The following is a 57,671-nucleotide window of genomic DNA, read 5'->3' on the forward strand; positions in this document are numbered from 1 at the left end:
ACGACCCTGGCGGGCAGCGATGGTCAGCACCAGCAGCATGCTCAGCAGCGCACCGATGAACGCCGCCAGCGGCAGGGTCAGCAGGCCGACGATCTCGCCGACATGCAGCACCACGATGACCGCTCCCAGAGTCGCGCCGGACGTGACGCCCAGCAAGTGCGGATCGGCCAGCGGGTTGCGCGTGACCGCTTGCAGCACCGCACCGATCAACGCCAGCCCCGCGCCGACCAAGGCACCGAGCAACAGCCGCGGTACGCGGATCAGCCAGACGATATGCTCCTGGCCCGGCGTCCAATGGACCTCGCCCACCCCGAAGGCCTTGTTCAGCAGAATGTCCCAGACCACGGCCACCGGCACCCGCGCCGGCCCGAAGCCCAGGGACACCACGCACGACACCAGCAGCAGTGCGCCGAGGAGCGTCAGCAGGGCGCCGTAGCGACGACCGTTCATTGGCGGTGAAAACCCCGCGCCAGGGTTTGCACCGCCAGCACGTTATCGATGCCCGGCGTGGCCTGTACGTAGGGAATCACAATGAAGCGCCGTTGCTGGATCGCCTCCACCGATTGCAGGGCCGGGTTGTTCAACAGAAATTGTTGCTTCTGCTCGGCGCTGACTTCGCCGTAATCGACAATCACGATGACTTGCGGGTTGCGCTCGACCACGTTCTCCCAGTTCACCCGGGTCCAACTGGTTTCCACGTCATCAAGGATGTTGCGCCCACCGGCCGCGTCGATCAGGGCCTGGGGCATGCCCAGGCGCCCGGAGGTCATGGCGCGGTCTTCGCCGCTGTCGTACAGAAACACACGGAGTTGATCGGGCGGCAGGTGTTTGCGCACTTCGGCCACCTGGGCTTGCATCGTGGCAATCAGCGCGTTGGCGCGATCCTGCACGTCGAAGATCTTCCCGAGGTTGCGCAGGTCGTTGTAGGTGTCCTCCAGCGAGGCCGCTGGACGCTTCATCACGAACGCGCAGGATTCGGTCAGTTCGTAGACATTGATGCCCAGCGGTTGCAGGGTCTGCGGGGTCAGGTCGCCGCCCACCCGCATGCCGTAGTCCCAGCCGGCGAAGAAGAAATCGACGTTGGCATTGAGCAGGGTTTCCACCGAGGGGTATTTGGCGGCCAGTTCCGGCAGGCCATCGAGGATCTTCGCCATCTCGGGCGTCACCGACTTCCAGCCGCTGATGCCGCTGTAGCCGACCATGTGCGGTTTGAGGCCCAAGGCGAGCATCATCTGGGTCATGTTGATGTCGTGGCTGACAGCGTGCCGAGGTGCCTCGTTGAACACCACTTGGCGATTGCAGCTTTGGATCGTCAACGGGTAGTGGGTGGCTTCGGCCAAGGCGTGGGCACTGCCCAGCAGCAGGGGCAGCAACAGCAGGGAACGCAAGGTCATGGTTGGGTTATCCAGGTGATTCGTGGGTAGCCGGACAGCGGGTGTTCATCCACCAGGGCTTCGATGCCGAACACCTCGCGCAACAGCTCGACGGTGAGGACGTCCTTGGGCGTGCCGCTGGCGACGATGCGCCCGTGTTCGATCACGTACAGGCGGTCGCAGAAGGCGGCGGCCAGGTTCAGGTCGTGGAGGCTGGCGAGAGTGCCGATGCCCAGGCCCTTGATCAGTTGCAGCAATTGCAATTGATAGTGGGGGTCGAGGTGGTTGGTCGGCTCGTCGAGGATCAGCAACTGCGGTTGCTGGGCCAGGGCGCGGGCGAGGATCACCCGTTGCTTCTCACCGCCTGAGAGGGTGGCGAAGGCATGGTCGCCAAAGCCTGCAAGCCCGGCCGATTCCAGTGCCTGGCGCACCAGCCGACGGTCCTCGTGATTGTCGCCGTCGAACAGGCCTTTGTGGGGCGTGCGGCCCATGGCGACCACTTCCTCGACCGTCAGGCCGAAGGCGTTGGGAAACTCTTGCAGGACCACGGCGATGCGTTGGGCGCACCAGCGCGAGGACTGTTTCCAAACGTTGTGATGCTCGAGTTTGACCTCGCCACTTTCTGGCCGGCTGAAGCGATAGGCGCAACGCAACAGGCTGGTCTTGCCACTGCCGTTGGGCCCGATCAACCCGACAAACTCTCCGGCTGCCACCCGCAACGTCACGTCACGCAGCTGAAACTGGTGATGACAGTGGCCATGGCCCAGGGGCGTCCAGGCGAGGTGGGAGAGGGTTAGGGAGGGCATGCATTTACTCAAATTAATGGATCGACACACAGCCCCTGTGGGAGCGAGCAGGCTCGCTCCCACAGTTTGAACTGTGTTCGTGGTTTGGAAAGCGGGCGCGATTGTAGGGGGTTCGCACCGCCTTCCGTTAGCGCACTGTCTTCAGTTTGAAGATGAGGCAATCTCAGGCTGGCGATTGAAACGGGTGACGAGGCGATCCAGCAAGCCCATCACCAGCAGCGAAGCCCCCACCAACGGAAACACCACTGCCAGGGCCAGCATGATGAACACCCCGGCCTTCCAGGTCGGCAGGTCGTGACGCAGCGGCGGTACGCCGAACTTGCCCTCTGGCCGGCGCTTCCACCAGATCACCAAGCCACTGACGGCGCTGAGTAGGATCATCAGGCAGATCAGCAGCACAATGATCTGGTTCAGCGGGCCGAACATCTTGCCTTCGTGCAGCATTACGCCGGTTTCGGTGGCGCGGGCGACGACGCTGTAGTGCGCCCAACGCACATCGGCCAGGACCTTGCCGGTGTACTGGTCCACGTGCAGGGTGGCGTCGTTTCGTGGGTCATCGGCGAACACGGCGACGGTGAACACGCCGCTGGCCGTGGTCGGCAGGGTGATGCTGTAGCCGGGCGTGACCTGGCGCTCGGTGGCGATGTCCTGCACCGCTTGCAGGCTGACAGTCGGGACGGCGGGCCCTTCGTGCATGCCGCCGTGGCCCATGTGCTCGGCATGGTCGCCGGACGTCGGCATCGGCGTGTTTTCCACAGCCCATGGCACGGTCTGGCGGTGGGCGTTGTTGAGGCTGCCGGCCTCGACATCGGACTTGGGCACGTCATTCCACATCGCCGCCGGGAAGCGGTTCCAGAGATTGGCGTATTGCTTGCCCCAGAAGCCGGTCCAGGTCATGCCGCTAAGCAGCATCACCAGCAGCAACGCCGCGCCCCAGAAGCCGACGACGACGTGCAGGTCGCGCCAGAACAGCCGACCGCGTGCACTCCAGCGCGGCCACAGCACGCCGGCCGATGATTGCCCGCGCGGCCACCACAGGTACAGCCCGGAGACCACCAGCACCACGCCCCAGCCGGCGGCCATTTCCACCAAGCGGTCACCGACGGTGCCGATCAGCAATTCGCCGTGGATGGCCCGGGCCATGGCTTGCAGGTTGTTCTTCGCATCCTGCTCGCCGAGGACATCGCCGTGGTACGGGTCGATGAACACGTTCAGTTCCCGGCCCTGGTCGATCACCACGAATTGCGCGCTGCGCTCGGCGTTGACCGGCGGCAGGTACTGTTTGACCTGGCCTTGGGGGTAGGCCTGGCGGACCTGCTTGAGCAGGTCGTCCGCCGCCAGGGTGTGATGCCCGGCCGGCACGTTCAACAGGCTGCCGTACATCAGCGGATCGAGTTGCGGTTTGAACAGGTAAATGATGCCGGTCAGGGCCAGCATCACCATGAACGGCGCCACGAACAGCCCGGCATAAAAATGCCAGCGCCAGGCCAGGTTGTAGAAATTGGGTTTCGGTTGGCTCATTGCAAAGCGCTCCGCAGGGCAAATAGATTGTTATGTTTTGCGGTTGCTGCGCAACCGATCGCGGGCAAGCCTTGCCCCCACAGTATTCGTCATTGCTGTGGAACATGTTGCGTCCCTCAGCAATGGAGTCCCTGTGGGAGCAGGGCTTGCCCGCGATGCTTTTAGAAACTCATATCCACCTTGGTCCAGAGCGTGCGCCCCGGTTCGTTGATGGCCTGCGGGTCACTCGCCGGGTAGCCGAACCCGGCGTTGCCGGCCAGGTTCAGATGTTCGGCGTAGGCTTTGCCAAACAGGTTGTCGACGCCGCTGCTGACCTTCCAGTGCTTATTGATGCGGTAGGCACCGTTGAGGGAGAACACCCCGAACCCGGAGCTTTTGCCGTAGTCCTTGCCCACCACGTTGCCCTTGTTCTCGTCGACCCGGTGCTGCGCCGCCACCACACGCCACAGGGCGCCGGCGCTCCAGCGGTCTTCGCTGTAGGTCAGGCCTAGGCGTGCGTCCAGCGGCGGCATTTGCGCCAGGGCGCTGCCGTCGCTGCTGTTCTTGCCCCAGGCGTAGGCCAGGGTGGCATCGGCCTTCCAGCGCTCGGTCAGCTTGTAGGCTGCGCCCAGCTCACCGCCCATGATCCGTGCATCGATGTTCTCGGCCCGCGAGGTGGTGCCCATCATGCCGGGCGTGTAATCGAACAGGATGTAGTCGCGCACCTGCCCGACATAACCCGACGCCCAGGCTTCGAGGGTTTCGGTCTTGTACTGCAGGCCGAAGTCGAGCTGGGTGGTTTTCTCTGGCTTGATCGCGTCGAAGGCATTCAGCGAGCCGCTGGGGCCGACGTTCGCCGAGAACAGCTCCCAGTAGTCCGGGAAACGTTGCGCGTGACCCACGCCTGCATAGAGGGTGGCGTGGCTGTCGTCCAGGTCGTGTTCGTAGCGGATGAAGCCGCTGGGCAGGGTGTCGGCGCGGGTGTCATCGGCGGTGGGATTGGCGCGCGCCGACATGCCGGAACCGATGCTCTGGCGGTAGTCCTTGGCCGAGGCACGGTCGAGTCGGGCACCGGTGATCACCCTGTCGCGGTCGGCGGCGTACCAGGTCAGTTCGCCGAACACCCCGTAATTGTGGAAGTCGGCGTCCTTGGTGTACGGCAGGTCCTTATAGGTGTCCACGCCCATGCTGCTGCGTTGGCGATGCTCGTTGGTCTGGGCGTCCAGGCCGCTGATCAACTGCACATCGGCCCAGCGCCAGGTGGCCTTGATGCGGGCGCCGAGGGTGCGGCGGTCGACGTTGGAGGCCATGGGCCCGGCCATCATCCCGGTGCCTGACGGCGTGCGCAGTGTGTAGTTGTCCATCACGTGGTCGGCGTAGTTGTAGTAGACCTGGGCCTCGACCTTGTCCAGCACCTCGCCGATGTTCGAGCGTTCGAAACGCAGCCCGAGGCTTTCGCGCTTGAACTGCGAGCCGTCCATGCCACGCCCGGCGTAGCGTGCTTCACCGTCGCCCTTGCCGGCCGTCAACTCCAGCAGGGTATCGGCGTCTGGCGTCCAGCCGAGGGTGACGTCGCCGTTCCACTTGTCATAACGCGACGGCACGGTGTCGTTATTGCCGTCGCGGTAATCGTCCGAATGGGCGGTGTTGCCGATCACCCGTACATAACCCAGCGGCCCACCGGCGGCGGCATCCACCACTTTGTCGAAACGGCCGTTGGAGCCGGCCAGCACACTGGCGTTGATCCGGGTGCCGAGTTCGCCGAACTGTTCCGGCTCGCGCTCGAACAGGACGGTCCCGGCCGATGCGCCGGGGCCCCACAGCACGGTTTGCGGGCCTTTGATAACAGTGAGCTTGTCGTAGGTTTCCGGCGATATGTAGGACGTCGGCGCGTCCATCCGGCCCGGGCAAGCACCCAACAGCATGCTGCCGTTGGTGAGAATGTTCAGCCGTGAGCCGAACATGCCGCGCAACACGGGGTCGCCATTGGTGCCGCCGTTGCGCACCAGGGCAAAGCCAGGAATGGTCTTGAGGTAGTCGCCACCGTCGCTGGCCGGCACCGGTTGGCGCGGGTCCTTGGGGTTGGTGACGACGGTCAGGGGTGAGCTGGGGGCGATGGCGGTGATCACCGTCGGGCTCAGTTCTTCGACCTGATGGTCATGATGCTCTTGCTCGTCGGCCAGCACGAGTGGGGTGAGCAGCAGGCCGCAGAGGGCGGCGATGGTTTGGCGCAAACGAACCCGTGGCTCGTTCAGGGGGCAGCGCACCTGGGCAGAGCCCAACGCGATGCCAGCAGAAAACCTGGACATGATGATTCCATCGAACAAACGTAGACGACACGGTCGGGCAGCCTGGGGCTGTCTTGTGCGACCGGGTGAGTTAAGTGTCGGGCTTACGCGTCGAGGGGCGGTGCGCGGGTGCGGGCACCCGGGAAGAACGCCGGCCAGGCATGGCCCAGGCGTGGGGAAAGGCTGGTGTAGGTGTTGGTGTGGGGGGTGTCAAAGACGGCGAAGGTGTGACCGCCAGGCAGCGCGGGGCAATTGAACAGCAGGCTGCAATAACCGCATTTTTCCCAAAGCGCATGATGTTCGCTCTGGGGCGGGCAGTATTCGGCTGCCGGCGCCTCGTGCACCGACATGTCCATGGACACAGGCATGGACATGCGCTGACCCATCGGCATCGACTGGGAAATCAGCGGACCGACAAAGATCATCAGCATGGCGAACAGACTGATCCAGCTGCCGCGTGTCAGGCTCAGGGGCTGGCGGCGGGGCATGGATGGCCTGGCGCGAAGGGTGGGCACGGGCGACTACGTCTACTGGGCGTGCATGTGTGTCTTGGTGCCGTCGGGTGCTTTTTTCTGCACCGCGATGTTGACCGTGACATCCCCCGCTTTTTCGAAATGCAGGGTCATGGCAAAGCGTTTGCCATCGCTGAGCAGGCTGCGGTCCTTCAGGTCCAGCAGCATCACGTGATACGCCATCGGCGCGAAGGTGACGGTCGCACCGGGGGCGATCTCCACCACGGGCACCGGTTGCATTTTCATCAGGTCGTTTTGCATCACATGCTCATGGAGCTCGGCCTTGCCGGCAATCGGCGAGTCGACGCTGAGCAGCTTGTCGGCGCTCGTGCCGCCGTTGTGAATCACGAAATACGCGGCCACGGTCGGTGCGTTGGGCGGCAACTCCTGGGACCACGGATGGGCGATCTCAAGTTCGCCCACCTTGTATTGGTGAGCTTGGGCGAAGCCGAGGGGAAGCAATAGGGCAGCCAGCAGGATAAGTCTGTTCAACATGGCGATTCTCCGGAACGATTCAGGGCGCAGGTGTGTGCGGAAGAATCAGGCCAGAGGCGAGGCGCGAGGATTGAGACTGGGCCATTGCTGGCGTGGCGTGGGGCTGTCGAGCTTGGAATGGACGGCGGCACGATGGTCCAACTGTGCATCCAGATACAACTGCGGGACGTGCCCGGCGAGCGCCACCAACGGCGCCGGCCCTGAGCAGCACCAGCAATGCTGCATAGTCGAGTGATTGTCTTTCTGTGGCGTGCCCTGTTCGAGCTTGCCCAAGGATATCGCCACCATTTTCGTGCCGCTGGACGAGCAGAAACTGCCCCACAGCAGTTGTTCGGCCGGCGAATTGGCCATCGCGCCAGCGCTGTTGGAAAGCGGCATGGCAAGCATATTGAACAGCACTGCGAAGCAGGCGATCCAGGCAAATGCAAGCCGTTGTCGGGACATGGGGCAATCCGCTCGGTTGGGCGATCAGGTGGCGGTATTTAGCCTGATCGGGGTTGAGAAGTAAAAAGGCCACGTGCGGTGTAGGGTCGCAGGGCTGGTGTTAACAGTAGCAACAGATCTTCGAGTGAGTGCTTTTGTGGCGAGGGAGCAAGTTCCCTCGTCGTGTGTTTTTGATCAATCGGTATTCAATCACTCCAATACAGGAGGGAAGGGAACCTCTGTCAAATGGCCGTCGCATGTAACCTCAAGCCCAAAGCTTTCATGACTTTCATGATAGTTGTGAACTCCGGATTGCCCGTACTTCCCAGTGCTTTGTAAAGACTCTCTCGCCCCAGGCCTGCATCACGAGCAATCTGCGTCATGCCCTTTGCCCTGGCAATATCGTTAAGAGCTGCTCGAACCAGTACGCCGTCACCCGCATCCTCTTCAAAACAGGCATCCAGATAAGCGGCCATTTCCTCAGGCGTCTTGAGGTAAGTGGCTGCATCGAAACGTGTGAATTCTTCAGTCATGATTCACTCCTCATTACCCATGGTTTGCGCCATTTGAACAGCGCGTGCGATATCCCGTTTCTGAGTCGATTTGTCACCTCCCACAAGCAGCAAATAAAGCACGGAGCCTTGACGGGAGAAGTACACTCTGTAGCCCGGACCCGAGTGAATACGCATCTCATACACTGCGTTACCCACCGGTTCGCAATCACCAAAATTTCCATGCTCTGCCGATCGGAGCCTGGCAATGATGCGAGCTTTCCCAGCAATGTCCTTCAACCCGTTAAGCCAGCTTGAGAATACTCGGGACTGTTCAAGTTCGATCATTCGGATCGTATTCCTTGGGATACACATTGGCAAGCAGCACTTTCCTCGGCACGAGACGGGTCGCTCATGCTTAATGACTGCCAGGTGCTGCGGTGGGTATTAAGGAGCGGAACTATAGAATTGAACGTCTTGGACGAAACAGCCGGCTTCGTCTTGAAAACTTGTCAGAAATGTCGCGCGAATGTGCTGAATTCAGAACCCGTTTTGTACGGATAAAGCGTCCAGCATTTCATTGATCTCTCCAAACTCCCTATCCACCCCCATCAACACCGGCCGCTTCAACACCAACACCGGCACCCCTCGCTCCCGCGCCACCTCCAGTTTCGGCTCGGTAGCCGTGCTGCCGCTGTTCTTGCTCACCAGCACATCGATCTGCCGCCGTTCGAACAGTTCGCGTTCACCGTCAATGTGAAACGGCCCACGGGCCCCAATCACTTCGCAGCGCTCATTGCCGGGGTAAACGTCCAGGGCACGCAGGGTCCAGAATTGCTCTGGTGGGATTTCATGCAGATGTTGCAGGGGTTCGCGACCGAGAGTAAACAGGGGGCGGTGGAAGGGTCGCAGGGCCTGGATCAGTTCGCTCCAGTCGGCCACTTCGCGCCAGTCATCGCCGGCCTGGGGCTGCCACGCCGGGCGGCGTAGGGCCCAGCAGGGGATGGCGCAGGCGCGGGCGGCGTGGGCGGCGTTTTGGCTGATCTGGGCGGCGTAGGGGTGGGTGGCGTCCAGCAGCAGGTCGATACCCTCGGCGCGGATGAAGTGCGCCAACCCTTCGGCGCCGCCATAGCCGCCGACGCGGACCTGGCAGGTCAAGTCGGTGGGGACGCGGCCGATGCCGGCCAGGCTGTAGATGTGTTGTGGACCGAGGGTGCGGGCGATGGCCAGGGCTTCGGTGACGCCACCGAGCAGCAGGATACGTTTCATAACAAGGCTCCGGCGTGGCCGACAATCCCGCCTTGGCGGTCGATGGCGAAGACCTCGACCTGGACCTGGGCCGGCACCACGCTGCGAGCGAAGGCCAGGGCGTGTGCGCACACCTCGTCGCCGAGGGCGATGCCGGCGGCGCTGGCCATGGCCAAGGCCTGTTGGCTGGTGTTGGCTTCTCGGATGCCCTGCTGCAAAACCTCATCGGCACCGATGGCGGCGGCCCACTCGGCCAACTGTGGCAGGTCAATGCTCGAGTGACGGCTGTGCAGGTCCATGTGGCCGGCGGCGAGTTTGCTGATTTTGCCAAAGCCGCCGCAGAGACTGAGCTTTTCCACCGGGACCTTGCGCACATGCTTGAGCACGGCGCCGACGAAGTCGCCCATTTCGATCAGGGCGATTTCCGGCAGGTTGTAGACCCGGCGCATGGTGTCTTCGCTGGCATTGCCGGTGCAGGCGGCGATGTGCAGGTAGCCGTTGGTTTTCGCCACGTCGATGCCCTGGTGGATCGAGGCAATGTAGGCCGCGCAGGAGAATGGCCGGACGATGCCGCTGGTGCCAAGGATCGACAGGCCGCCAAGAATCCCCAGGCGTGGATTCATGGTTTTCAGCGCCAGGGCTTCGCCGCCCTCGACATTGACCGTGACTTCGAAACCGCCGGCATAACCGCTGTCCTCGGCCAGCCGACCCAGGTGGTCGTTGATCATTTTGCGCGGCACCGGGTTGATCGCCGGCTCACCGACGTTCAGCACCAACCCCGGTCGCGTCACCGTGCCAACGCCGCGACCAGCGACGAAACGTACACCGGGCTCGGCGATCAAGCGCACGTGGGAAAACAACAGGGCGCCGTGGGTCACGTCCGGGTCATCGCCCGCGTCCTTGATCGTCCCGGCTTCGGCGCCTTGTTCGGTCAGCCGGCAGAACTCCAGGCGCATCTGCACCTGCTTGCCCTTGGGCAGGACGATATCCACGGCATCGGCTTCGATGCCGCGCAGCAGTAATCGAGCGGCTGCCAGGCTGGTGGCCGTGGCGCAACTGCCGGTGGTCAGGCCGCTGCGCAGGGGCGCGGGTTGTTCGGCGGTTTCGTCACGCATCGAGAGGTTTCGTCAGGTCCAGCAGGGTGATCGGCAAGGCCTGGCGCCAAGTGTCGAACTCGCCCAAGGGCTGGGCCTGGGCGATGTGGATGCGGGTCAGTTCACCGCCGTGGCGTTCGCGCCAGTGCATCAGGGTCGTTTCGCTTTGCAGGGTCACGGCGTTGGCGACCAGCCGACCGCCGGGCTTGAGTCGGGCCCAGCAGGCGTCGAGCACGCCTTCGCGGGTGACGCCGCCGCCGATGAACACCGCGTCCGGACGCTCCAGGTGCTCCAACGCCCGTGGGGCTTTGCCGCGAATCAGTTGCAAGCCGGGCACGCCGAGGGTGTCGCGGTTGCGTTCGATCAAGCCTTGGCGGCCTTCGTCGGCTTCGATGGCCAGGGCCCGGCAACTGGGGTGGGTGCGCATCCATTCGATGCCGATGGAGCCGCTGCCGGCACCGACATCCCAGAGCAACTCGCCGGGCATCGGGGCGAGGCGGGCGAGGGTGATGGCGCGCACGTCACGTTTGGTCAACTGGCCGTCATGTTCGAACGCGGTGTCTGGCAAACCGGCCAGGCGTGACAGGCGCGCTGTGGACGGTTCGGCGCGGCATTCGATGGCGATCAGGTTCAGGTCGGCGCCGCTCGGGTCGGACCATTGTGTCGCCGTACTTTCGATCCGTCGTTCTGCCGCACCGCCCAGGTGTTCCAGGACGGTCATGGGGCTGGGGCCGAAGCCGCGCTCGCGCAGTAGCGTCGCCACGGCGGCAGGGCTGTGGCGGTCATTGCTCAGCAGCAATAGCCTGACGCCTGTGGATAAATGCACATTGAGCGCTGCCAGGGGGCGCGCTACCAGCGACAGCGTGACCACGTCTTGCAACGGCCAGCCCATGCGTGCTGCGGCCAGCGAGCAGGAGGATGGCGCGGGGATGACCAGCATCTGATCGCTCGGCACCTGTTTAGCCAGGCTGGCGCCCACGCCATAGAACATCGGATCGCCGCTGGCCAGCACGCACACCGGTTCACTCCGTCGCGCCAGCAGCGGCTCAAGGGAGAACGGGCTGGGCCACAGTTCCCGTTGGCCGCGGATGCACAGTGGCAGCAGCGCCAGTTGCCGGTCGCTGCCGACAATGCGCGACGCCCGCAGCAAGGCATGGCGGGCCGTTCGGCCCAGGCCCTTGAAGCCGTCTTCACCGATGCCCACTACGGTCAGCCAGGGGGTCATCTCTGTTCCTCGAATAGATGGGGTTGATCGACAGGCGTGTTACAGCCGCGAACCGGGCCGCCATCATACCGTGCCCCTTGGGTTAAGGCGCGAACCTGAGGGCACGGGTTTGGTTGGGGTTATCGGTACACATACCTGAGGATATAGCTGTAAAGATCGTGATAGAGGGAGTCGGGCATCGGTGTAGTCAATGTCTGAGTCGCGAGCAGTGCCCGGTGACATTCCTTTACCATTTCCTCGCGGTCCTTCAATTCATAGATAGGACGACGGGTGGTTGTTTGGAAAAGGCTTGCATAGTTTTGCTGGTCCCCTGCAATGGTCAAGGTTCCTTCCGTATCTTTGGTATAGGTGCTCTGCGCGCGCAAAGGTCGTTCTTTGAACGCACCAAACCCACGCTCATAAAAATAGAATGTCGAACCGCTAACTGCTTGAGCGGCCGCCTCCAGAGCCGGAAGTGCCGCTATTGCATGGTCTAGGCTGGCGTCGAGCATTGGCACCGTGACGAACCTCTCCAATTCACCTGCTTGAATGTTTTTGAAGGCTCTCTTGATGCTCGATAAATGGGCGAAATCTTTACAGCAGGCGACGATGTGCGTTTCGAACTGATAACCAGCCGCTGTTGCCGATGGAGGGAAAGCTGCGAAACCCTGACTGTCGAAGGCTGCCTCCATGATGATGTTGTATTTTTGGGTGAACGCCCTCTCGAAGATTTTCTTGCCGATGTCCCGAATGAACGCTTCGGTGTGCTCGTAAGCGTGCAGAACACCGTGTTCTATGAGTCTCGCGTAACGGGGATGTTTTTCTCGGTATTCGGGCAGGTACAGCCGAACATAATTGTCGTAGCGCCCGGAGGGCAGCAGACTTCTTTCCAACAGGTAGCTCTTACCCGAGCTTTGCAGGCCTGCGACGACGAGAATCTTGGGTACCGGCTCGGCGGTGACGTCTTTGAACAGCGCGAGAGCGATGTCATCAAACGCTGTTGTGAGTTCTTGTTCGGTGTAGTTGTTTGAGTTTTCTGACATATCTCGATTTCCTTATCGATGATGAAGTAACTGACTGCCTTATGAATAAAGCGGAGTTTCTCTGTTTGTTCAAAGGTGCTTTTGTGTCGATGTATGTGGTTGTTTGGTAAAGAAAAAATTCTTACGTCGGTCGGGTGGATGATCCGCCCGGGATACTCAGTCATCTTCAAATCCTATGGGGATTTGCGTGCTCGCGATGGCCGCGTCACTTTCGACATCATTTTGTTCTGGCAGACCGCTATCGCGAGCAAGCTCCCACATGGGAATTTGCGGTGCGCAGGGGATTTGTGTGCCGGCTCTCAGCAATCCGACCGGTAAGCTTTTCATGACCCCCGGCAAAGCAGGCATAATGGCGGTCCTTCGCCGATGCGGCGTTTCTTATTTGCGGTTTGCCCTTGAACGAACGTCCATCCTCCAACGTTGTACGCCCCTCCGGTTGCCCGGGGTTGCTGCGTGTCGTCCAGGCGTTGGACGGGGGGATCTGTCGGATCAAGCTCGATGGCGGTGCCATCTTGGCGGATCAGGCCTACGTCGTGGCGGCGGTGGCCGAGCGGTTTGCCGGCGGCGTGATCGAGGCGACCAACCGGGCCAATCTGCAAATCCGCGGGATCGGTCCCGAACACGAAGCGCTGATCCAGCCATTGCTGGCCGCCGGGCTTGGCCCGCGCAAGCCGGCCGGCGATGACGTGCGCAACCTGATGCTCAGCCCTACGGCCGGGGTCGACCGACAGATGCTGTTCGACACTCGCCCGTTGGCGGCGCAGATCCTCTTCACCCTGCAAACCCATGAGCGCTTCCCTGAGTTGTCGGCCAAGTTCGCCGTGCAACTGGACGCAGGGGAAGCGTTAGCGATGCTCGAACATCACCACGACCTGTGGTTGTCGGCCCTGGTCCGTGATGGCGAGCCTTGGCTGGCCTTCGGCTTGGCCGGTTCACCCTTGGATAAACCGGCGGGCAGGGTGCCGTTGGCCCAGGGGCATGCCTTGGTGGTGGCGGTGCTGGAACTGTTCCTCGACCTGGCCCGCCCGGACCAGAACCGCATGCGTCACTTGTTGGCTGAAATTCCCGCCGATGAGTTCATGACCCGATTGGCCCGTCGCGTGCCGCTGCAAACTTGCCTGGATTGGCGGCGGGACGGGTCCATCGACGGACTGTACATCGGCGTTCATCCCCAGCACGACGACCGCGTCTACGTCGGCGCGGCGGTGCCCCTGGGGCGGCTCAATGCGGTCATGCTGCGGGGGGCGGCGCAACTGGCGCGGGAAAAGGGCGACGCGAGCCTGCGTTTCAGCCCTTGGCAAAGCCTGCTGCTGCCCAACGTGCGCCGCGAGGAGGCCGACGAAGTGCTGGCGCGGCTTGAAGGGTTGGGCCTGTTGTGTTCGTTCGATCAGCCCCTGGCGCAACTCATCGCCTGCACCGGCGTCAGTGGCTGCGGCAAAGCCCTGGCCGACACCAAGACCGATGCCCGTCAATTGGCCGAACTGCTGCAACGCCAGGGCCAGACCCTGAAAATCCATCTGTCGGGCTGCCCGCGTTCCTGCGCGGCAGCCCATATCGCGCCCATCACCTTGCTGGCGGTCGCCCCCGGTCGTTATGACCTGTATTTTCGCGATGCCACGCTGCCGGGTTTCGGCGCGTTGCAGGCACACAATCTGACTATTGAAGCGCTCGGCCACTGGCTCGACGCGCGCCCCCGGAGCCCCCTTGATGCTTGATTACATTCGCGACGGTCAGGAGATCTATCGCCACTCCTTCGCGATCATCCGCGCCGAAGCCAACCTGGCGCGCATTCCGGCCGACCTGGAGAAACTCGCGGTGCGGGTGATCCACGCCTGCGGCATGGTCGAGGCCATCGATGGCTTGCAGTTTTCCGAGGGCGCGGGCACGGCCGGGCGCCAGGCGCTGGCCGCCGGTGCGCCGATTCTGTGCGATGCGCGGATGGTCTGCGAAGGCGTGACCCGGGCGCGTCTGCCGGCCAACAATCAGGTGATCTGCACCTTGCGCGACGAGGGTGTGCCGGCATTGGCCCTGGAACTGGGCAACACCCGTTCGGCGGCGGCGCTGGAGCTGTGGCGCCCGCACCTGGAAGGCAGCGTGGTGGTCATCGGCAACGCGCCGACCGCGCTGTTCTACCTGCTGGAGATGCTCGATGCCGGCGCGCCGAAACCGGCATTGATCCTCGGTTTTCCGGTGGGCTTCGTCGGTGCCGCTGAGTCCAAGGCGATGCTGGCGGCCAACAGCCGCGGCGTGCCGTTCGTGATCATGCAAGGCCGCCTGGGCGGCAGCGCCATGGCCGCCGCTGCCGTCAACGCCCTCGCTACGGAGATTGAATGATGCAGCAGCCTGGACGTCTGATCGGCCTCGGCGTGGGCCCCGGTGACCCGGAACTGATTACGGTCAAGGCCCTGCGCCTGCTGCGCGAATCGCCGGTGGTGGCGTACTTCGTCGCCAAGGGCAAGAAGGGCAATGCCTTCGGCATTATCGAGGCCCATTTGCAGGACGCGCAGACGTTGCTGCCGCTGGTCTATCCGGTCACCACCGAAGCGCTGCCGGCGCCGCTGTCCTATGAACAGGTGATCGCCGACTTCTACGACACCGCCGCCGAGCAGTTGGCCGTGCACCTGGATGCCGGTCGCGATGTGGCCGTGATCTGCGAGGGCGATCCGTTTTTCTACGGCTCCTACATGTACCTGCACGATCGCCTGGCCGAGCGCTATGAGGCCCAAGTCATTCCCGGCGTGTGCTCGATGCTGGGTGGGGCCTCGGTGCTCGGTGCGCCGCTGGTCTATCGCAACCAGAGCCTGTCGGTGCTCTCCGGCGTCCTGCCCCACGACGATCTCAAGCGTCGCCTGGCCGACGCCGATGCGGCGGTGATCATGAAGCTGGGGCGCAATTTCCCCAAGGTTCGCCAAGTGCTTCAGGAACTGGGCATGGACGCACGGGCGCTGTACGTCGAGCGGGCGACCATGGCCAACCAGAAAATCGTGCCGTTGGATGAAGTCGAGCCGATGTCTTCGCCGTACTTCTCGCTGATCATCGTCCCAGGCGAACGGTGGCAGGGATGATGGCCGCCAAGGCGCCGGCCATCGTCATCCTCGGCCCGGGCAGCCTGGCAACGGCCCGACGGATCCAGCAGCGCTATCCCGACGCCTTGATCCACGGCCTGGCCGGAAGGGTCGAGGGCGCGGATCGCCAATACCTCGAGTTCGGCGCGACGTTGCGCGAGCTCTACCAACACAACACGCCGATCATTGTCCTGTGCGCGGCCGGCATCGTCATCCGCACCCTGGCGCCGTTGTTGCTGGAAAAGGGCGTCGAGCCACCGGTGCTGGCGGTGGCCGAGGATGGCAGCGCCGTGGTGCCGCTGCTGGGCGGCCTGGGTGGGGTCAACGTCATGGCCCGGGAGATCGCGGCAACGCTGCAAGTAGCGCCGGCGATTACCACCAGCGGCGAATTGCGTTTCGGCACCTGCCTGCTCAATCCGCCAAGCGGCTACAGCCTTGGCGACCTCGAGCAGGGCAAGCGCTTCGTCTCCGACTTGTTGGCCGGTGAACCGGTGCGCATCGAAGGTGCGGCGCCGTGGTTGGATCAGGCGCAGTTGCCGCAAGACCCGCAGGCGCGGCGCACGATCCACGTCGGCCACGCTGAGCGTGAGGCGAGCGCCCATGAACTGCTGATTTATCCACGCAGTGTCGCGGTGGTGGTGAGTGCCGAGGTGGCTGACCTGCCGGACGCCGTTCGTGCCGCTTTGCAGCAAGCGAAAGTGGCGCTTCAGAGCTTGGCGTGCCTGGTGGCGGTGGATACGCTGATGGCCAGTGTGGCCTTGCGTGAAGCAGCGCTGGAACTCGGGGTGGCGCTGCGCTTTGTGGCGATGACCGGCGATGCCGCCACGTTGGCGCGCAGTTCGGTGCCGGCGGCGAACATCCTTTCGGCGACGGACAACCTGGCCATCGCCGTTGCTGCGCAGCCCTTGGAGGTGGCCCAAATCGGTCGTCCGCGCGGACGCCTGGCGGTGATCGGCCTGGGGCCGGGTGCGGCCGAACTGATGGTGCCGGCGGTGAAGGCCGAACTGGCTCGGGCCACCGATGTGCTCGGTTACGAAACCTATGTGCGCATGGCCGGCCCGTTTCGCGACGATCAAGTGCTGCACTGCACCGACAACCGCGAAGAAATGCAGCGTGCCCGACATGCCTTTGAATTGGCCGCGCAAGGCCGTTCGGTGATCGTGGTGTCGTCCGGCGACCCGGGGGTATTCGCCATGGCGGCGGCGGTGCTCGAAGCGTTGCACGAGTCCAGCGATCCGGCCTGGCATCAGGTGGACCTGGAGATCCTGCCCGGTGTGTCCGCCTCCCTCGCCACCGCCGCCCAGGCCGGTGCGCCGTTGGGGCATGACTTCTGCGTGATGTCGCTGTCGGACAATCTCAAGCCCTGGTCGATCATCGAAAAACGCCTGGACCTGGCGGCCGAAGCTGATCTGGCGTTGGCTTTCTACAACCCGATTTCCCGTGCGCGGCCGTGGCAATTGGGGCGTGCGCTGGAGATCGTCGCTCAGCACCGCACGCCGGAGACGCCGGTGGTGTTGGGGCGTGACATCGGTCGTCCGGGCCAGACCCTGCGTGTCACCACGTTAGGGCAACTCACGACCGAGCAGGTGGATATGCGCACCATGGTGCTGATCGGCTCCTCCACAACCTGTGTGTTTGCGCGCGCGACGGGTGGAAACTGGGTGTATACGCCACGCTGGTATGGGCTCAAGCCAGCCTGAACCGCGAAACCGTTCTCTTGCTCACGCTGGGTGTAGGCGCTGCCGAAGGCTGCGATCTTTTGATCTTTCGCTTGAGATTCAAGTGTCTGGGGAAAGATCGCAGCCTCGTTGCACCCGGCAGCTCCTACGGCGTAGCCCAGCGGGAGCTTGCTCGCCACAGGATTCAGGGCCGCGTTTTCGATTCTTTCGCTTTATTTGTCGTGCGTATAAATAAAAGAGCAGGTTCAAGTCTTGATGCTCCTTTGAAATGCATTGAAAGCCTTCCTGTTTGAGTTGTTGCTTCTTAAGCGTTAGTTTTCGTGCCTGATAAGTTATCGGTGTGTGCTTGTCAGCGCTTGGCATAGGTTTTAGTTGCCGCCAAGTTGCAACATATTTAATTGAAAAACAGGTCGCCAGAACACGCTCTGGTGGCGGCGTTTTTATATGTCTGTTGCTTTTGTAAAGGAACAGGCCAAGGAGTGTTTTTATGCAGGAAGCGAACATCAAGGCGTACGGTGGTGCGCTCGGTTTCATCAGTCTTTTCAAACTGGCCGACCTTGAACAGGCACTGTTGCCGTACAAAAACAATGAGCAATACGACGCGGTCATCCGTTATTACTTTGCCTGTATTAGCGTACCGGACTCCCATCGACTGCTCGAGCCACTGGGGCTCTTGAAGCAGACGCTCGCCCAGGTCCTGGGCAGCCGCAGGGTGAAGCGCAGCGTGTCCGGCCCCGACGAGGCGACAGTGGATTTGCCGCGGATCTATGACAAAGTCGAACGTCATGAAGCGCGCCTTCAGTTCAGCACCGAACAGATGAAACAGGTGCCTGCGGAGGTTCCCAGGACGTTGCACTTTGTCTGGCTCGGGGGTGGACTTGGCAGCATTCAGCGCGATTATCTAAATGTGTGGAGAGAGGTGTTGGCCAAGCAGGCTTATACCCTGAATCTTTGGTATGACAGTGATGCACTACTGGCCTGGCAAACCAGCAAATTGATTGTCGAAGCCGCCAAGGCCGATGTTTTTCTACAAGGCGTAGACGAACGTGTCTCCGAAGTTGAATTGGGCGCCTTATACAATGAGCGGGCGATTGTTCTGAAACAACAGATGCATTCACATATCCGTGCGGCAGTGGCTAGCGGAGGGTCAGCTGACGAGGCCCGGATAGATTTGTTGTCCCGCGCCTACGGTCAGGATGTACAAATACTGCGCAAACAGTTGGCACACAATCAACGTAGCCTCTTGGACATGCACGGCTTCAAGTTACGTGATCTTGCCACGGGCGAAATTTCGCTGCAGTTGCAGGCTGTCTATGAACGGGAGATGCGTTTGCGCGGCAACATGGCGGCGGCCTCCGATGTTGTGCGCGCCGAGGTCCTGTATGCCGAAGGCGGCAGTTATACCGATGTCGACCACCTTCCGCCGTTGTCGCAAACCCTGGGCGCCGTTGATATCAGCGGCTTTGACCGTGATGCCCGCCTCGGGGTCCTGCAACTGCTGCTGAACAACAACCCCGAATGGATGCCGGGTCGCGAGACGACTTCAAGCTATTACGCGCACATTGGCGCTGAGCATTTTCCGGCGCTGCAAGCCTTCGCGCAAAGCCGTCCAAGCTTGAGTGAGGTCTTCGGGCAACCGGCGGATCGGCTTGCTCGTCCCTTCGCGCTGCGGGCCTTGGCCATGGAGCAATCGTTATCCAATGCGTTTCTGATGGCCCATCCGGGCTCAGCAGTTCTCAAAAGCGTGCTTGAGCGCGTTCGCACCAACTACGCGTTGATCGATGCATCGACCCGGTTGGCGGCTCAGCGCGATATTGCATTGAGTGATGTTGCCGGCATGTTAGGGCTGGTGGAGGAGGTGTTCGAAAAAACCAATGGGCCGTTGACCGGATTGTCGATGGAAGACGTGCCCAGAGCGATAGCGTTGATCTCGGCCATAGCGACCCACTTCGGCGATGGCATTCGGTTCGACAGCGAGGGCACCATCTACCTGACGGGGCCCGGTGCCATGCGCGATGGCATGGTCGACTATGCGAAAGCGCACTTGAGCGCCGTCATTGCCGAGAGCCTGCGCAAAGAGGCGCCCATCGCGCCCAATGGGACGGTGAACGGTGCCACCGAAGAGGAGCAGGATCACTCCTGGAAAGAAAATGAAACCGATCACGAGAAATGGGTCCGCAACGAGCAGGCACGTTGGCGTGATGGTCAGTACCCCACGCGCTACAGCGGCGACATCGCGCAGTTGCTCAAGCATTCGACCGTTGAGTTCCAACAGGGCTGGCCGCTGATCGAAGGCCGAGCCGTGCTGCTGACCGATGTGCTGGAGCGATTGCTCGAGGGGCTCGGCGAGCCGTTCAGCGAGGCGATGAGCCAGGGGCATGACGGTGAAATCCGTTTCGAGAAGCCGCTGCCGCTGAGTTTCGATGATCGCCAGCGTATTCGGCGCCAGCCCTCCGATACGCTGGTGCCGGTGTTCTTGAGCGATGCAACGATGCAAAGCCTGGGGATCGACGAGGTGCTGAACGAGATCGCCAGCGGTGCCCGGCGGGTCATTGAGGTCAGCCCTGTACAAAGGCTGTCACTGGGCATTTTGCTCGATTTGGAGACCTTGGATAACCCGCGCTTCAACGCCTCCACCAGTGAGCTGGAGAACCTGGCCAACGGCGTTGTCGAACAGGGCGTGGCGGGTCGTTACGCGGTCATCGAGCGGCAATTGTTCAAGCGCAAGGCGGCAAGGTTCATGAGTGGCCTGGAAACCGATCCAGTGGATGCGCCGCTGCCGTCCGACAGCGCGCTGGAGTTGAAGAGAACGGCCTTGAAACAGGCGCGGACGCTGTTCCAGTGGGGCCGTCATGTTGCACGGATCCAGAAAGTGGCGACCCTTGAGCACCGTCTCCAGATCGTCGAACGTTCCGCGCAAGTGCTGGACGGATTCGGCCACGCCGGCGTGCAAATGGTCCCCCAGGATTTACTGCTCAACAGCGATGGCGAGGCGATTGGTGGGCGCTGCTATCCCCTGACGTTGGTGATGAGCGCAGCGCTTATGCAGGGCGATGGGTCCACCGGGCATCTGCGCGAGCGTTTCTTCCTGGCGGTGCTCGAACCCGGGCAAACCGATTCCCAAGCGTTCCTGCAAACGCTGGAAGCACTGCGGGACGTACCGATGACTGACGTCGGTACGCGTCTTGGACAGGCGAACCTTGACCAGGTCAGGGACACGCTCGAGAAGCACACCGGCCCCCGTACGCTGATGCTCAACTCGGACAACCATTCGATGCTGGTGGCCAAGACCATCAGTGGAGAAAGTGCCGCCTATCACTTTTTCGACCCCAACTTCGGCCTGTGCAAATTCGAGCATCCGGATGGACTGCAGCGGGCGCTGGAAAGGTTTTTCCAGACAGAGGGTATGGCCCGCTATTACGCCGCCTATGGTCCTGACGCTCGACCGGAATTCGATCTGATCGACCTGCACAGCAATAAGATCGCCGCCTTGGAGCTGGCTGAGGGCTTCACCGTGGAGCACCTGCTCAATCCCGATCCGTTGCCCGGAAAACCAGCGCTCGCGATTCGCCAGCGCCTGAACAGTGCCTACGGCAGAGCCCTGGTCGACAATTCGCACCTGGGCAGCAGTTTGCTGGAGTTGGACAGCCATTGGTGGGGCCCGCAGATCGCCCAGGTCACGGTCGGTTTGCAGGCGCTGCATGACTCGCCGACGACGCTGGTGCCCTTGTTCGAAACGCTGGAGGTTACGCCAGAGGGCCAATACCGGGTGAGCCTGATCGATCCTGCGCAACCGCAACAATTGATCCGCGTGCTCAGTGACGATCATCGCCTGTTGCGGATCAAGAACTGGCTGTCGGAACAGTTTTCGACCCTGGCGCGCCAACCTGTGCAGAGCGGCGGCGTTCTGGACCCGACCGAGGCCGGCAGCGTTCATACCCTCAACGCGGGCTTCACCATCCAGGCTTTGATGAACGCCTTGCGCGGGCGGGAAGGGGAGGATCGAACGTTGACCACCGCCGTGCGCCTGCATGCCTACGTCAACTATGCGCAGTTGGTACACGGTAATGTCGTGGACGTGGCGGGCCTGGTGCAGTTGGTCCGCACCGCCCTGGCGGAAGAACGGCTCATTGCCCGCACGTGTGCGCCGGTCGTTGGTCAGGCGCTGGGGCATGCGGCCAACGAGGGCGTCGGCGCGGTGTTAGGGCTGGCCAATGTCGGCTTTGATATCTATCAGCTGAAGACGGCGCAAACCGGCATCGAAAAAGCGCAATTCGGTACCCAACTGACATTCGACTCTGCCAGCCTGGCCTTGACGGCGGGCGGCGTCGGGGCAGGGTTGGCCGGGGCTTCGACCGCCGCGGCGGTGCTCGGCGGTGCGGGGGTGATTCTCGGTGGATTGGCCGTCGGGGGCGCCGCCCTGGCCCAGGGGTTTGCCACCATCGCCCGGGAGGCACGTCAAGTCGGTCAGTTTTTCGATGATCTGGAGCAGGCCTACCGTGGCGACGGTTACCACTACGATCACAGGTTGGCCGCGTGGGTGGCACGGCCTTCACTGATTGTCAGAAGCATCGACCTGAATGATGGGACGCTGCGGCTCGACAGCCCAAAGCTGTACCCCTTGCATGATCATTTCGGTGTGCCGGGCTTCGACCCCGATGACGCGCGGGCGATCGACATCCGTCGAGAGCTGGGCCTGCCCGGACGGATCGAGTTCACCCCGCCCGACGGGCAACCCATCGTGCTGCCCTGTACGCCGCACACCACTTACGGCTATGAGTACAAGGCGTTGCCGTTCGCCCGCTGGCGCCATGATCGTGGCTTCGACACGGCCCGGCGGCTGGAGAAAAAGCAAGCGGACGGCACCTGGTTGTTTCTGTTTACGTTCTATTCCTTTCCTTCCGACTACATCCTCAATCGCTTGAATCCGGTGTACGGCGAAACGCTGATCACGGTGAACCTGGATGCGGTGGAGCGGGTACTGGTGATTCCCGTCCTGCCAGACGCCTGGCATGGAAAGTTGTCCTATCGGCTCAGGGGCGCGGGTGCGCGTTGCACCGTGGCGCTCAATCCCGGGGCCGATATCAGCCTTGTCGCACCGAACCAGACGTATTGCCGCTGGGTGTTGCAGGCCACCTGGGCCAATGAGAGTGATATCCGGGTCGAGCCTTCCGGCGAGCTGTACATCGGCACCGTCCATGTGAGCCGTATCGGCCAGCAGGAAGTGCTGATTCGCACGGCTGACCAGCTGTTCAGTGTGACCCAGGGTAAACGCCAACTGGACCTTCTCAAACAGGCGGCGCCAGAGGGGCTCGATGAGCAGGCGCTACTTGACCACTACATGAGCCTGGCGCGCGAGCATCGATTGGCGCTGCCCTATACGCCGATCCATCACTATCTGATCCCGTTCGAGGATCCCCAGCAGCCGAGCTACACCACGGCCTGGTATGACGCGAGCGAAGACCGCTTTCTCTATATCCGCGACGACATGGCCGTGCTCGGCGAGCCGCAGTTGTCGGTCGTCATGGGGGCGTCCGCGTATTTCTACGATCCTGACGGGTTCCAGATCTGGCAGACGGATTGCGCCACGGGTTTGCTCAAGTGTCGCTACCTGTTACTGCTCCAGGAGGGGCAAAGCACCATTCGCAGCCTGGAAGCGGATGCCCAGGGGGTGATTCATGTCGTGCAGGAATACCTCCTCGACAACCAAACCGTCCTGCAATACCGCTACCTGATTCATGACGGGCAATTGCTGTTGAGTTCCGTCACTTACGACACCGCGCCGCAACTGCAGGCGCTGCTGTTGACCAGCGATAGCCTGGCCGAGTGGTCGTCCGTACTCGGTGATTTTCTGCGGCTGTCCCCCGGGCCTTTGGATAACGGGGTGACGACTGTCGATTGGCAGCCGGCTTCGTACGTTTCGATCTGCTGGACGATTGCGCCCGATTCCCGAGACCTGGCATGGGTACGCAGCAGTGATCGACGTCTGATCTTGGCGCCACCCGCCAAGCATCATGCCCGTGGCTGGGATGGCTCGATCAAGAACTTGGACGGGCTGATGCTATTGCCCGTGGCCGACGACAGCGAGGTGTTCTTCGTGTACCAGCGAGTCACCTCCAACCAGACGCTCTGCCGACTGCAACGCAGCGTGAACGACGGCAAGGCGCAGTGGACCCATCAATGGGTACAGCCCGATGGGCTCAAGCAGGTCCTGGCCGTCGACGGGGGGTATGTAGCGCTCGATGAAAACGGGTTGTTTTTCAACCTGGACGCGCAAGAATCGCTGCAGTTTGCCGGCGTGAGCGAGCAGTGGCTCAAGGGGCGTGCCCGGTGGTGGCAGGCGCTCGAGCCGTTGGCCAAGGGTTACCCGGGCAGGGATTTTGCGATTGCCGGTCTGCGCAATGTCGCCGGTGACGGCAACCTGTGTGCCTGGTACGTGAATCACCGCTTGCTGTTGTGCGATCCGGGACTCGACAAGGAGGTTCGCTTGCTCGGCGTGACGCCCGACAATCAGTCGGTCTGGCTGTTCGATCGGTCGAGCGGTGACGTATTGAACCAGGCATTCTTTGACCCGTTGCGACTTGACCAGGCATTCGGTGCCGGCTCGCAATTGCTGCCCGGCGACAGCCTGCCGGCGTATCAGCGGGAGTGGGCGAGCTGGCGCTTCGCCGATGTCACGCTCGAAGGCAGCGGTTTGCGCGGCACCAGTGTGGACGGTGTGTCGTTGGCGTTGCGTCATCAGGAGGCGGGGACTATCACCGGGGTCAATCACGACTGGGTGAGCGCCCAGGGCGAACACCTGATCGAAGCTCTCCAGCGGTTGCTGGAGCAAGCGCAGCATGCCGAGTTCGTGTCGGTGGAGTCCGAGCCTGGAAGCCTGCAATGGTATGACGTGCAAGGTGCCCGGCTGCTGCGGGTGACCGGCAAAAACCTGCCCAGGAACTTTACCCTGCTCGGCACTCAGGCTCAGGTTAACGTGCTGCTGCACAAGCATCAGGATGGACGGGTGCTCATCTATCCCGACAAACGCAGCATCGGGCCGTTCGATTATGTCCAGCGCAACGCCCAGGTGCTGGTCGTCGAAGGGGCGAAGATCGGTCGCGATCTCTTGCCGCTGATTCCCGATGAGGTCAATACGTTGATTCTGCGCTTGGGCCAGGGCGCGGTGACGTGTCATTTGACGAAGACGGAGTGGCTGAAACTGGACTCGGTCATTGTCGACTGTCGACATGCCCTGGGTGAACCACCCACCATGGCAAGTACATTGGTCTGGGCACTCGATGAACCTGCAAAGCTCGTGTTCGAGATCGTCCAGACGCATCTGGTCATTGTTGATCCGGACAGTGAACACTGCCTGATCTTGCGTGATGTGTGTGCCGCCGACCCGGTCTTGCGCGGTGAAATATGCCTGGGCTTCAACGCTGCGCATGCCCGCCCGGTGTCGACGTTCGTGGCACGGTTACGGGACCTGGGAGGGGTCGGCAGTGCAACCCTGAAAGAGCTGCTGGCGCCGGCGCCGGTCGAAGGCCAGGCGGTCCTCCTTTAGGGCACCAGGTAGCCCCTCACCCCGGTAAAAATGATCTGCGCCGCCAAGGCGCAGACAAACAGCCCCATCAGGCGGCTGACGATCTGCAGGCCCTGGTCGCCCAGGATCCGTTCGATGCGGCTGGACAGGTAGAGCACGACGCCGACGGTGAAGCTCGCCAGGGCGATGCTGATGATGGCCATGAGTTTGTCGTCCCAGTGCGGCTGGCTCACGCCCATCACCAGCAGGGCACCGATGGTGCCGGGGCCGACGGTCAATGGAATGGTCAGCGGGACGATGGTCACGTCCTGCTGCACGTTGTCGGTCTGTACGGCCGACTTGCCCTGGGCCATGCCCAGTGCCGAAATGAACAGCACACTGCCGGCACCGATACGGAAGGCGTCCACGGTGATGCCGAACACGCTGAAAATCACCCGCCCGAACAAATACAGCAACACGCTGGAGACCAGCGTCGCGATCGCGACCTTCCAGGCCAGGCGGCGTTGTTCCTTGCGCGAATAGCCGCGAGTCAGCCCGATAAAACACGACAGCACGAAGAAGGGGCTATAGAGCACCAGCATCTTGAGGTACACGCTGAATAGCACGTGGAGCATGGTTCAGACTCATTGCGAAAGACATCGCCGGAGTCTATCAGCCTCTGAATCGACTGTCGGCATTTGATTGGCTGAGGTGGAAAGGGTGGTGTTTTATTTGAGTGTTTTCTTGACTTTATTTGCCGGCTGTTAAATTGGTGGTTTTATTTTGAAGTTACAAGTCGAGAGTTGTTGAGTCTGGTTCGGTTGATTAAGGTGGGGCTGCAAGTTATGGAGTGACTTGCTTAATAGTTTAAGGAGTAAGTGATGAGTTATGAAATGTGTGATAACGCTGTAGCTGCCTGTGTGGCGCGGCTGGAAAGTTACGAAATTTACCCTGATATCAGTCCTCGTTCGTTGTATGTGGGCGATATTGAACCACCGACGAAGGGATCGGTTGTCGGTGAAGGCATCCTGGCGTTCGCCGGTGGTCTTTCTCCCCAGCATCAAGAAGATGCGCAGCATGCTTTTCTCTTTGCCTCCCTGGTTGCCAACAGGCAATACCCTCTCGAATCCCAAGGGCGAGAGTGGTACTACAAGTTTGTTGAGGTCATGACGAACGCCGGTTGGGTCGCGACGCAGCGGTTCTATGATGATCTGAGCATCGCCGGCAACACCGTGCGAATGGACAAGCTGGTATTGGACATTCTCGGTTCCGTAGTCGCGGGTATTGCCCTCGGAAGCGCTACTTCGGCGCTGTTGTTGAAGGTCGCCGACAGTGCAATCACGGCCTTGCAGAAGAAGGAAAAGACGCTGACCCTTTTCGAGCGAAACCTGCTGGAACATGGGGTGGGTGGAATGGCGGCCGGTACCTGTGTCGAAATAGACGGTGAAGTCAGCATGTTGCTTGGCACCGTACGCTTTATTCGGCGCAATAGCGCGACCCAGGTTTTGTTTGCAGATTGGAGCAGTCGCGAAGTGAAGCTGTATAAAGGCGAGTCGGTTTTCAGGAAAGTACCGAGTATTGTCGAGCAAACCCGAGGCGTCATTATTGGTCGGCTGGGTAATCATGCCGTCAGCAAGATCGAAGAGTACGAAATCTAAGCTTAGTTTAAATAAGGCAGCCGGATGGTCGGTTGCCTTATGTTCAAGAGGAATAAAAGCATGGACAAGGAATATTCGATTTTTGTTAACGCGGCGGCGATTGTTTTAGTTTCCTCCTCTGTGCGTGAAACGGCCGTTGACGACCTGATGAATTCGGTCTTGCTCGCGCAGTTGGTGGCTAACAAGACTCTGCAGCGTATACCGAGGGCTGATTGGTACGATAGTTATATGGAGGTCCTGAGTGTCGCCTGGGTTTCAGGTGCCAAACGGCGAAAGGACCTGCTACCGAAAAAAGAAGGGGTCAGCTCGCCATTGGAGTGGGTCGCAGCAATCCCCTTGGATGATCGGCTGGATCAGCAACAGCAAATCATGACGGTGTTGGGTCGTGTGGCTGCGTTACCCGGCTCGCTGCCGGCGCTGAGTATCCTGCGCAAGCAGATGCAAAAACACAACGAACCTGACCCGACACCGAACCCTTCATCGTCCAGCTCCATGCGCTTGTTGGTGATCGTGGCGCATAGCCCTGTTTCGATGACAGGTCTCTGTTTGCAATTCAGCACCGGGAAAGCAATCGATGCCAACCCATGGGGGCAATGCTTTGATGACAAGGACATCGACGGTTGTGTGTCGGCGCGTTATTTTCATATGCAACTGAGCGAAACATTGTTCGCACCGGCTCGCGAGGTTATCGCCCGTAAGGTGGGGGCTGTCGTGGGCGACCACGTCGCGCAGATCACTGAGGCTATCGAGGATTTGGCTCTTTGTCCTGCTGAAGAGGTGGGCCGATGACGGGGCCGATTCCATCCGCGGCGGTCGTTGGCGGCAGTGTTGTTTCGTTCGCGGCCGGTCTGCCTGCGTCCCAAAGGGAAGATGTGTACTTGAGCACGCTGTACGCGCAACGGGCCACTTGGGCGGCCTACCGTGCCGGGTTGTCAGGGAATTGGTTCGACTATTACTGCAACCAACTCAAATTCCTGGGTTGGGACGTGCCACGCCCGCAGGCGTTGCCTGCCATTGAAGGCAAGCCTTTGGGGGCGGGGGCGACGCAACATATCGAAGCTCGTCTTGGCGAAGCTTTTCACACCCCGGCCAGTGGTGCGTTGGTGGCGCTGGAGAACAATCCGAAAGCGCTCGAGCTGTTCGAATCAACCAGCCTGTCTCGCGACACAGGCATTTTCCAGATGATTCCCTGCGTGCCGAACGGCACCCATCGAATTGCAATGGGCGTTTATCACTGCCAGTTCCAGCTGCGTCGACAGGCGTCTCGATTCTTGTTCATCGAACGAAGCGACTGGGTGCGCAACAGCGTCGAGCAAATGACCACCATCAACTTCAATACGCTGTACTACGCCACCTTCAGGGAAAAGGTAAAGCGTTCAGTGCTGTCCCAAGCGTCCACCTACCTCAGTGCCCTGGAGCTCTGAAGCGCGCGCTCTCGCAGGCTTGGCTCAATAAGTCGATGCAGTCGGTTTTTGCTGATCGCGCTGAGCGACCCAGTGTTCGATCAGCTCACGCAGCTGCGACAGTTCCACCGGCTTGGCCATATGGCCGTCCATCCCGGCCTGACGGGCGCGTTCCTTGTGCTCGGCCAGGATGTGCGCGGTGAGCGCCACCACGGGGGTGCGGGTCCGCTGGTTGCCCATTTCCCAGGCGCGCAATTGCTGGGTGGCGGAAAAGCCGTCGAGGATCGGCATTTCGCAGTCCATAAGGACCAGGTCGTAGCGCTGCTCCTTCATGGCCTTGAGGGCTTCTTCGCCGTTGCTGGCCGTGTCGGGTTGCAGGTTGAGCTTGCCGAGCATGCCGCGGATGACCTTGGTGGAAATGCTGTTGTCCTCGGCCACCAGGATGCGGAAATCGCTCGGCACCTTCACTGGGATGGGAGGGCCGGCGTTCACCTGGACATTCGTCGCTTGGCCCCGGTTGCGCTGGTTCAGCTCGTCCGCCAGGGTGGTCTTGAGGGTATAGCCGGCCACCGGTTTGGCGAGGATGCGCTTGACCCCGCTGTTGCGTGCCACGATCTTGCTTGGCGCATTGCTGATACCGGTGAGCATGATCAACAGGATGTCGTGGTTCAGGCTCGGGTCTTCCTTGATCTTGGCCGCCAGTTGCATGCCGGTCATGCCCGGCATGTTCTGGTCCAGCAACACCACGTCGAAATAATCGCGCAGGTGCGCCTTGGTGCGCAGCAGCGCCAGGGCTTCCTTGCCCGATGGCACCGCACTGACGTTCAGGCCCCAGGCGCTGCACTGTTGCACCAGGACTTTGCGGCAGGTGTCGTTGTCGTCGACGATCAATACCCGCGCCCCTTGCAGCGGACCATCGAGGTCGGAAGTCGGATGTTCGAGGCGATCCGGATCCAGCGGTAGGGTCAGCCACAGGGTACTGCCCTGGGTGCTGCCGCTTTTGATACCGAATTCCCCGTGCATCAGGATGATCAACTGACGGGCGATGACCAGGCCCAGGTTTCCCCCCAGGCGCGTGGCCGACAGGAAATTCTTGCTGTGCAGTTCGGCGTGCATCAGCGTGTCGCGCTCTTCGGCGTCCATCGGCGTCCCGCTGTCCTGTACGGCGATACGCAGGCGCGGCTGATTGCTGCGCTCGTCGAGGGCGACGACGATCAGCACTTCGCCCTCATCGGTTTTCTTCAGGGCGTTTTCCAGCAGGCTCAGCAGTGCCTGGCGCAGCCGCGTCGGGTCACCGCTGATCACGCGTGGCACCTGGGGCTGGATGAAACTGATCAGCTCGATATTCTGCTGTTCGGCCTTGGCGCGGAAGATACTCAGGCAATCCTCGATCAGTGCATTGAGATCGAACTGCACGTCGTCCAGTTCGATCTGTCCGGATTCGAGCCGGGAGATGTCGAGGATCTCGTTGATCAGGGTCAGCAGCTCATTGCCAGCGCTGTGGATCGTCTGCACGTAGTCGCGTTGCTTGACCGACAACGGCGTGCCCAGCAGCAACTCGGTCATGCCCAGCACGCCGTTCATCGGGGTGCGGATCTCGTGGCTGATCTTGGCCAGGAACTCGGCCTTGGCATTGATCTCGGCATTGCTCGCCGCCAGGTCGCGGCTGATGCTGAACCGGCTTTCGTTGATCGAGCGCTGGCGCTCGCCCAGGGCGACACTCATCAACAGGCCGCTGATGCAGATGAAGATCAGCAGGGTGATGATCAAGCCTTGGGGAGGAACTTCCGTGAGCCCTTGCAGTGCCGGAAGGATGATCAGCGTGCCCAGGTTGAAGACCACCATGGCCGCGACGAACAGTCGGGCCGGGCGGTAGCCTTTTTGCCAGTGCCAGGCGCTGACGAACAGCATGCTCAGGCCGGCCAGGGCCACCAGGACATAGGTCATGATATTGAGCGGTAGCGTGTTGACGAACAACAGCAACAGGCTGCACAGCATGACGAGCACAATGTCCCCCAGCAGCAGCCGGTTCAACGGGTGCGGGCCCAGGGGCGCGAAGAAACGGTAGGCGAACATCAGGCCGCACGGCGCTGTCAGCAGCAAGGCCAGGTAGGCCCCGGGCGTCTGGACGGCTGGCCAGTCGGGCAGCCAGGGTCCGGCCAGGTTCAGCAACAGCACCAGGCTGAGCATCAGCAGTCCTTCACAGGCTGCCAGCCACAGGCAACTGCGTGAGCGGGTGTAGGCGTAGCGGGTGAGGTTGTGCAGGATCAGCATGGTGATGCAGCCGAACAGCAACCCATAGATCAGCGTCTGGTTCTGATCGGCCGCGGCCACGACCGCCGATTGCAAGGTGATGTAGGGGCGCAGTTCATGGTGCGAGGCCAGTCGCAGGTAGACGTCCAGCGATTTGTCGCTGCGCGGCAGGGGCAGTATGAAATCGCTGCTAGGTACCACAGGTTCGGTATGTGGCGTGGCATTGCCGCTGATTTGTTGGTCAACCAGGGCATCGCCGTTCAACACATAGAGGTTCAGGCGTGACAGGTCGGGCGCGAAGATGCGCAGGATCTGTTCATGCCGGTCGGGGGCCAGGCGGAAACGCAACCACAATGCCCCGCCGGGCTCGGCGGCCTGGAGGCGCTCCAGGTCGATGGGGCTGAATTGATTGGTGTAGCGGGCAGAACGGATGTCGCTCAGCGTGAGGTCGCCCTGTTCGTCGAGCAATACCGCCCAGCCACTGCCTGGCGCGGCCTGGGCCGGGAGCATGCAGAGCAGCGTCAGCAAGGTGACGGTAAGGCCTATGGCAATCCTGAGCCAGCGCACGGCGAAATCCCTTCGTAGGTTGATGCCAGATTATAACTATGCGCGGCGCCGGAACAGTCAGGCAAGGGCCGCAGACCCTTGCCTGGCTGAATGGCCGGGTTATTCCAGATTTTCGCCACGCTCACGGGCAATGGCGCGGTAGCCAATGTCCTTGCGGTAGAAGCAACCTTCCCAGTCGATCTCGGCGGCAAGCTTGTAGGCCTGCAGCTGAGCTTCGTCGACACTGGCGCCCATGGCGGTGGCGCAAAGCACGCGACCGCCGGCGGTGATCACTTGCCCATCCTTCAACGCCGTGCCTGCATGGAAGACCTTGCCTTCCAGGCGGGCCGCGGCGTCCAAGCCCTGGATCGCGCTACCCTTGGCGTAGTCGCCCGGGTAACCGCCAGCCGCCAAAACGACACCGACGCTTGGGCGTGGATCCCACTGGGCTTCGACCTTGTCCAGTGCCTGGGCCAGTGCAGCCTCGACCAGCAAGACCAGGCTCGATTGCAGGCGCAGCATTACCGGCTGGGTCTCAGGATCGCCGAAACGGCAGTTGAATTCGATGACTTTTGGGTTACCAGCCTTGTCGATCATCAGGCCAGCATAGAGGAAGCCGGTGTAGACATTGCCTTCCTCGGCCATGCCGCGCACGGTCGGCCAGATCACCTGGTCCATGACGCGTTGGTGCACCTGGGCGGTCACCACCGGGGCTGGGGAGTAGGCACCCATGCCGCCAGTGTTCGGGCCGCTGTCGCCATCGCCGACACGCTTGTGGTCCTGGCTGGTGGCCATTGGCAGAACGTTCTTGCCATCGACCATGACGATGAAGCTGGCTTCCTCGCCGTCGAGGAACTCTTCGATCACCACGCGGGAGCCGGCGTCACCGAAGGCATTGCCGGCGAGCATGTCGCGCACGGCATCTTCGGCTTCGGCCAGGGTCATGGCAACGATCACGCCTTTACCGGCAGCGAGGCCGTCGGCCTTGATCACGATCGGTGCGCCTTTCTCGCGCAGGTATGCCAGGGCCGGTTCGATTTCGGTGAAGTTCTGGTAGTCGGCGGTCGGGATCTTGTGACGCGCCAGGAAGTCCTTGGTGAACGCTTTCGAGCCTTCCAACTGCGCGGCACCGGCAGTCGGGCCGAAGCAGTCCAGGCCACGGGCGCGGAACAGATCGACCACACCGGCCACCAGCGGCACTTCCGGGCCGACGATGGTCAGCGAGACGTTTTTTTCCGCGAAATCTGCAAGCTGCTCCAGGGCCAGCACGTCGATGGCGACGTTCTCGCACTTGGCTTCGATGGCGGTGCCGGCGTTACCCGGGGCGACGAAGACTTTCTCGACGCGCGGGTCCTGTGCCACTTTCCAGGCTAGGGCGTGTTCACGGCCACCGCTGCCGATGATCAAAACATTCATTTCAAAAACCTCAAAACTGTGGGAGGCGCTGCAATCCCCTGTAGGCGCTGACGAGTGAAACGCGGCTGCGATCTTTGATTTTGCTTTTCACAGCCAGATCAAAAGATCGCAGCCCGTTTCACTTGTCAGCTCCTACAAGGGGAGCGGTGTATCAGTGACGGAAGTGGCGCATGCCCGTAAAGACCATCGCGATACCGGCTTCATCGGCAGCCGCAATCACTTCACTGTCACGCATCGAACCGCCCGGTTGGATCACCGCGGTGATACCGACCTTGGCCGCGTTGTCGATGCCGTCGCGGAACGGGAAGAACGCATCGGAGGCCATGACCGCACCTTGTACCTGCAAACCGGCGTGTTCAGCTTTGATGGCGGCGATGCGGGCCGAGTTCACGCGACTCATCTGGCCGGCGCCGACACCGATGGTCTGGCGGTTCTTGGCGTAGACGATGGCGTTGGACTTGACGTACTTGGCGACTTTCCAAGCGAAGATCAGGTCGTTGATTTCCTGCTCGCTCGGGGCGCGCTTGGTCACCACTTTCAGGTCTTCGCTACCGATCATGCCGATATCGCGGCTCTGTACCAGCAGGCCGCCATTGACGCGCTTGTAGTCCCAGGCCGGCGCACGGTTGGCATCCCACTGACCGCAGGCCAGCAGGCGCACGTTGGCCTTGGCGGCAACAATGGCGCGGGCTTCTTCAGTGACCGAAGGGGCGATGATCACTTCGACGAACTGACGCTCGACGATGGCCTTGGCGGTCTCGGCGTCCAGTTCACGGTTGAAGGCGATGATGCCGCCGAACGCCGACTCGGTGTCGGTGGCGTAGGCCAGTTCGTAGGCCTGGCGGATGCCGCCCTCGGCGTCCGGGCTCACCGCCACGCCGCACGGGTTGGCGTGCTTGACGATGACGCAGGCCGGCTTGACGAAGCTCTTCACGCACTCCAGCGCGGCGTCGGTGTCGGCCACGTTGTTGAACGACAGTTCCTTGCCTTGCAGCTGGGTGGCGGTGGCAATGCCGACTTCGGCAGGCTTGGCCTCCACGTAGAACGCCGCGCTCTGGTGCGGGTTCTCGCCGTAGCGCATTTCCTGGGCCTTGACGAACTGGGTGTTGAAGGTGCGCGGGAATTCGCTGCGACCTTCGGTCGACAGGGTCTCAGCAGCCTGGTTCACGGTGCCCATGTAGTTGGCGATCATGCCGTCGTAGGCAGCGGTGTGTTCGAACGCCTTGAGCATCAGGTCGAAACGCTGGGCGTAGGTCAGGCCGCCGGCCTTGAGGTTTTCCAGCACGCTGGCGTAGTCACTGGCGTTGACCACGATGGCCACGTCCTTGTGGTTCTTGGCCGCCGAGCGGACCATGGTCGGGCCGCCGATGTCGATGTTCTCGATGGCGGTCGGCAGGTCGCAGCCGGGCTTGTTGATGGTGGCTTCGAACGGGTAGAGGTTGACCGCTACCAGGTCGATCGGCTTGATGCCGTGTTCGTTCATGATGGCGTCGTCGATGCCGCGACGGCCGAGGATCCCGCCGTGGATTTTCGGATGCAGGGTCTTGACCCGACCGTCCATCATTTCTGCAAAACCGGTGTAGTCCGCGACTTCCACTGCGGCGACGCCGTTGTCCTGCAGCAGCTTGAAGGTCCCGCCGGTGGAGAGAATCTCGACGCCCAGCTGTTGCAACTCGCGGGCGAATTCGAGAATTCCGGTCTTGTCGGAGACGCTGATCAGGGCGCGGCGGATCGGCAGGCGGGTGGTCTGGTCGGTCATTTCAATTTCCATCAAAAGCAAGGGAAGTCAGCAAAAAAGGCGACCGTTTTTACGCGGGCGCCTTTCTGGTTTGATTGAATGCTTACAGCAGATCGTACTGCTTGAGTTTCTTGCGCAGGGTGCCGCGGTTCAGGCCCAGCAGCTCACTGGCCTTGGTCTGGTTGCCCTTGACGTAGTTCATCACGCTTTCGAGCAGAGGCGCCTCGACTTCGGAAAGCACCAGGTTGTACACATCCGTGACGGCAGCGCCCTCAAGGTGGGCGAAATAATTGTGCAGCGCCTTCTCGACACTCCCGCGAAGGGTCTGGCCTTCTTCGCTGGGCGTATTGAGGTGCTGTTTCAAATTCACGTTGTCGCTCACGGGTGTTGTTCCACTCACTAAAGTCTCGGTCATCATCGTCATGCGGCCACCCCTTCGTCCCCTGTCAGGCTCTTGTAACGTTCAGCGAAGAACGCCTGAACGTCGGCGCATTGTGCTTGCGTACCATCCAAACGATTGAAACGGGCGCGAAACTCCCTGGCGCCCGGCAGGGTTGCGAGATACCAGCCCACATGCTTGCGAGCGATGCGTACGCCCATGACTTCTCCGTAGAAGGCATGTAGCGCGGCCAGATGCTCTAGCAGAATACGTTCCACCTCGGACAACTGCGGCGCCGCAAGCTTTTCGCCAGTGCGCAGGAAGTGTTCGATCTCACGAAAAATCCATGGCCGCCCCTGGGCGGCCCGGCCGATCAACAGGCCATCGGCACCGGTCGCGTCGAGCACGTACCGGGCCTTCTCGGGCGAATCGACGTCGCCATTGGCAAACACCGGAATCGACACGGCCTGCTTGATCGCGGCGATGGTGTCGTACTCGGCTTCGCCGGTGTACAGGTCGGCGCGGGTGCGGCCGTGGACCGCCAGCGCCGTGATGCCCGCCTGTTCGGCGATCTTCGCCACCACCAGGCCATTCTTGTTCTCCCGGTCCCAGCCGGTGCGGATCTTCAGGGTCACCGGTACATCGACCGCGGCGACGACCGCCTGCAGGATCTCGGTGACCAGCGCTTCATCTTTCAACAGTGCAGAGCCGGCGGCCTTGTTGCAGACCTTTTTCGCCGGACAGCCCATGTTGATGTCGATGATCTGCGCCCCCAGCTCGACGTTCGCCCGGGCCGCCTCCGCCAGCATCTGTGCGTCGCCACCGGCGATCTGCACCGAGCGGGGCTCGGGATCACCTTCGTGGATCATGCGCAGACGCGATTTGCGGGTGTTCCACAAACTCATGTCGCTGGTGACCATTTCCGAAACCACCAATCCTGCACCCAACCGCTTGCACAGTTGACGAAAGGGCTGGTCGGTGACCCCCGCCATAGGAGCGAGAATCAGGCCGTTCTGCAATGTATATGGGCCGATGCGTACCGCCGACATAGGACTTCCCTGAAGTGGGGCCGGATCATGAGACTTCGAAAAAGGGTTGGCATGATACCCGCTCTCGATGACTGGATAAAGATCGAATTGGATAAAATCTGAACAGCTATTTTGTTATCGCCAGCGGTTTGGTCTGGCTGGGGTCAGTCAGAAAGCTGCCGTCAATTGGTCGACCCTGGCAGGATTCATTCAGGGGAATGGAAGCTCAGGCTGTAGTTCACCGCTTTGGGGCCAGGGTCGAGGATATCCAGCGCGATGTGAATGGGCGTCTGGGGCGGCATTTCGCCGCGGTCCTGGAGGTCGCCGCCCAGGTATTCCCCGGGCTTGAAGCGACGGCTGGCGATCAGGTGCCCGTTGAGGTCGGCAAAGCGCAGCTCCAGCAACGGAAAAGGTTGGGAGAAGGGCGCACGGTTGTAGATGATCGCGTCCACCACCAAGGCGCCGCTGAACTCCGGATGGCTGCGCACCACTAGGTTGCTGCTCTTGATCTTGGCGATGTCGACCTTGGACGGTACTTCGCAGCCGATGGTCGGACAGATTTGCAGGAACCACGGCCGGTACTGGTCCTGGCGGGCCATTTCTTCGAAATGGTAGGCGATGTACTGGCCGCCCAGGGCTGCGGCGGCGAGCAGTATCAGCAGGGCCCACAACAAGCGTCGGCCCCAGGGCGAGCGGCGTTTGCGCCAGTCCAGTTGCAGCGGGTCGTCGTCCAGGTCGTGGAGGGCCTCGGCGCGTATCCCTGGCTCCTGGCGTTCGCGTGACTTGCGAAGTGGCACCGGTTGCTCGGGTTCGTCGTCGTGGTCGTCGGTGGCGGACAGGCGCTCGAGGTGTTCGTCGGGCTCGTCGTCCGGCGCCAGGTGGAGTGGGGCGCCAGGCTCGTCGTCTGGTTCCAGTGGTTCAAGGGCCAGGGACAGCGACGGCTCGGTGCGTGGTGGCCGGGCCGGCTCGTGGGGCTCGAACGGTTCGACAGGGGTATCGAGGATGGCGTCGGCGCGTTCGCTCAAGGTTTCGCTGTACAGGCTGTCGGGCCAGGCTTGCTGCTCGCTGGAGAGCGAGTCGCGCTGCGCGCTCAGGTTGTCTTCCCGGCGCCGGCCAGTGTTTCCCGGCGCGCGATTGTCGCGCCGCTCCAGGCGCGCCAGTTCCTTGTCCAGGTCATCCAGATCCAGCTCGGCGGCGCTCCATTGTTTCTGGCTGATCGCCCGAGGCAGGGCTTCGTCCTCCGGTTTGGAGGGCGGCGCGACAGCAGGCGTCGCTTGCTTGGCGGTGCGTTGTTCCAGCAACTGTCGTGCGGCATTGAACACTTGCAGGCACGAGCCGCAACGAACCACCCCGCGGGCCACACTCAATTGAGTATGGCTGACGCGAAAACGGGTATGGCAATGCGGGCACTGGGTGACGAAACTGTCAGTCATGCGGCAATCCGGTGGATACAGGCGCTCATTCTAGCGCCGACGTCCGGTGATGCGCACCCAGCCATCGCGATTGGCGATCGGGTCCAGGTCAAAGTCCGCGGCATAAGCGGCGGCGACTTCTGCACCCTGTTCGGCCAAGATACCCGACAGCGCCAGGCGTCCGCCCGGTTTGACCAGGCTCGACAGTTGCGGCGCCAGGGACACTAGCGGGCCGGCGAGGATGTTGGCCACCAGCACGTCGGCCTGGACCTGTGGCAAGTCCTGCGGCAAGTACAGTGGGAATAGGGCTTCGGCAATGTTGTTGCGCCCGGCGTTGTCGCGGGAGGCTTCCAGGGCCTGGACGTCGATGTCGGTGCCAACCGCTTCCCTGGCGCCCAGCAGGAGCGCGGCAATCGCCAGGATCCCCGAGCCGCAGCCGAAGTCGAGTACGTTGCAGCCCTTCAGCTCCTGGCCGTCGAGCCATTCCAGGCACAGTGCGGTGGTCGGGTGGGTGCCGGTGCCGAACGCCAGGCCCGGGTCCAGCAGCAGGTTGACCGCGTCCGGTTCTGGCGCGGCGTGCCAGCTTGGGACGATCCACAGGCGCTGGCCGAAACGCATCGGCTGGAAGTTGTCCATCCAGCTGCGTTCCCAGTCCTGGTCCTCTATCACTTCACTGTGATGCTCGGGCAGCGGGCTGCCGGTCAGCAGCTCCAGATGGGCCAGCACGCTGGCTGCCTCGGTCCCGTCTTCGAATAGGGCCAGCAGGTGGGTGTGGGACCACAGTGGGGTGGTGTTGAGCTCCGGCTCGAAGATCGGCTGGTCTTCGGCGTCCATGAAGGTTACCGATACGGCGCCTACTTCAAGAAACGCGTCTTCGTAGGTTTCGGCTTGTTCCGGGCTGATGGCCAGACGTACTTGCAGCCAAGGCATGGCGGGCACCTTTGGAAAAAATCTAGAGGGGGCAGCGCAGGGCTGCAAAGGCGCGCAGTGTACGCCAGGTCGCGGGCAAAGTGGATAAGCGAGTCTCGCGCCGTCCGGGTGGGTGTTTCGATATATATATGTATGCCATGGGCGTATCGCCGGGCGGATAAGGTGCCGGTCCACACAGCAGGGAGGAATGTGTATGGACATCACTGCCGAACGGCACAGCAACATGGCGCGCACGGGGCTGGTCTCTTCCCCGCAGGCGGCGACTGCACACGTGACCCTGGAGAAATTGACGCGTTGGCAAGTGGCTATCGACGCGCGACTGCAAACCCAGATGAGCTTGCTGGAGGTGCTGGAAGAGTACCTGCTGGTCGAGCTGCGCACCCATTATCACCAAGGCAACATCGATCCACACTTCATTGGCACTCTGCTCGACACGGTGTTGCAGCGCATGATCGACCAGGCGCCTGTGGTTTATGACGAAGAGCAGGATTTGCCCTACCGTTGGCCCGAGGGAGTAGACCTGGGGTTCGCCCCCGAGCGTCGTGAGTACGTTGCCCTGGCGGTGGAAAGTGCGGCGCTGAGGTTTGTCAGTCACTACAAGGACTATCTGCGACGGCATTGGCGAATGGCGTCGCAGGACGCCTCGCTCGAAGCGTTGGTCAGGCAAAGACTCGATGAGCATCGGGTCGCGGTCGACGGGCTTTTCCAGCCTGACCATCTGGCCGGCCTGGACGTCGATGAGTTGCGAGAACAGCTCGAAGAGCTCCAGGACGCCTGGCGCCAGACGAGTCGCTTGATCGCGTTGGCAACAACCCGTGAGCGCCGGGATCTTGGAGCGCTCGCGCGATTGCAATTGCCGCATTGGCTGCGGGGCTTGAGCAATCCGGATCGTGAACGGCTGCGGGCGTTTGAAAACCAGGCCGCGCTGGCGCAGGTACAAGTCGATGAACTGGTCGATGACCTGGTTTCGCTGCGGGCCTTCGCTCGGCAATTGACCAGGGACTATGTCAGGGATGAATTGGACATGGTGGTCGAACCCGACAGCATTCGCGTGCAGTTACAGTGGCGAACGGTGATGGGGCAGCCGGTGCACACTTACCGCCTGAGTGAACTGGTGGCGGCAGGCCCGGTACGGCCGGACGCGGTGTCGGTGTTCCTGGTGGAAAATGGTGGCATGCTGCGTAACCAGTCCCTTTCGCCAGCTTTCATTGGCCGATTGCTGGCGAACGTCGATGCGCCTGCCGGGTACCTGCAAGCACTGGCCGACCGATATGAGCGGGCGGACCTGAAAGAGGCCATGCTCGATTGGTTTTTGGCGCGCCTGCAGCGCAGTGCGTTTATCGCGCGTTGTGCGGGCCAGTTGTCGGCGACCGGCCATGACGCTCTCCGTGCCCTATGGGAGGGTGATGTCGCGACGCCAGCCGCCAGCGTGTGGCGTGTCGCCGGCCTTGTGCTTCCCAATGGCCTGAAGTGTGCCGATCTTCTTCTGTTCTACCGCGAAGACTTGGGCGACGACGTCAGCGGCTTGCTGCTGTATGCCCCCGGCAAGCCCGATGGCCAGGAATGGGTCGAATTGACCTCGCTTCGGGCGCTGAGCGGGGAGGTCGGTGCCTGGACCCAAAACGAAGCCGGTCGCGAGTATCTGCTGCAGCAACTCTCTGCGACCGATCATGGGCGAGCCCGGGAATACTTTGCCGGCGTGGCGGAAAAACCAGCCTCGTGGGACCTGGGCAAAGACCTCAGGGGGGCGGTCAGCGGTTTCAGGGCCGGTCTTCAGAACACGGTCTTGACCGGCCTGGCCAATAACCTGGCGCAGGTGGAACTGAATGAGTCGCCTCGCTGGTACTCGGCGTTGCCCCTTGAGTCCCGACGCAACATCAGCGGCTTGAACCAGGAGGTTCTGGTTCAGCGGCAGGTATTCGATGAGCAACTGGCCGACTATGAAGTCTTCATCGACTTCGCCAAGCGTACCTTCGCCCATTCGATTACGCCTTACCTGCATAGCAAGGGGGTGCTTGAAGCGGTCGATCCGGCCACGGTCTTCATTGACTACAGCCCGGGGCTTGCCGCCGAGAAAAAAACGGCCAGCCTGCTGGACCTTGCCATCTTCGGATACGAGCACAACGCGGATATCGACGACCCCGCAAAAGGCGTGCGTTCTTCTGTCGGGCAGGACTTGAGGCAGGTTCGCAGCGCCGAACTGGCGTCATACATTCGCGCGGCTTACCTGGGGGAGCGATACGCCAGGCACATCCGCGCCAGTTTCCTCGATGCCAAGGCCACGGAGTATCCGAGGCGCCGTGAGGCTTACCGTTACATGCTGTTGGCCAGGATGGACCGTGACCTGCGTGTGGCCCATGGCAAGTCGATATTGAACACCGATGAATTCCAGTGGCTCACCCGGCAAGTCACGTTGCTGAGCGATGGGAACTCTGCGAACGGCGCCACGCACCCCGGCGCTGCCGTGACGCGCGAAGGTGTAATCAAGTTGACGGTCGGCGGTCATGTCGTGCAAGGCGTCTACGTTTTCACCTACTTCGATCCGAAGGCCTTTTATTGGTTGTACACCCCCGACGCTCCGGATGGGGTCCTGTTTCGCAAGTACCTGGATTTTTCCGGGAGCGTCGCAGCACAACTGCATGGTTACGTACTGGAGCGGGTTGCACTCACCGCGCGTGCCGCTGTAGGGCGTTCGCTGGTGGCTCTGGCCGCCGGGAACACGCGTGTCGATACATTGCGCGAACTCAATCGGGTGATGGATATCAGCGCTGAATTCGATGCTTGCATCGAGCGCGCTGTCACCGATGTGGAGGACATCACCACAAGTCGTGCTGAAATGATCAGGGATCAGGTGTTCAAGGGCCTGATCTTCGCGGCGGCTCCTGTGTGCATGGTCTACCCCCCCGTTTGCCTTGTTGCTGGACATTGGCTTGGTGGCGGTCAGTGCCGGGCAGGCGGTCGAGGCGCATGGGCAAGGCGACACGGAAGGCGCGCTTGGCCACTGGCTGGCTGCGACCTGGGGGACGCTGTTCGCTACGCTCGGTGCCGCAAGCATGACCAGGCTACTAGGGCGCGCGGCGAGGAGCCTGAAGCTTGCGGTGAAACCGCTGTCGTTGTCCGCTCAACGCTTGAGGCGCTCGACATCGGGCATCGCCAAAGAGGCTGGGCCGGTGATCCCGCCCATCCGCGTGAAGCCGCAGCAGGCGGTCAGCAGAACACCGGAGCACTTGCAGCCGGTGACCGAGGAGGGGATTTTTTTTGGCACCTATCGCAGTCCATCCAGCGCAACGCAACCGCGAGGCGCTCACTACATCCGGAGCAAGGGCCGGTACTATCAGGTGATGGAGGATCCCTACTTCGGCGGGTTATGCCTGGTGGATGCCAGGCGTCCCGGCGCGTTGTACAAGCTGCCCATCCGCAGGCTGGCGAATGGCAAATGGGCCCATAACAAGGTTGGCTTGAGAGGCGGCAATGACCATGTGCGCAACCTCGGGCGAGTGGGGGAGCTGCGGGAGGCGTTTCCCGGGCATGTCTTCCCGGACGTGACGAGGGGGGCGTTGCAGGGCGAAGCCATGGTGGCGAGGTTCAGCGAGGCGGCGGACAACTATCTGTTCTCGCTGAATGCGCAAACGTGCGTGATCGCTTCGTTGTACAACCCGACCACCAAGGTTGGGGCGGTCATTCATTTCGATCACAACATCCGTACGCTGATCGAGCGCAGTGTTCGCGATGTGACGCGGCGCCTGGGGGGATCGCCCAAGGATATTCGTGCCACGCTGGTGGGTGGGGACTGGCTGACGGGGGCCGACATTGGCGAGCCGGTCCGGTTGGTGATGAGGCGCCAGGGTCTGCAGCCCACCTGGGATCACTGGTCGTATTCTTCCTGCTTTGGGAATAACTATGGTGTTGCGCTGGATCTGCGCAGTGGTATCACCTCAGTGTTCAAGACCTCGCAGAGTCAGGTCGAACGCTACTACGTACCCGTGCTGGCGAGGGCTAAGCAGGGCTCTGATCCGGTATCGATACGTACGCGCGGGTTCATGACGCGCTTGCGCAGCGAACCGTTGGTGGCCAATGCCAACGGTGCCGTTCGCACCCATCAGGGGCGGCCGGCGACGGCGGCGCAACTGGCCTTGCAGGAATTCTCTACGGTGATGCTGAGCTGATGTTCTTGCCAGCATCGTGAACGACAGGCAAAAAAAGACCCCGGCCAATGGACCGGGGTCTTTTTACATCACTTGAAGCATCAGTGCTGGTTGCCCAGCTTGTGCTCCAGGTAATGGATGTTGACGCCGCCTTTGCAGAAGCCTTCGTCACGTACGAGGTCGCGGTGCAGCGGGATGTTGGTCTTGATCCCGTCAACCACGATTTCGTCCAGCGCATTGCGCATGCGCGCCATGGCTTCGTCACGGGTTGCCCCGTAGGTGATCAGCTTGCCGATCAACGAATCGTAGTTCGGCGGAACCGCATAACCGCTGTACAGGTGCGAGTCGACGCGAACGCCATTGCCGCCCGGGGCATGGAAATGCTTGACCGTGCCTGGGCTTGGCATGAAGGTTTTCGGGTCTTCGGCGTTGATCCGGCACTCCAGCGAATGGCCGCGGATGACCACGTCATCCTGGGTGAGCGACAGCTTGTTGCCGGCGGCGATGCTGAGCATCTCCTTGACGATGTCGATACCAGTGACCATTTCCGAAACCGGGTGCTCCACCTGAACACGGGTGTTCATTTCGATGAAGTAGAAACGACCGTTCTCGTACAGGAACTCGAAGGTACCGGCGCCGCGATAGCCGATGTCGATGCAAGCCTTGACGCAACGCGCCAGGACTTCCTCGCGAGCCTGCTCGTCGATGCCCGGTGCCGGCGCTTCTTCGAGGACCTTCTGGTGACGACGTTGCAGCGAGCAGTCGCGGTCGCCCAGATGGATTGCCTGGCCCTGGCCGTCGGACAGCACCTGGACTTCGACGTGACGTGGGTTGGTCAGGAATTTTTCCAGGTAGACCATCGGGTTGCCGAACGCCGCGCCAGCTTCGGAGCGGGTCAGTTTCGCCGAGGAAATCAGGTCTTCTTCCTTGTGTACCACGCGCATGCCGCGACCGCCGCCGCCGCCAGCGGCCTTGATGATCACCGGATAACCGACTTCGCGACCGATGCGCAAAGCGGTTTCTTCGTCTTCAGGCAGTGGGCCATCGGAACCCGGAACGGTTGGCACACCCGCCGCGATCATGGCGTGCTTGGCCGAAACCTTGTCGCCCATCAGGCGAATGGTGTCGGCTTTCGGGCCAATGAAGGCAAAACCGGAATTTTCGACCTGTTCGGCGAAGTCGGCGTTTTCCGCCAGGAAGCCGTAGCCAGGGTGAATGGCGGTAGCGCCGGTCACTTCGGCAGCGGCGATGATCGCCGGGATGTGCAGGTAGGAGTGCGCAGCCGACGCCGGACCGATGCAGACGGATTCGTCCGCCAGGCCCAGGTGCATCAGTTCTTTGTCGGCCTTGGAGTAAACGGCGACGGTCTTGATGCCCATCTCTTTGCAGGCACGCAGAATCCGCAGGGCGATCTCACCGCGGTTAGCGATCAGAACTTTTTCCAACTTCGCAGTCATCAAAGGCTCTCCGCGGTTCAAACGATGGTGAACAGCGGTTGGTCATACTCAACCGGCTGGCCGTCTTCGACGAGGATGGACTCGATCACACCGCTGGTTTCAGCTTCGATGTGGTTCATCATCTTCATGGCTTCGACGATGCACAGGGTGTCGCCTTTCTTCACGGTCTGGCCGACTTCAACGAAGGACGGCGAGGATGGCGAAGACTTGCGATAGAACGTGCCCACCATTGGCGAACGGGCGACAGTGCCGTTGAGCGCTGGCGCAGCCGGTGCGGCTGGCGCTGCTGCGGCAACCGGTGCTGCTGCAGGAGCTGGCGCGACGGCCGGAGCCTGCATCGGTGCCGGTGCATAGAACTGCTGGGCCGGGGTCTTGCTGTGGCGGCTGATGCGTACGGACTCTTCGCCTTCCTTGATCTCAAGCTCGTCGATGCCGGACTCTTCCAGCAATTCGATCAATTTCTTAACTTTACGGATATCCATGAATCATCAACTCCCAAGGGTCGGTCAGGGGCGTTTAACGCTTGTGGTTCAAGCTGTTGCCTGTTTTTCAAGCTGCTCTAGGGCGGCCTCCAGGGCCAGCCGGTAACCGCTGGCGCCAAGGCCGCAGATCACTCCCACTGCTACATCGGAGAAGTAGGAGTGATGGCGGAAAGGTTCGCGTTTGTGCACGTTGGACAAATGCACTTCGATGAATGGGATGCTCACCGCCAGCAGCGCGTCACGTAATGCGACACTTGTGTGTGTAAAAGCTGCTGGATTGATCAAAATGAAATCCACGCCTTCGTCACGCGCGGCATGGATGCGGTCGATCAATTCATATTCGGCGTTGCTTTGCAGATAGAGCAAATGATGGCCGGCGTTGCGGGCCCGCTGCTCCAGGTCCTGGTTGATCTGGGCCAGTGTCACGGCGCCATAGACGCCCGGTTCACGGGTGCCCAGCAGGTTCAGGTTGGGTCCGTGCAGGACCAATAGGGTCGCCATCTGCTGTTCCTTGTTATCTGTGAGCAGGTATCAGAACCTGGCGACTATGCCGCAAAGCCTTTGTGACTGTCCAGTTCTCTGCAATAGCCAGCACGATGACCGATGTTTGCGCGAAATTTATGACTGGGGTCTTTGATCCGGTCATACGGTTGGAGCGGGCCTCCTGTGGGTGCCTGCTCGCGATGACGGCGGCCCATTCAACCTCGATGCAAACTGATCCACTGCTTTCGCGTTCAAGCCCGCTCCCACAGGGATTTGTGGTGAGCACAAAATTTATGCCTGCTGAAGATCCAGTGTGGGAGCGGGCTTGCTTGCGAAGAGGGCGGTCCATTCAGCATCGATGCAAGGTGACCCATCGCTTTCGCGAGCAGGCTGCTCCTTCATTTAATCTGTAGGACTTGAACGCAAATAGATATTCACGGATGTGTAGTCGACACCATCGACATGTCGATAGAGGGTGTTGCTATGGTAGGCATAGACTTCCTTATCAACTGACACCGTAATCGTCGACTCCTGAATGTCGACAGTTATTGAGCCATCACGGGTGACAAGAAACGGCGTCGCGGTTTTCAATTCGGAAAGGATGTCACTGTCGGCTGCCAGAGTCCGATAGACGTAGTAGCGATAACTGAAAGGAACCGTCGCTCCACCACGATCATCCTTTACGCCATAGATAAATGCATCGTGGGACAAAGGTTTTCGTAAGACGATCTCTGTCAGTTGGGGCATATTCTGAGGGAAGAAGCATAGCCAACTGATGTAAGCCAGCGCGAGGGCAAGCAAAGCACACAAGACAGTGAGATAGGCGGGCTTTTTAGTAGTTTCTGAATTTGGCATATTTTATCCCCTCCTTGATCCATCGTTGATCTGCCGGATCGTCGCCGAAGGGGGCTTGCCCCCACCATGTACCGAACTCCGCCGCGGTTGTTCCTGCTCGACTTTGGGCCAGGCCTGCAGCCCGTAAAAGAACGTCTTCACTGAAGCCTGCTGCGGCTCCGGTGGCACCGTAGTTGAAATTTCCAAAGGCTTCATATTCGGCGGATAGTTTCTTGTAGTCCCAAGGGCCACGATTTCTGACTTGGGTATAAAACCAAGAGTAGATAAAAGCCGATCCAGCTTTCAGAACATTTTTCTTATGAAATGCCACTGCCACATTTTCTTCGACAGAAACATCGGGTGGCGACGCAGGTACCCTCATTGCATGCTCCTTTTGCAATTTCTTGAGGGGGTGGGAGCCTAGCATGAAGATCACCGTTACAAAATTCCGTAACCTGCTCCATGCGACAACCCCCATCGGTGCTGCGCAGCAGCCCCAAAACCATTCAAAACGGTGTATCGGAAAAAACAGTAGGCAGGTTTACGACTGCTGCGCAGCCGAGCGGGAGCAAGCGCCCTCGCCACAGTGATTCGTACAGTTTCTTGGTGTTAAACCCGAAACGCCTGCACTGCCGTATGCAGCCGCCCACCTAGCACCAGTAGGTTATCGCCCTGTTCCCGCCCCTGGCCGATGCGCAGCAGGTTGTCCCCGCCCAGTTGGTGAATCCGTTCGCTGTGATCGCGGATTTCGCTGACGGCGCCGCTTTGTTGGGCGGTGACGTCGGCGATGCGTACCGCCGTGTCGGCGATGGTCTGGATGGCGCCGACGATCTCATCCAGCGCGCCGTCGGCCGCTTGCGCCTGGTTGGCGGTGGCTTCGGCGTGTTCGACCTGGGTGCGCATGCCGTCCACCGATTGGCGTGCAGCCTGTTGCAGGCGGGCGATCAGCGTCTGGATTTCGGCGGTGGCGCCGGCCGTGCGTTGGGCCAGGGAGCGGACTTCTTCGGCCACCACCGCGAAGCCCCGGCCCATTTCCCCGGCGCGGGCGGCTTCGATGGCGGCGTTGAGGGCCAGCAGGTTGGTCTGGTCGGCAATCGAGCGAATCACGGTCAGCACACCGCCGATGGTGGCCGACTCCTCGGCCAGTTGTTCGATCATCTGTGCGTTGCCTTGCACTTCCCCCACCAGCGCGTGCAGGCCCGTGAGGCTCAGGCCGATGACTTTCTGTCCTTGCTCCACCGCATGCCCGGCGCTGCGGCTGGCGTCTGCGGCTTGGCTGGCATCGCCGGCCACTTGCTGGATCGTCGCTTCCAGTTCGCTGAGGGAGTCGCGGATCAGCGCCGTATCGCCAGCCTGATGCTCGGCCCCACTGTGCAGCTCGCCGCTCAGCTCGGCCAGGGTCCGGCTGCTACCCGCGACCTGCTCGGCGTTTACCCGAATGGTGCCCACCAGGTCCGCCAGGTAAGCGCGCAGACGATTGAGCGAAGCCTCGATGTCTTGCAATTCGCGGTTACTGGCGCCCACGTGGATATCGCGGCTGAAGTCGCCCTCGGCCCAGGTCGACAGGGCTGGAGCCAGGTGCGTCAAGGTACGGGCCAGGCGTCGCTGCAAGGTGTCGATGAGCAGCGCGATCAGCAGGATCAGGCCAATCATCACCCCTTGGATCAAGCGAACCTCTCCCTGGATCTGCCCATGCTGGGCCCGTACCGCCGGTTCCATGGCATCGATCGCCTGTTGCACGTCGGCGATTTTCAGGTGCGTGGCGCTGCTCAGTTCGGTGCGTTTCTGGATCAGTTCACGGGTACGGGCCAACTCTGCCGGGTAACGGCTGAGCAGGCTGTTGAGTTCGCGCTTGAGGGCGATACCAGCATCTTCGGCGACGGTTTTTTCCTGGCTTTCCAAACCCATCAGCGCAGCGAAATCATCGCTGCCTGATTCGCTGCTGGCGGTGACACCCAGCAGTGGCAGGCTGTCGAGGCGCTCGGCCTCTACACGGATGCTCGCCAGTTCCCGCTCGACGTCGGTGGCCAATTCGCTGTGGCCACTGCTGACCAGTTTGTCCCGCGTGAGGGACAACCGGCCCAGGTGCTGCGAAGCGGCAAACAAGGGTGGCAAGTAGGCCGGGGCGCCGTTGGCGTATTGGGCCAATTGGTCGAGGCTGGCGCTCAGTTCACGCTCGGCCTGTAGCAGCAAGGCCTGCGGATCGCCGGCTAGTTTACCGGCGGCCAGCAGATCAGTCTTGCTGAAACCATCGAGGTTCGACAGGCTCGGGCGCAGGGGCTTGGCCAGTGCCGGCGGGAACTGATCGAGGTCTTTCTGCAGGGTCTCCAGGGCCTGGGTGGCAGCACTCAGGCGCAAGGCGTCGCCGCTGGTCAGGTAGTCCTCGATGTTGCGAGCTACTTCGCCCTGGAACTGCCGCGACAGGCCGAGGTAGCGCTCCATCAGCAAGTAGGGCCGTTCCAGAGCGATCTGCGACCACCACAGCGTGGCCCCAAGGCCCACGCACACGGCAACGAGAAGAAGGGTGTTGAGATTGGTCAGCAGCTTCAGGCGCATCAAGGGTCTACCGGGGGCAGAATCGTAAGTGCCTGAATTTATTGCGCTTGCGTTACAGGTTTATGACCGAATCAGTCGATTCTGATGAAAAAGTGGCACTTTGCTTTGATTGACGAGCGCTCTGTACCCGGTTGCGCCCGGCGTGCTTGGCGCGGTACAGCGCTTCGTCCGCCTGGCTGGCCATCATCAGGCTGTCGGCGTCATCGCTCATTTCCACCACGCCGGCGCTGAAGGTGCACCACAAATCATGGGGTTGGGCCGGGTAGTGGATTTCGGCAAAGCGCTGGCGAATTTCATCCAGCACTTTGCAGGCGGCGTCGATGTCGGTGTCGGGCATGACGATGGCGAACTCTTCGCCGCCATAACGGCCGATGAAGTCGGTCTTGCGCAGGCGCTGCTTGAGAAACAGCGCCAGGCTCTTGATCACGCGGTCGCCCATGGGGTGGCCGTGGCTGTCGTTGACCCGTTTGAAATGGTCGATGTCGAGCATGGCGAAGCTCAGGGGCTTGCCTTCGCGACGAGCGCGGAAGCTGCAATCCTCCAGCAGTTGCAGGATATGGGTGTGGTTGTACAGGCCGGTGAGGCTGTCGCGCACCATCCGTGCCTTGAGGTTGCGCGCCCGGGCCGCACGGTTGCGCACCGTGGTGATCAGGTGTCGGGGCTTGATTGGTTTGGTGAGGAAGTCGTCGCCGCCTTCGCTCATGGCGTCGAGTTGCTTGTCCAGGTCGTCTTCGGCGGACAGGTAGATGATCGGCACGCTGACGTAGCGGTCGTTGTGGCGTATCACCTTGGCCAGTTCCGTGCCGGTGCAGGCCGGCATGTACATGTCGAGGATGATCAGGTCGGGCTGGAAGTCCGCCAGCTCGGCCATGGCCTGGATCGGCTCGATCAGCGTGCGGGTGATGATGCCGGCGCTGTTGAGCAGGCGTTCGGTGTGCATGGCCTGGGCGCGGGAGTCATCGATGATCAGCACTTTGTATGGATCGTACTGGGCGACGCAGGTCAGCACTTCGATTTTTTCCAGCAGGCTCGAGGCTTCGAGGGTGCCGGTGAGAAATTCCTGTCCGCCAGCGCGCACTGCGGCCAGGCGTGTCGGCGTGTCGGTTTCCAACAGACTGAAGAACAACAGCGGCAGCGGTTGTTCCAGGCCTTCCTGGGCTTCGGCGGCCAGTTTCAGGCCCGCACCGGGGCCGCTGAAATCCACATCCATGACAATCGCCGCTGGCAGGCGTTCGACCATCGAGGCGCGGAACGCCGCGACATTGTCCAGCGCCTGGGCGCTGAGGCCGAAGAACTCCAACTGTTTGGCCAGGCGCTCGGCGCGGTCATGGTCCTGCAGCAACACGTAGATGGGTTTGCGCAGCGGCGGCAGGAAGGTTTGTTCCAACTGGTCGCCATGGCGCAGGCCGGTACGAGACAAGCGCTGCATCAAGCGGTTGATTTCGGTGATCAGGTGGCTGCTCAAGCGCCCGCGATTGGCGTCCACAGCTTGCAGCGACTGGCTGATGCCTTGGGCCAACTGGGAGTGCTCGGGCTGTTCGAAGCGCTCGGCAAAGCGCAGCAGGCGTAGATTGGCTTCGCTGAGCTCCGACAGGTCGGTGTTTGACCACTCACTGCGTTGCAGGCGCTGCCAAATCTCCAGGATCTGACGAGCCTGATGAATTACCCGCTGGGCAAAGTGGTGCTTGAGGCGCTCACGGCTGGGGTCTTCTGGCTCGGTCATATCCTGACTACTAGTTAGGGTGCATGCTGAGATCGACTGGTGGCTCTATGCTAGCACCTCTTTTCATTTGCATGAGTGTCACACGTCAATAATCTGTCCAGTCGCGAAATTCAGTTTGCGACCGCCCAGTCTCGTAGGCCAACGGCAACGCTTCCTTTATAGTGCTGTTCGATTGCCCTGTCGCGCCCGGCATGATTGGCGCCGCATTATCGCGTTTCAAATCAGGCACGATGGCGTAGGGTTGTGGTCGAACCGAGAACTCAAGTGATTGAAGGGATATCACCATGCTGGACTGGAAAAAACGCGCGGGCAGCGCGCCTGAACGTGCCGCCGAGCCGAAATCGGACACCCGCAGCTTCTTGGGTGGGCTTTTTTTCAGCCGTGCACTGGCCACGCTGATCGGTCTTTACCTGCTGGTGACCATTGCCGTCGGCTGGTATTGGAGCCAGGAGCCCGCGCTGTTCCCTGTGCAGCAGAACGCCCAGGCCGCGGCCGAGAAAGATGGCCGGCAGATGGTGGTGGGCTACACCACGGTCGAAACGCTCAAGACGGTGGCCGAGACCCTGCTGAACAAGCCGGGTGGCTACATCTCCAACGATCGCTTCCCGCCTGGCCTATGGATGGACAACATGCCGAGCTGGGAATACGGCGTGTTGGTGCAGGTCCGCGACCTGAGCCGCGCCTTGCGCAAGGACTTTGCCCGTTCGCAGTCCCAATCCGCCGAGGACGCCGATCTGGCCAAGGCCGAGCCGCGCTTCAACTTCAACAACCGCAGTTGGGTGCTGCCCTCCAGCGAGTCGGAATACCAGGAAGGCATCAATTTACTGAGCCGCTATCAGGCGCGGCTGTCCGACCCGAGCCAGAAAAGCGCACTGTTCTACGCCCGCGCCGATAACCTGAACAACTGGCTGGGGGATGTCGGCACTCGCCTGGGTTCGTTGTCCCAACGCCTGTCGGCCAGCGTTGGTCGGGTCAAGCTCAACACCTCGCTGAAAACCGAAGTCTCGGTCCCAGGACAGGTGCCGCAGGTAGATGAAGAGGTGGTCGAGACCCCGTGGCTGCAAATCGATAACGTGTTCTATGAGGCCCGTGGCCAGGCGTGGGCGTTGTCGCACCTGCTGCGGGCCATCGAAGTGGACTTCGCCGATGTCCTGGCGAAAAAGAACGCCACCGTCAGCGTGCGGCAGATCATTCGTGAACTGGAAGCGTCCCAGGAACCGGTCTGGAGCCCGATGATCCTCAACGGCAGCGGCTTCGGTGTATTGGCGAACCACTCATTGGTCATGGCCAACTACATTTCCCGAGCCAACGCAGCGGTCATCGACTTGCGGCAACTGCTGAACCAGGGCTGATCGATGAATGAAAGCCCCCGGGAGGTCGCTCACCGAGTGGCCTCGGATGCCGAGCTGATCGCGTGGGTCGATGAGCAGGACAACCTGCTCGGCAGCCTGGTGCGTTCAGAATTGCGTGAGCGTGGCCTGATCGGACGGGGCACCTACATCATGCTGTTCAATTCGTCCGGGGAGCTGTGTGTTCACCGACGTACCCTGAGCAAGGCCATCTACCCCGGTTTCTGGGACGTGGCGGCGGGCGGCATGGTGCAGGCCGATGAGACCTACGCCGAGTCGGCTGCCCGTGAGCTGGCGGAGGAGCTGGGCGTGAGCGGTGTGGAACTGACCGCCCACGACCATTTTTATTTCGAAGACCCCGGCAGTCGCCTGTGGTGCTCGGCGTTCTCGGCGGTGTGGGACGGCCCGCTGGTCCTGCAACCCGAAGAAGTCCTCGAAGCGCGTTTCCTGCCGCTCGAACAGGTGCTCGATGAAATCCAGCGCAAGCCTTACTGCCCGGACTCCCTGGCGGCGCTTGAACGCTATTTGCGGGTCCATGGTGGCAGCGTCGCAAAGAAGCTATAAATTGGCGCTGATTGGCCCTTAGCAAGTCGGCTTTTTGCCGTTACACTGCGCGACTTTTCAAGCTGAACCGTGTCTGCGGTCCAGTAGCGCTGCCCCTGCCTGAGTGGGGTTTCGCGGTCGAGGCACGTTCTGTCCTCGACCAGTCTTTGTCCTCCCAAGAGGATTGCCGGTGGCCAAAAAAGCCGCATCCTTCGCCGCCCTGGGCGGCCTGGTATTTTCTACCGACGCGGGTCGTCATTGCCCTGATTGCCGTCAACCGGTGGATGCCTGCATCTGCAAGCAGACCGCCATCCCTACCGGTGACGGCATTGCGCGCGTGCGCCGTGAAAGCAAAGGGCGCGGCGGCAAAACGGTGACCACGATCACCGGCGTGCCGTTGGCAGAAGACGCGCTCAAGGAACTGGCCACTGCGTTGAAGAAACGTTGTGGCACCGGTGGTGCGTTGAAAGACGGCATCATCGAGATCCAGGGCGATCACGTCGAGCTGCTGCTGGCGGAACTGGCCAAGCACGGCTTCAAGGCAAAGAAATCCGGCGGCTAGCAGCTTCTGTGAAAACCACCCTCGGCTTGACCCGAACCCAACGTTCGAGGGCGCCCGCATGGTTTTCACAGAGCCTGTTCTGAACGGGTTTCTAAACTCATCGCTGGGAGCAGGGTCTACCTTGCTAACAGGCAATTCGTCATTTTCACTCTCTAGACTGCCCCAGCCTCCGACCGGATGGTGCATTTTGACTTCTTTATAGGGGACTTCGATGTCCGTACGACGCACACGCAAAGACGATGGCAGCCAATGGACAGTTGCGGACAGCCGCAGTGTTTACGGGATTCGCCATTGGGGGGCCGGGTATTTCGCGATCAATGAAGCCGGTCGCGTCGAAGTCCGTCCGAACGGTCCCGGCAGCTCGCCCATCGATCTGTTCGAGCAAGTCGACCAGTTGCGCCAGAGCGGCCTGTCGCTGCCCTTGCTGGTGCGCTTCCCTGACATCCTGCAAGACCGTGTGCGCCAGCTCACCGGCGCGTTTGACAGCAACATCGCGCGCCTGGAATACCAGAGCAAGTACACCGCGCTCTATCCGATCAAGGTTAACCAGCAGGAAGCGGTGATCGAAAACATCATCGCCACCCAGAACGTCTCCATCGGCCTGGAAGCCGGTTCCAAGCCGGAGCTGCTGGCGGTATTGGCCCTGGCACCGAAGGGCGGGACGATCGTCTGTAACGGTTACAAGGACCGCGAGTTCATCCGCCTGGCGCTGATGGGCCAGAAACTCGGACACAACGTCTTCATCGTCATCGAGAAAGAGTCCGAAGTTGGCTTGGTGATCGAAGAGGCCGCAGCGCTCAAGGTCAAGCCCCAGGTCGGCTTGCGCGTGCGCCTTTCGTCCCTGGCATCGAGCAAGTGGGCCGATACCGGTGGCGAGAAGTCCAAGTTCGGTTTGTCGGCCGCGCAACTGCTGTCGGTGGTCGAGCGCTTCCGCGCCGCCGGCCTGGACCAAGGCATTCGCCTGCTGCACTTCCATATGGGCTCGCAGATCGCCAACCTGGCGGACTACCAGCACGGCTTCAAGGAAGCGATCCGTTACTACGGTGAGCTGCGCAACCTCGGCCTGCCGGTTGATCACATCGACGTCGGCGGTGGCCTGGGCGTGGACTACGACGGCACGCACTCGCGCAATGCCAGTTCGATCAACTACGACATGGACGATTACGCCGGTGTCGTGGTCGGCATGCTCAAGGAGTTCTGCGATGCCCAGAGCCTGCCGCATCCGAACATCTTCTCCGAGAGCGGCCGCTCGCTGACCGCGCACCACGCCATGCTGGTGGTGCAGGTGACCGACGTCGAGAAGCACAACGACGACGTGCCGGTGATCGACAACAAGCAGGAACTGCCGGAAACCGTGCAATGGCTGGTTGACCTGCTGGGCCCGACCGATATCGAGATGGTCACCGAGACATACTGGCGCGCCACTCACTACATGAGCGACGTGGCGACCCAGTACGCCGACGGCAAGCTGACCCTGGCCGAAAAAGCCTTGGCCGAGCAGTGCTACTTTGCCGTGTGCCGTCGCCTGCACAACTCGTTGAAGGCACGCCAGCGTTCGCACCGCCAGGTGCTGGATGAGCTCAACGACAAGTTGGCCGACAAATACATCTGCAACTTCTCGGTGTTCCAGAGCCTGCCGGACACCTGGGCCATCGGCCAGGTGCTGCCGATCCTGCCGCTGCATCGCCTGGACGAAGAGCCGCTGCGCCGCGCCGTGCTGCAAGACCTGACCTGCGACTCCGACGGCAAGATCAAGCAGTACGTCGACGAGCAGAGCATCGAGACCAGCCTGCCGGTTCACGCGCTCAAGCCGGATGAAGACTATCTGCTGGGCATCTTCCTGGTGGGCGCCTACCAGGAAATCCTCGGTGACATGCATAACCTGTTCGGTGACACCGACTCGGTGAACATCTACCAGAACGCCGATGGCAGCGTGTACCACGCCGGTATCGAAACCCACGACACCATCGAGGACATGCTGCGCTACGTGCACCTGTCGCCGGAGGAGTTAATGACTCACTACCGCGACAAGTGTGCCAGCGCCCGCATCAGTGCTGCCGAACGTACCCAGTTCCTCGATGCCTTGCGCCTGGGGCTGACGCGTTCGTCCTATCTGTCTTCTTGATGGGGAAGTGAGCGCCTTTCGGGCAAGGTGCTGAGGGAGGCTTGCTCCCGCTCGGCTGTGCCCTGTAGGCGCTGCCGATGGCTGGGATCTTTTGATCTTTCGCTTGGGACTCAAGTGTTTGGGGAAAGATCGCAGCCTCGTTGCACTCGACAGCTCCTACGCAGCTCTTACGCAGTCCAGTTCGCCACAGGATTGCATCATCGGCACCGTCCTCCGGGGCTGTCAGAAAATGCACCGCATGTTGCGGGTTTTTTCGGACAGTCCCGGAGGGCGTTTTTATTTGTGCCGTCGTTATTTCTGTACGTCGGTGCATTTAACCGGCGATGTCCTTATTTCGTGTAGTCCCTTTCCTAACTTGTGCTTGGCCCCTCTACTCGACCATGGCTCTCGGCGAGAATCCCCGACCGCCCCTCCTGTAGAGAAACGCCGATGTCCGATCCAGCCAGCGAGCCAGTCTTTCGTCTGGAGATAGCCGGTCTGCCCGAGCCTGTTGACGTCGTGGCCTTCACGGGTAGCGAAACCATCAGTGAACCCTTCGTCTATGAGGCGCAACTGTTGTTGCGCGACGCGAACCTGGACCTGGCGGGGCTGTTATACCGCAGCGTCTGGTTGAGTTTCGGGGCCCCAGGCCGGGGTATTCATGGGCAGCTCCATGAGTTGGTCCAACACCGTCATGGCGCCGGCTGCCGGGTGCGTATCAGGCCGAAGCTGGCCTGTCTGACGCAGCGTTTCAGCCAGCGGGTCTTCAGCGCCCGTTCGGTGCCGCAGATCATTCGCCAGGTGCTCAAGGCCCATGGCATCAGTGGCCGCAGCCTGTGCCTGGATTTGAGTGGCGATTATCCACTGCAGGATTTCTGTACCCAGTATCGCGAGTCGGACCTGCAGTTCCTTCAACGTGTATGCGCCCAGGTGGGTATCCACTTTCATTTCGAACACACACGGGACGGGCATTGCCTGGTGTTCGCTGATCATCCGCACAGTTTCCCTCCGGCCGGTAAGGCGGTCTACGCGGACGAGGGCCCGATTGCCGCGGTGCGGTCCTTCAGCGTGCAAACCGAGGTGTCGGGGGAGCAGGTCGCCCAGGGTCGCAGCGACTTGATGAACCTGCACGGTGGTCAGGTGCTGACGTTGATGGCCCATCCGTTTGCCGGTTGGAACCGGCGCTGGCTGCTGACGCAGGTCGAGCACCGCGCGCAGGCGGGGGTGTATGACAATCATTTCAAGGCCATTCCCCGGGGCGCGCTGTTCGTGCCAGATGAGGTTCCGATAAAGCCGCGCATGGTGAGCCGGCAACGGGGCTGGGTCGTGGCGGTGGACGAGCCGGCGGAGCCGGGTGCGGGGCGCGTGGCAGTGCAGCTTGACTGGGCCTACCAGGGCGAAGGTTCCAGCCCCAGTCATTGCTGGCTGCCCTTGGCACCCGAACTGGTCGTGGGTGGAGCGGGCGCCCTGAGTGACGGCACCGAGGTACTGGTGAGCTTTATCGAAGGCGATCCGGATCGGCCAATGATCAGTGCATTTTTGAATGCGCCTGCCTCAGTAGAGGTTGTGGATGAGTTATCCACAGGCGGAACACGTAGACCATTGGTTGCCGATCCGGTCCTGTTGTCTGCAATCCAGGATGCCGAGCCGCTGGTCTTGTTGTGCTTGTTGCCCGAAGGCGGGCCGTTCAGCCCCTGCGCCCAGCCACTATGCACCTGCCGTATGCTCATGCGACGCGGTTCGGGCGTGGCTCGATGAATGCCGCGACCCTGTCTGGATCAACGCCGCAATGGCTGCTGCTCGACGTACCGAGTGCGCCTGGCGCTGCGCGGCTTGTGCACGCGCAGTTCGCCAAGGCCCGGTACTTTGCCTTGTTTGAAAATACCGAGTTGCAGGGGCTGCAAGAGCACGGTCCACTGTTGGTGGATCTGCGCCATTCGCCTGCGCTGGTCAGCCTTTGTCACTTGGACCCACGTTCCTGGCCGGGACTGTTGTTGGTCAGCCCATCGCCCGCTGCGCCATTGCTGGCGCATCTGCGACGCATGCTGACGGTGACCCTGGGTCTGCATCACAAAGCGTTGTTGAGCTATTACAACCCGCACATCGCCAGCTATTTCTTCGACGGTTGCAATCCTCAGGAGCTCAGTTGCTGGCTAGGCCCGATCAGTTCGTTGCGCTGGTTTGGTGGCACCTGGGCCGACCGGGCGATCGGTAGCCAGGGTTGGCAACAACTGTCCAACCCGGGGCTGCCGGTGGCGGCGCTGGAGAAAGAGCACGGCCTGAGCAACCGGCAGCAGGACCAGTTGCAACGATGCCTGCTGGAGCGTCACACCTGGCAGTGGTCCCGTTCTACCGGATGTGATTATCAGCGGCTCTGGGGGGATTTGCAGCAGGGCCTGGCGCTGGGGTTTACCGAGCGTGCGGTGCTCGACGACTGGCTGTGGCTGCGCCTGCAATACCCCGATGCCCGGCCAGTGCCAGGCCTGGTGGGCGGTTCGCAGCGCGAGCGGCTCGAGCATCTGCGTCGGCGCTGGCAGAGCAGCCAGGGTTGAACGTTAGTGGGCAGATGTGCCGAGCCAGCGGTCGTGGCGCTGCAAGTGCCAGGCGAAAGCACCGAGGGTCAGGCTGCGCAGGGCCATGAACAGCAGGAAGGTGATCCACAGCCCATGGTTGCCCAACCCTTGCAGTGTCCAGGCGATGGGCAGCACCAGCAGCAAGGTCAGCAGCATGCCGTTGCGCATTTCCCGGGCACGGGTGGCGCCGATGAACAGCCCGTCGAGCAAGTAACTCCAGACCGCAATCAGTGGCAGGGCTGCCAGGTATGGCAGGTAGCTATAAGCGGTGGCGCGCACGTCGGGAATGTCGGTCTGCATGTCAATGAACAGGTGACCTGCGCACAGGAACAGCAGTGCAAAGCCCAGGCTTGCGATCAACGACCAGCCGCACGCCACCACCAGCGAGCGACGCAGGGCCAGGCGGTCGCGGGCGCCAATGGCATGACCGCACAGCGCTTCGACGGCATGGGCCAGGCCGTCCAGGGCATGGGCTGTCAGCAACAGGCCGTTGAGCAGCAGGGCATTGGCCGCCACGGTCGCATCCCCCAGGCGTGCGCCTTGCACGGTGATCAGGAAAAACACCGCTTGCAGCGCCAGGCTGCGAATGAAAATGTCTCGGTTCACCGCCAGCAGTGGGCGCCAGCTCTGCCACAGCCCAAGGGCGGCCCAGGCGATCTGCCCGGGCCAGGCGCGCAGTGTGTTGCGGGCCAGGGCCAGGCCGACCAGCGCGCCGGTCCACTCGGCAATGACCGACGCCCGGGCCGACCCGGTCACGCCCCACTCCAGGCCGATCACGAACCATAGGTTCAGGGCGATGTTGACCAGGTTGGTCACTAGCAGGATCGCCAGCGGGGCACGGGCATTCTGGGCGCCGAGGAACCAGCCTACCAGCGCATAGCTGGCCAGCGCTGCCGGCAAGCCGAAGAGCCGGGTGTGGAAGAAGTCACGGGTCAACTGGTTGAGCTCGGCGGACGGCTGCATGAAGTGCAACGCCACGTCGCTCAACGGTACGCCGACGGCACCGAGCAGCACCGCCAACCCCAACGCCAACAACAGTCCTTGCAACAACACTTGTCGCAACGCTGCCCCATCATCACGCCCGGCAGCCTGGGCGGCGAACCCCGTGGTGCCCATGCGCAAGAAACCCATGGCCCACGCCAGCACCGTATACAAACTCGCCCCGACCGCCACGGCGCCTAGCTGATGAGCATGGGGCAGATGGCCGATGACGGCGCTGTCCACCAACGCCACCAGCGGTACGGAAATGTTCGAGAGAATCATCGGCGCAGCCAGCGCCCAGACCCGGCGATGGGTAAGGCGGTCGCGCCAGTCGGAGGTCAGGTTGGACATGCGGGCTCCTTGATGGAGCGCGATTGTAGCGGGTTCTCGC

Annotated in this window: 47 protein-coding genes (1 of these 47 cut by a window edge); 16 read left to right on the forward strand and 31 right to left on the reverse strand. The window is 61.6% G+C overall.

What is annotated here, in order from left to right:
* The 15 genes from AACY42_RS08210 to AACY42_RS08280 all read right to left on the reverse strand — a co-directional run.
* A protein-coding gene (locus AACY42_RS08210) for a FecCD family ABC transporter permease (protein ID WP_339478476.1) crosses the window boundary here: on the reverse strand, positions 1–450 show its 5' end (the start). The gene continues 561 nt to the left of window position 1, outside the view; the window shows 450 of its 1,011 coding nt (coding positions 1–450); it begins with the start codon at positions 448–450; the stop codon falls past the left edge of the window.
* Complete coding sequence (locus AACY42_RS08215; protein WP_339478477.1) at positions 447–1,394, reverse strand: ABC transporter substrate-binding protein; 948 nt, start codon at positions 1,392–1,394, stop codon at positions 447–449. Before AACY42_RS08215 ends, AACY42_RS08210 begins: the two co-directional genes overlap by 4 nt.
* On the reverse strand, positions 1,391–2,179 hold the full coding sequence (locus tag AACY42_RS08220; RefSeq protein ID WP_339478479.1) for an ABC transporter ATP-binding protein: 789 nt from the start codon (positions 2,177–2,179) through the stop codon (positions 1,391–1,393). Before AACY42_RS08220 ends, AACY42_RS08215 begins: the two co-directional genes overlap by 4 nt.
* Before the next feature lie 141 nt (positions 2,180–2,320).
* Complete coding sequence (locus AACY42_RS08225; protein ID WP_339478481.1) at positions 2,321–3,700, reverse strand: PepSY-associated TM helix domain-containing protein; 1,380 nt, start codon at positions 3,698–3,700, stop codon at positions 2,321–2,323.
* A gap of 161 nt (positions 3,701–3,861) precedes the next feature.
* Positions 3,862–5,988 carry a TonB-dependent copper receptor gene (locus tag AACY42_RS08230; RefSeq protein WP_339478483.1) on the reverse strand — a complete coding sequence of 709 codons (2,127 nt, stop codon included), beginning with the start codon at positions 5,986–5,988 and terminating at the stop codon, positions 3,862–3,864.
* Between the two features lie 83 nt (positions 5,989–6,071).
* On the reverse strand, positions 6,072–6,455 hold the full coding sequence (locus AACY42_RS08235) for a DUF2946 domain-containing protein (protein ID WP_339478485.1): 384 nt from the start codon (positions 6,453–6,455) through the stop codon (positions 6,072–6,074).
* A gap of 39 nt (positions 6,456–6,494) precedes the next feature.
* Complete coding sequence (locus tag AACY42_RS08240) at positions 6,495–6,974, reverse strand: copper chaperone PCu(A)C (protein ID WP_339478486.1); 480 nt, start codon at positions 6,972–6,974, stop codon at positions 6,495–6,497.
* Between the two features lie 45 nt (positions 6,975–7,019).
* Positions 7,020–7,418 carry a DUF2946 domain-containing protein gene (locus AACY42_RS08245; RefSeq protein WP_339478487.1) on the reverse strand — a complete coding sequence of 133 codons (399 nt, stop codon included), beginning with the start codon at positions 7,416–7,418 and terminating at the stop codon, positions 7,020–7,022.
* Positions 7,419–7,639: 221 nt separating this feature from the next.
* The gene (locus AACY42_RS08250) at positions 7,640–7,930 is read right to left on the reverse strand and encodes an addiction module antidote protein (protein ID WP_024617344.1); all 291 of its coding nucleotides are present in this window, start codon (positions 7,928–7,930) and stop codon (positions 7,640–7,642) included.
* Between the two features lie 3 nt (positions 7,931–7,933).
* Positions 7,934–8,236 (reverse strand): type II toxin-antitoxin system RelE/ParE family toxin, encoded by a 303-nt coding sequence (locus AACY42_RS08255; protein WP_310366832.1) that lies wholly within the window; start codon positions 8,234–8,236, stop codon positions 7,934–7,936.
* A gap of 192 nt (positions 8,237–8,428) precedes the next feature.
* Positions 8,429–9,157 carry a cobalt-precorrin-6A reductase gene (locus AACY42_RS08260; protein WP_339478491.1) on the reverse strand — a complete coding sequence of 243 codons (729 nt, stop codon included), beginning with the start codon at positions 9,155–9,157 and terminating at the stop codon, positions 8,429–8,431.
* Positions 9,154–10,251: a cobalt-precorrin-5B (C(1))-methyltransferase gene (locus AACY42_RS08265; RefSeq protein ID WP_339478492.1), complete on the reverse strand. Its 1,098-nt coding sequence runs from the start codon at positions 10,249–10,251 to the stop codon at positions 9,154–9,156. The genes AACY42_RS08260 and AACY42_RS08265 overlap by 4 nt, the downstream gene beginning before the upstream one ends.
* Complete coding sequence (cbiE, locus tag AACY42_RS08270; RefSeq protein ID WP_339478493.1) at positions 10,244–11,455, reverse strand: precorrin-6y C5,15-methyltransferase (decarboxylating) subunit CbiE; 1,212 nt, start codon at positions 11,453–11,455, stop codon at positions 10,244–10,246. The genes AACY42_RS08265 and cbiE overlap by 8 nt, the downstream gene beginning before the upstream one ends.
* Before the next feature lie 119 nt (positions 11,456–11,574).
* Positions 11,575–12,477, reverse strand: coding sequence for a zeta toxin family protein (locus AACY42_RS08275; RefSeq protein ID WP_339478495.1), 903 nt, complete (start codon positions 12,475–12,477; stop codon positions 11,575–11,577).
* A 156-nt stretch (positions 12,478–12,633) separates the two neighbouring features.
* The gene (locus AACY42_RS08280) at positions 12,634–12,825 is read right to left on the reverse strand and encodes a hypothetical protein (protein WP_339478496.1); all 192 of its coding nucleotides are present in this window, start codon (positions 12,823–12,825) and stop codon (positions 12,634–12,636) included.
* Positions 12,826–12,872: 47 nt separating this feature from the next.
* On the opposite strand from AACY42_RS08280, the gene cobG reads away from it, so the two are divergent.
* From cobG to AACY42_RS08305, 5 genes are all read left to right on the forward strand, one after another.
* Positions 12,873–14,192, forward strand: a complete 1,320-nt coding sequence (gene cobG, locus AACY42_RS08285) for a precorrin-3B synthase (protein ID WP_339478497.1) — start codon at positions 12,873–12,875, stop codon at positions 14,190–14,192.
* Positions 14,185–14,811 carry a precorrin-8X methylmutase gene (locus tag AACY42_RS08290; protein WP_339478498.1) on the forward strand — a complete coding sequence of 209 codons (627 nt, stop codon included), beginning with the start codon at positions 14,185–14,187 and terminating at the stop codon, positions 14,809–14,811. The genes cobG and AACY42_RS08290 overlap by 8 nt, the downstream gene beginning before the upstream one ends.
* Entirely contained in the window at positions 14,811–15,542 is a 732-nt protein-coding gene (locus AACY42_RS08295) for a precorrin-2 C(20)-methyltransferase (protein WP_339478605.1), read from the forward strand. The genes AACY42_RS08290 and AACY42_RS08295 overlap by 1 nt, the downstream gene beginning before the upstream one ends.
* Positions 15,542–17,242: a precorrin-3B C(17)-methyltransferase gene (gene cobJ / locus AACY42_RS08300; RefSeq protein WP_339478607.1), complete on the forward strand. Its 1,701-nt coding sequence runs from the start codon at positions 15,542–15,544 to the stop codon at positions 17,240–17,242. Before AACY42_RS08295 ends, cobJ begins: the two co-directional genes overlap by 1 nt.
* Positions 17,243–17,708: 466 nt before the next feature.
* Entirely contained in the window at positions 17,709–24,767 is a 7,059-nt protein-coding gene (locus tag AACY42_RS08305) for a TcdA/TcdB catalytic glycosyltransferase domain-containing protein (RefSeq protein WP_339478500.1), read from the forward strand.
* Here AACY42_RS08305 and AACY42_RS08310 read toward each other — a convergent pair.
* Positions 24,764–25,360 carry a MarC family protein gene (locus AACY42_RS08310; RefSeq protein ID WP_047227382.1) on the reverse strand — a complete coding sequence of 199 codons (597 nt, stop codon included), beginning with the start codon at positions 25,358–25,360 and terminating at the stop codon, positions 24,764–24,766. The two genes, AACY42_RS08305 and AACY42_RS08310, sit on opposite strands and share 4 nt — an antisense overlap.
* A 246-nt stretch (positions 25,361–25,606) precedes the next feature.
* Here AACY42_RS08310 and AACY42_RS08315 point away from each other — a divergent pair, with 246 nt between their 5' ends.
* The 3 genes from AACY42_RS08315 to AACY42_RS08325 all read left to right on the forward strand — a co-directional run bounded on the left by AACY42_RS08315 (position 25,607) and on the right by AACY42_RS08325 (position 27,807).
* Positions 25,607–26,383, forward strand: coding sequence for a hypothetical protein (locus tag AACY42_RS08315; protein WP_339478503.1), 777 nt, complete (start codon positions 25,607–25,609; stop codon positions 26,381–26,383).
* 60 nt (positions 26,384–26,443) lie between these two features.
* Positions 26,444–27,172: a hypothetical protein gene (locus AACY42_RS08320; RefSeq protein ID WP_339478504.1), complete on the forward strand. Its 729-nt coding sequence runs from the start codon at positions 26,444–26,446 to the stop codon at positions 27,170–27,172.
* A gap of 98 nt (positions 27,173–27,270) precedes the next feature.
* Positions 27,271–27,807 carry a hypothetical protein gene (locus AACY42_RS08325; RefSeq protein ID WP_339478610.1) on the forward strand — a complete coding sequence of 179 codons (537 nt, stop codon included), beginning with the start codon at positions 27,271–27,273 and terminating at the stop codon, positions 27,805–27,807.
* Positions 27,808–27,831: 24 nt separating this feature from the next.
* Here the strand turns inward: AACY42_RS08325 and AACY42_RS08330 are convergent, their stop codons facing one another.
* The 7 genes from AACY42_RS08330 to prmA form a co-directional block, all read right to left on the reverse strand.
* A complete protein-coding gene (locus AACY42_RS08330; protein WP_339478505.1) occupies positions 27,832–30,606 on the reverse strand; it encodes a hybrid sensor histidine kinase/response regulator in 2,775 nt (924 codons plus the stop codon).
* A 99-nt stretch (positions 30,607–30,705) separates the two neighbouring features.
* Positions 30,706–32,001 (reverse strand): phosphoribosylamine--glycine ligase, encoded by a 1,296-nt coding sequence (gene purD / locus AACY42_RS08335; RefSeq protein WP_339478507.1) that lies wholly within the window; start codon positions 31,999–32,001, stop codon positions 30,706–30,708.
* A gap of 151 nt (positions 32,002–32,152) precedes the next feature.
* Complete coding sequence (gene purH, locus AACY42_RS08340) at positions 32,153–33,760, reverse strand: bifunctional phosphoribosylaminoimidazolecarboxamide formyltransferase/IMP cyclohydrolase (RefSeq protein ID WP_339478509.1); 1,608 nt, start codon at positions 33,758–33,760, stop codon at positions 32,153–32,155.
* Between the two features lie 82 nt (positions 33,761–33,842).
* Entirely contained in the window at positions 33,843–34,163 is a 321-nt protein-coding gene (fis, locus tag AACY42_RS08345) for a DNA-binding transcriptional regulator Fis (protein ID WP_003186237.1), read from the reverse strand.
* A complete protein-coding gene (gene dusB, locus AACY42_RS08350) occupies positions 34,160–35,167 on the reverse strand; it encodes a tRNA dihydrouridine synthase DusB (protein ID WP_057448329.1) in 1,008 nt (335 codons plus the stop codon). The genes fis and dusB overlap by 4 nt, the downstream gene beginning before the upstream one ends.
* A gap of 185 nt (positions 35,168–35,352) precedes the next feature.
* Positions 35,353–36,579: a DUF3426 domain-containing protein gene (locus AACY42_RS08355; protein ID WP_339478514.1), complete on the reverse strand. Its 1,227-nt coding sequence runs from the start codon at positions 36,577–36,579 to the stop codon at positions 35,353–35,355.
* Between the two features lie 30 nt (positions 36,580–36,609).
* Positions 36,610–37,488 (reverse strand): 50S ribosomal protein L11 methyltransferase, encoded by an 879-nt coding sequence (gene prmA, locus AACY42_RS08360; RefSeq protein WP_339478517.1) that lies wholly within the window; start codon positions 37,486–37,488, stop codon positions 36,610–36,612.
* A gap of 193 nt (positions 37,489–37,681) precedes the next feature.
* Here prmA and AACY42_RS08365 point away from each other — a divergent pair, with 193 nt between their 5' ends.
* Positions 37,682–40,936, forward strand: a complete 3,255-nt coding sequence (locus AACY42_RS08365) for a dermonecrotic toxin domain-containing protein (protein WP_339478519.1) — start codon at positions 37,682–37,684, stop codon at positions 40,934–40,936.
* Positions 40,937–40,946: 10 nt separating this feature from the next.
* The gene (locus AACY42_RS08370) at positions 40,947–41,654 is read left to right on the forward strand and encodes a hypothetical protein (RefSeq protein ID WP_339478520.1); all 708 of its coding nucleotides are present in this window, start codon (positions 40,947–40,949) and stop codon (positions 41,652–41,654) included.
* An 80-nt stretch (positions 41,655–41,734) separates the two neighbouring features.
* Here the strand turns inward: AACY42_RS08370 and accC are convergent, their stop codons facing one another.
* The 7 genes from accC to AACY42_RS08405 all read right to left on the reverse strand — a co-directional run bounded on the left by accC (position 41,735) and on the right by AACY42_RS08405 (position 49,168).
* Complete coding sequence (gene accC, locus AACY42_RS08375; RefSeq protein WP_339478522.1) at positions 41,735–43,090, reverse strand: acetyl-CoA carboxylase biotin carboxylase subunit; 1,356 nt, start codon at positions 43,088–43,090, stop codon at positions 41,735–41,737.
* 17 nt (positions 43,091–43,107) lie between these two features.
* Entirely contained in the window at positions 43,108–43,572 is a 465-nt protein-coding gene (accB, locus tag AACY42_RS08380) for an acetyl-CoA carboxylase biotin carboxyl carrier protein (RefSeq protein ID WP_339478524.1), read from the reverse strand.
* A 48-nt stretch (positions 43,573–43,620) separates the two neighbouring features.
* Complete coding sequence (aroQ, locus tag AACY42_RS08385) at positions 43,621–44,073, reverse strand: type II 3-dehydroquinate dehydratase (RefSeq protein ID WP_214913524.1); 453 nt, start codon at positions 44,071–44,073, stop codon at positions 43,621–43,623.
* A 384-nt stretch (positions 44,074–44,457) separates the two neighbouring features.
* Positions 44,458–44,910 carry a hypothetical protein gene (locus tag AACY42_RS08390; RefSeq protein WP_339478528.1) on the reverse strand — a complete coding sequence of 151 codons (453 nt, stop codon included), beginning with the start codon at positions 44,908–44,910 and terminating at the stop codon, positions 44,458–44,460.
* Positions 44,888–45,271, reverse strand: a complete 384-nt coding sequence (locus tag AACY42_RS08395; protein WP_339478529.1) for a polymorphic toxin type 44 domain-containing protein — start codon at positions 45,269–45,271, stop codon at positions 44,888–44,890. The genes AACY42_RS08390 and AACY42_RS08395 overlap by 23 nt, the downstream gene beginning before the upstream one ends.
* A 227-nt stretch (positions 45,272–45,498) precedes the next feature.
* Entirely contained in the window at positions 45,499–47,445 is a 1,947-nt protein-coding gene (locus tag AACY42_RS08400) for a methyl-accepting chemotaxis protein (protein WP_339478531.1), read from the reverse strand.
* 52 nt (positions 47,446–47,497) lie between these two features.
* Positions 47,498–49,168, reverse strand: coding sequence for a GGDEF domain-containing response regulator (locus AACY42_RS08405; RefSeq protein WP_339478532.1), 1,671 nt, complete (start codon positions 49,166–49,168; stop codon positions 47,498–47,500).
* A 284-nt stretch (positions 49,169–49,452) separates the two neighbouring features.
* Between AACY42_RS08405 and AACY42_RS08410 the strand changes: the two genes are divergently transcribed.
* From AACY42_RS08410 to AACY42_RS08435, 6 genes are all read left to right on the forward strand, one after another.
* Positions 49,453–50,520 carry a DUF2333 family protein gene (locus AACY42_RS08410; protein ID WP_339478533.1) on the forward strand — a complete coding sequence of 356 codons (1,068 nt, stop codon included), beginning with the start codon at positions 49,453–49,455 and terminating at the stop codon, positions 50,518–50,520.
* Positions 50,521–50,523: 3 nt separating this feature from the next.
* Complete coding sequence (locus AACY42_RS08415) at positions 50,524–51,081, forward strand: NUDIX hydrolase (RefSeq protein WP_339478535.1); 558 nt, start codon at positions 50,524–50,526, stop codon at positions 51,079–51,081.
* A gap of 169 nt (positions 51,082–51,250) precedes the next feature.
* Entirely contained in the window at positions 51,251–51,622 is a 372-nt protein-coding gene (locus AACY42_RS08420) for a translation initiation factor Sui1 (RefSeq protein WP_339478537.1), read from the forward strand.
* A 211-nt stretch (positions 51,623–51,833) separates the two neighbouring features.
* Complete coding sequence (gene speA, locus AACY42_RS08425; RefSeq protein ID WP_339478539.1) at positions 51,834–53,747, forward strand: arginine decarboxylase; 1,914 nt, start codon at positions 51,834–51,836, stop codon at positions 53,745–53,747.
* Positions 53,748–54,176: 429 nt separating this feature from the next.
* On the forward strand, positions 54,177–55,484 hold the full coding sequence (locus tag AACY42_RS08430; RefSeq protein WP_339478540.1) for a type VI secretion system Vgr family protein: 1,308 nt from the start codon (positions 54,177–54,179) through the stop codon (positions 55,482–55,484).
* The gene (locus AACY42_RS08435; protein WP_339478542.1) at positions 55,481–56,278 is read left to right on the forward strand and encodes a DUF4123 domain-containing protein; all 798 of its coding nucleotides are present in this window, start codon (positions 55,481–55,483) and stop codon (positions 56,276–56,278) included. The genes AACY42_RS08430 and AACY42_RS08435 overlap by 4 nt, the downstream gene beginning before the upstream one ends.
* A gap of 3 nt (positions 56,279–56,281) precedes the next feature.
* Here the strand turns inward: AACY42_RS08435 and AACY42_RS08440 are convergent, their stop codons facing one another.
* Positions 56,282–57,631 (reverse strand): MATE family efflux transporter, encoded by a 1,350-nt coding sequence (locus tag AACY42_RS08440; RefSeq protein ID WP_339478544.1) that lies wholly within the window; start codon positions 57,629–57,631, stop codon positions 56,282–56,284.
* Positions 57,632–57,671 lie beyond the last annotated feature (40 nt).

Source organism: Pseudomonas sp. RL_5y_Pfl2_73 (assembly GCF_963970515.1).
GTDB lineage: Bacteria > Pseudomonadota > Gammaproteobacteria > Pseudomonadales > Pseudomonadaceae > Aquipseudomonas.

Coding starts and splice junctions, on each gene's coding strand:
- AACY42_RS08215 (WP_339478477.1), bottom strand. CDS start 1,394: ATGACCTTGCGTTCCCTGCTGTTGCTGCCCCTGCTGCTGGGCAGTGCC.
- AACY42_RS08220 (WP_339478479.1), bottom strand. CDS start 2,179: ATGCCCTCCCTAACCCTCTCCCACCTCGCCTGGACGCCCCTGGGCCAT.
- AACY42_RS08225 (WP_339478481.1), bottom strand. CDS start 3,700: ATGAGCCAACCGAAACCCAATTTCTACAACCTGGCCTGGCGCTGGCAT.
- AACY42_RS08230 (WP_339478483.1), bottom strand. CDS start 5,988: ATGTCCAGGTTTTCTGCTGGCATCGCGTTGGGCTCTGCCCAGGTGCGC.
- AACY42_RS08235 (WP_339478485.1), bottom strand. CDS start 6,455: ATGCCCCGCCGCCAGCCCCTGAGCCTGACACGCGGCAGCTGGATCAGT.
- AACY42_RS08240 (WP_339478486.1), bottom strand. CDS start 6,974: ATGTTGAACAGACTTATCCTGCTGGCTGCCCTATTGCTTCCCCTCGGC.
- AACY42_RS08245 (WP_339478487.1), bottom strand. CDS start 7,418: ATGTCCCGACAACGGCTTGCATTTGCCTGGATCGCCTGCTTCGCAGTG.
- AACY42_RS08250 (WP_024617344.1), bottom strand. CDS start 7,930: ATGACTGAAGAATTCACACGTTTCGATGCAGCCACTTACCTCAAGACG.
- AACY42_RS08255 (WP_310366832.1), bottom strand. CDS start 8,236: ATGATCGAACTTGAACAGTCCCGAGTATTCTCAAGCTGGCTTAACGGG.
- AACY42_RS08260 (WP_339478491.1), bottom strand. CDS start 9,157: ATGAAACGTATCCTGCTGCTCGGTGGCGTCACCGAAGCCCTGGCCATC.
- AACY42_RS08265 (WP_339478492.1), bottom strand. CDS start 10,251: ATGCGTGACGAAACCGCCGAACAACCCGCGCCCCTGCGCAGCGGCCTG.
- cbiE (WP_339478493.1), bottom strand. CDS start 11,455: ATGACCCCCTGGCTGACCGTAGTGGGCATCGGTGAAGACGGCTTCAAG.
- AACY42_RS08275 (WP_339478495.1), bottom strand. CDS start 12,477: ATGTCAGAAAACTCAAACAACTACACCGAACAAGAACTCACAACAGCG.
- AACY42_RS08280 (WP_339478496.1), bottom strand. CDS start 12,825: ATGCCTGCTTTGCCGGGGGTCATGAAAAGCTTACCGGTCGGATTGCTG.
- AACY42_RS08290 (WP_339478498.1), top strand. CDS start 14,185: ATGCTTGATTACATTCGCGACGGTCAGGAGATCTATCGCCACTCCTTC.
- AACY42_RS08295 (WP_339478605.1), top strand. CDS start 14,811: ATGCAGCAGCCTGGACGTCTGATCGGCCTCGGCGTGGGCCCCGGTGAC.
- cobJ (WP_339478607.1), top strand. CDS start 15,542: ATGGCCGCCAAGGCGCCGGCCATCGTCATCCTCGGCCCGGGCAGCCTG.
- AACY42_RS08305 (WP_339478500.1), top strand. CDS start 17,709: ATGCAGGAAGCGAACATCAAGGCGTACGGTGGTGCGCTCGGTTTCATC.
- AACY42_RS08310 (WP_047227382.1), bottom strand. CDS start 25,360: ATGCTCCACGTGCTATTCAGCGTGTACCTCAAGATGCTGGTGCTCTAT.
- AACY42_RS08315 (WP_339478503.1), top strand. CDS start 25,607: ATGAGTTATGAAATGTGTGATAACGCTGTAGCTGCCTGTGTGGCGCGG.
- AACY42_RS08320 (WP_339478504.1), top strand. CDS start 26,444: ATGGACAAGGAATATTCGATTTTTGTTAACGCGGCGGCGATTGTTTTA.
- purD (WP_339478507.1), bottom strand. CDS start 32,001: ATGAATGTTTTGATCATCGGCAGCGGTGGCCGTGAACACGCCCTAGCC.
- purH (WP_339478509.1), bottom strand. CDS start 33,760: ATGACCGACCAGACCACCCGCCTGCCGATCCGCCGCGCCCTGATCAGC.
- fis (WP_003186237.1), bottom strand. CDS start 34,163: ATGACGATGATGACCGAGACTTTAGTGAGTGGAACAACACCCGTGAGC.
- dusB (WP_057448329.1), bottom strand. CDS start 35,167: ATGTCGGCGGTACGCATCGGCCCATATACATTGCAGAACGGCCTGATT.
- AACY42_RS08355 (WP_339478514.1), bottom strand. CDS start 36,579: ATGACTGACAGTTTCGTCACCCAGTGCCCGCATTGCCATACCCGTTTT.
- prmA (WP_339478517.1), bottom strand. CDS start 37,488: ATGCCTTGGCTGCAAGTACGTCTGGCCATCAGCCCGGAACAAGCCGAA.
- AACY42_RS08365 (WP_339478519.1), top strand. CDS start 37,682: ATGGACATCACTGCCGAACGGCACAGCAACATGGCGCGCACGGGGCTG.
- accC (WP_339478522.1), bottom strand. CDS start 43,090: ATGACTGCGAAGTTGGAAAAAGTTCTGATCGCTAACCGCGGTGAGATC.
- accB (WP_339478524.1), bottom strand. CDS start 43,572: ATGGATATCCGTAAAGTTAAGAAATTGATCGAATTGCTGGAAGAGTCC.
- aroQ (WP_214913524.1), bottom strand. CDS start 44,073: ATGGCGACCCTATTGGTCCTGCACGGACCCAACCTGAACCTGCTGGGC.
- AACY42_RS08390 (WP_339478528.1), bottom strand. CDS start 44,910: ATGCCAAATTCAGAAACTACTAAAAAGCCCGCCTATCTCACTGTCTTG.
- AACY42_RS08395 (WP_339478529.1), bottom strand. CDS start 45,271: ATGAGGGTACCTGCGTCGCCACCCGATGTTTCTGTCGAAGAAAATGTG.
- AACY42_RS08400 (WP_339478531.1), bottom strand. CDS start 47,445: ATGCGCCTGAAGCTGCTGACCAATCTCAACACCCTTCTTCTCGTTGCC.
- AACY42_RS08405 (WP_339478532.1), bottom strand. CDS start 49,168: ATGACCGAGCCAGAAGACCCCAGCCGTGAGCGCCTCAAGCACCACTTT.
- AACY42_RS08410 (WP_339478533.1), top strand. CDS start 49,453: ATGCTGGACTGGAAAAAACGCGCGGGCAGCGCGCCTGAACGTGCCGCC.
- AACY42_RS08415 (WP_339478535.1), top strand. CDS start 50,524: ATGAATGAAAGCCCCCGGGAGGTCGCTCACCGAGTGGCCTCGGATGCC.
- speA (WP_339478539.1), top strand. CDS start 51,834: ATGTCCGTACGACGCACACGCAAAGACGATGGCAGCCAATGGACAGTT.
- AACY42_RS08430 (WP_339478540.1), top strand. CDS start 54,177: ATGTCCGATCCAGCCAGCGAGCCAGTCTTTCGTCTGGAGATAGCCGGT.
- AACY42_RS08435 (WP_339478542.1), top strand. CDS start 55,481: ATGAATGCCGCGACCCTGTCTGGATCAACGCCGCAATGGCTGCTGCTC.
- AACY42_RS08440 (WP_339478544.1), bottom strand. CDS start 57,631: ATGTCCAACCTGACCTCCGACTGGCGCGACCGCCTTACCCATCGCCGG.